The following is a 55,580-nucleotide window of genomic DNA, read 5'->3' as shown; positions in this document are numbered from 1 at the left end:
TTTGCTCAAGTGTTCAAGACGATAACGGCAGACAACGGACCGGAGTTTGAGACCTTCTCCAACGCTGAATCCTGGGGTACAAGGGTTTACTTTGCGCACCCATACAGTTCCTGGGAGCGGCCGCGTAACGAGCGTCACAACGGCATGCTGCGTGATTACATTCCAAAAGGCGAATCCATTGAGAAGTACACCGACGAAGAAATCTTATCCTTCGCCGACGAGCTCAACAGCCGTCCAAGACGGGTGCTGGGCTACCATACACCAGAGGATCTCTTTGATACATTCTTGGATAAGATATATGCTTGTTGAAAGTTATTATAGATTGGAAATTTTGTTCAATTTGCTATTGCAATTTACGAAGATATTTAATTATAAATTTACAAAGAAAATAAAAAAACTCCCATCATAATGATAGGAGTTTTTTCCAAGATAAAACTTTATATAAAATCATAAAGTTAATTGCGTTTTAATAGATAAAATATTTAAAATCAAAATCAGCCGAGAACGACCATTGATTCGCCAACTTTAACACTCTGTCCTGCTTCAACATTGATAGCCTGAACTGTACCTGCTGCAGGAGCAGTGATTTCGTTCTGCATTTTCATAGCTTCAAGAATAAGTACAACATCGCCAGCATTTACAGCCTGACCTACAGTTGCAATAACTTTTACGATTTTACCAGGCATAGGAGCTGCAATTGTGCTAGCGCCGGCAGGAGCTGCTGCTGGAGCAGGTGCTGCTTTAGGTGCAGGAGCTGCTGCTTTAGGAGCAGGTGCTGCTACAGGAGCTGGAGCTGCTGCAACTGGAGCTGCGCCGCCTTTTACTTCTTCGATTTCAACTTCATAAGAATTACCATTTACAGTAATGTTAAATTTTTTCACGAGATATTCCCCCATAAATATATTCTTTTTTTTAGCTTGTCATATATTTTACGAAAATTCGTCAGCCAAGCTTTTAGTCAAGATTAAACTGCGCTACGACGAGCTGCCATAGTCCATGCATCATTACGTTTAATACGTATTGCTGCAACTTTTTTGCCAATTATAGCTTCAACAGCTGCAGTTATTACTGCAACAATTTCTTCGCTGACTGCATTATTGTTATTAGACATCAGTTAGTCACCCCTTTATTATAATGGTACATTACCATGTTTCTTAGCTGGGCGATCTTCACGTTTGCTCGAGAGCATATTAAGTGCTGTAATAATACGCGGTCTGGTTTCACATGGTTCAATAACCATATCAACAATACCACGTTCTGCTGCTTTATAAGGTGTAGCAAATTCATCAACATATTGCTGTGTTTTTTCTTTTACGTCAGGATCTCTGCGGAAAATAATATTTGCCGCACCAGCAGGTCCCATAACAGCAATTTCAGCTGTAGGCCAAGCGATTACCTGGTCTGCACCTAATTCACGTGAACACATTGCCAAGTAAGATCCGCCATATGCTTTACGTGTAATTACTGTAATTTTAGGAACAGATGCTTCACTATAAGCATAAAGCATTTTTGCACCATGACGAATGATTCCGCCATATTCCTGGTCTGTTCCTGGTAAGAAGCCCGGAACGTCAACAAGGTTTACGATTGGAATATTGAAAGCATCGCAGAAACGAATAAATCTTGATGATTTATCAGATGCATTGATATCAAGACAGCCGGCCATATTATTAGGCTGGTTGGCAATTATACCTACGCTGCGGCCATCAAAATGGGCAAAGCAGGTAATGATATTTTGTGCATAATACGGTTGGGATTCATAAAATTCACCATTGTCAACGAGCGAACGAATTACATCTTTCATATCATATGGCATATTAGGATTATCAGGAACAACTGTATTTAAGGATTCGTCCATACGGGAAGGATCATCACCAGTATTTACTTCAGGTGCATCATCCATATTATTGCTTGGCAGGAAGCTAAGCAAATAACGAATCTGTTCAATACAATCCTGTTCGTTTTCAGCAGCAAAGTGAGCAACACCGGAGGTGCTGTTATGAGTCATTGCGCCGCCTAATTGTTCAGCAGAAACCTCTTCAGCTGTAACGGATTTTATAACAGCAGGACCTGTTATAAACATCTGGCTGGTATTTTTTACCATGTAGATAAAATCTGTTAATGCTGGAGAATAAACTGCGCCGCCGGCACATGGTCCCATGATTACGGAAATCTGTGGAATAACGCCTGATGCCATGGTATTTCTAAGGAAAATACCGCCGTAACCGCCTAATGCGTCTACAGCTTCCTGAATACGAGCCCCACCGGAATCATTGATACCGATTATTGGTGCGCCCATTTTCATTGCTAAATCTTGTACTTTCCAGATTTTTTTAGCATGCATTTCACCAAGGGAACCACCTTCAACAGTGAAATCCTGAGCAAATGCGTATACTAAACGACCATCAACGGTACCATAACCAGTTACAACACCTTCAGCTGGTAAATCTTTCTTTTCCTGACCAAAATTTGTACAACGATGTTTTACAAATTGATCTAATTCGACGAATGTGCCTTCATCGAATAATAAATCTATACGTTCACGAGCTGTTAATTTTCCTTTAGCGTGCTGTTTTTCAACACGTTTTGCACCGCCACCCTGCATGATATGTTCTCTTTTTTCATTCATGAGGTCGATTCTTTCTTGAACTGTGGCCAAAGTTATACCTCCTTAAATTACCTGATATTATTTTTTATCGGCAATATGTCTATTATACTATTGGCAGTAATATTTTGTATACTAAAATTATTTATTGCGTTGGCAAAGTTCGAGCAATACGCCGCTTGCTTTAGGATGCATGAAAGCGATAGAAGTTCCGCCAGCACCTTTACGAGGTTTTGCATCAATCATGCGAACGCCTTTAGCTGTAAGATCAGCAATAGCAGCTTCAATATCATCAACACGAAGAGCGATATGCTGAATACCCTGACGACCGCCATTTTTTTCTAAGAATTTAGCAATAGGACCATCTGGAGAGGTAGATTCTAAAAGTTCTACTTCTGCTTCACCTGTAGGGATAAAAGCAGTTTTTACTTTTTGTTCAGCAACTTCTTCTTCACCAGTACATTCTAAACCTAATACATCAGTATAGAACTGTTTAGCTTCTTCTAAATTTGGCACAGCAATACCAATATGGTCAACACATTCTACTTTAAACATTTATATAGCCTCCTGCAAATCTTTATATTTATTTTACTAACAGTTCGTCAAGCAAGCTGCGAACTATTGTATATGGGTCATTGGCACGCGATTTTATATCTTCGAGATAGTTATCAAGGCGACCCGTTTTTACTATACTATTAGTAATATATCTACCAATGGATGCATTTAACAGCTCCATCAATTCAGTTCTTGTTCTTTCATGACGTCTTTGTTCGAGTACGCCATTTTCTTTTATATAAGAATAATGCTTGTCTAATTGTGCGACAAGTTCATTAATACCTTCACCCTGACTAGCAATGACTTTTTGAATAGGCGGACGCCATTCTTTCATTTCACCATCAAGATCAAGCATCATATTAAGCTCCATCTGAAGCTTATCAGCACCATCATGATCAGCTTTATTAATGGCAAAAACATCGCCTATTTCTAATATCCCGGCTTTGATAGCCTGAATATCATCACCCATTCCTGGTATAAGTACTACCATTGTCGTATCTGCTGCTTTTACAATATCGACTTCCGATTGACCAACACCAACAGTTTCAACAAAAATAACATCTTTACCAAAAGCATCAAGTGCTTTCACGGCATCAGCTGTTTTATGGGACAAGCCACCAAGGCTGCCACGTGTGCCCATACTGCGAATGAATACGCCTTCATCAAGTGTAAGACTGTTCATTCTGATACGGTCACCTAAAATAGCACCACCGGAAAACGGACTTGTGGGGTCAACCGCAATAATACCAACGGTTTTTCCCATATTACGATAAGCTCTTGCAAGTTTATCTGTCATCGTTGATTTGCCGGCACCAGGAGGTCCGGTAATACCAAGGACAAAGGCGTGCCCAGTATGTGGATAAAGCTCTTTCATTATGTCAACGGCTTCATCATACTCATTTTCAATAGCAGTAATGGTACGTGATAACGCCAAACGAGAACCATTTAAAAGATCTTTTACTATATCCATGCTAACACCACCTTAATATGTCTTTATACGATTAATAATCAACCGTATAAACATCTTGCCCTCTCAACAGATAAGAGGGCAAGAATACGTTTTTTTATTTTACGTTTGCTTTGATAAATTCAACAATGTTACCAGTTGGGGTACCAGGTGTGAATACTTCAGCAATGCCAGCTTCTTTAAGAGCTGGGATATCGCCTTCAGGAATAACACCGCCGCCAACGATAAGAGTGTCGTTCATGCCATTAGCACGAACAAGTTCTACAACTTTAGGGAAAAGATGTGGATGAGCGCCTGATAAAATACTCATAGCAACTACATTAACATCTTCCTGAAGTGCAGCTTCAGCGATTTGTTCTGGTGTTTGGCGAAGGCCGGTATATATAACTTCAAAACCAGCATCACGAAGAGCGCGAGCTACAACTTTAGCTCCGCGGTCATGACCGTCAAGTCCAGGTTTTGCAACTAATACTCTGATACGTTTTTCCATCATTAGTCCCTCCGAGAATCTCTATATTATAAATTTGTATGTGCTTCGTATTCACCAAATACTTTACGCATTACGCCGCAAATTTCACCAAGTGTAGCATAGGTTCTAACTGCGCCGAGAATATGAGGCATAAGATTTTCATTTTCGTCTTTACAAGCATTTTCAAGAGCAGCAAGAGCAGCTTTAACTGCATCATTGTCACGACCAGCTTTCATTTCAGCCAGTTTTGCTTTCTGTTTTTCGCCAACAGAAGCATCTACACGTAAAAGTCCTTCAACAGGTTTTTCTTCAACCTGGAATTTATTTACGCCGACAATAACTTTTGCACCGGATTCAACATCCATCTGCCATTTGTAAGCACTGTCTTGAATTTCTTTTTGAATATAGCCTTTTTCGATAGCTGAAACAGCACCACCGATTTCATCAATTTTCTTGATGTAATCCCAAGCTTCTGCTTCAATTTTGTTGGTCATTGATTCAACATAGTAAGAACCTGCTAAAGGATCAATAACATCAGCTAAGCCACTTTCATAAGCAACGATTTGCTGGGTACGAAGAGCAACCATAACTGATTCTTCAGTAGGAAGTGCCAAAGCTTCATCACGGGAATTGGTATGAAGGGACTGGGTTCCACCCATTACTGCAGCTGCAGTCTGAAGCGCAACACGAACGATGTTGTTATTAGGCTGTTGAGCTGTAAGCATTGAGCCTGCTGTCTGGGTATGGAAACGAAGTTTCATGGATTTTTCTTTTTTAGAGTTGAAACGTTCTTTCATAACTTTTGCCCAAATACGGCGGGAAGCACGGAATTTAGCAACTTCTTCTAAGAGGTTGTTATGTGCATTCCAGAAGAAAGAAAGACGGCCAGCAAAAGCATCAACGTCAAGACCTGCTTTGATTGCAGCTTCAACGTAAGCAATACCATCGCTGATGGTAAATGCGATTTCCTGAGCAGCTGTTGAACCAGCTTCACGGATATGGTAACCAGAAATAGAAATTGTATTCCATTTTGGTACATTTTGTGAGCAATATTCAAAAATATTGGTGATAAGACGCATGGAAGGACGAGGTGGGAAAATATATGTTCCACGAGCAGCATATTCTTTTAAGATATCATTTTGAATGGTACCTTTAAGCTGATCAGCTGCAACACCCTGTTTTTCTGCTACTGCAATGTACATTGCGAGTAATACGGATGCTGGTGCATTGATAGTCATAGAAGTGGAAACTTTACCGAGGTCAATTTTGTCGAAAAGAACTTCCATATCAGCTAAGGAGTCAATAGCAACCCCAACTTTACCAACTTCACCTTCGGAAATAGCATCATCAGAGTCATAACCGATTTGAGTAGGTAAATCGAATGCGCAGGAAAGTCCTGATGCACCGGATTCGATTAAGTAACGATAACGTTTATTGGATTCTTCTGCTGTGGAGAAACCTGCATACATACGCATAGTCCAGAAACGACCACGGTACATTGTAGGCTGAACGCCACGGGTATAAGGATATACACCTGGGAAGCTTACTTCATCAGCATAGTCTGTATCTTTAATGTCAAGGGGAGTGTAAAGACGTTGTTCTGGAAGGTTAGGACGTTCCGGAAATTTTGCAACGGCTTTTTCGACGCTGGCATTATACGCATCTAATTCAGCTTGGATCTTTTCTTTTTCAGTGCTCATAGTTATTTATTCCTCCTGGATCTTTTATTTAATCAGATTACTCTGATTGGTAAACTAAATTTCAACAATTAGTTTTTCTATTTTTCAGCTATTATTTCATGGAACCTGTTTCAACAAACTTTTCGTGCCATGACAAAGCTTCACTTATAATATGTGGAGTCTGCGCATTTTTAGTTGCAGTTACAGCTCTTTCATAATAATCAAGCAGCATTGGTTTGTAATCAGGATGAGCGCATTTTTCAATAATTACTTTTGCACGTTGTCTTGGAGACAAACCACGCAAATCAGCTAAACCCTGTTCAGTTACAATGATATCAACATCATGTTCTGTATGGTCGATATGTGAACAGAAAGGAACTATTGAAGAAATCGCACCGCCTTTAGCAGTGGAACCTGTACAGAAAATGGTCAAATAAGCATTGCGGGCAAAGTCTCCAGAGCCGCCAATACCATTCATCATTTTTGTACCCATTATATGAGTAGAATTTACATTGCCATAAATATCACATTCAATAGCTGTATTCATAGCAATAACACCAATGCGGCGTGCCACTTCAGGACTGTTGGAAATTTCCTCTGGACGAAGCATCAGATGTTTTCTATATTCTTTGATATTTTTATAAAAACGATCCAAACCTTCCGGTGAAGGTGAGAATGCTGTTCCAGAAGCAAAGCTTAATTTACCAGCATCAATTAAATCAAACATACCGTCTTGAATTACTTCAGTGTAAACTGACAAATCTTTCAAATCTGATTCCACAAATCCGTGGATAACAGCATTAGCTACATTCCCAACACCAGATTGTAATGGCAACAGATTTGCCGGCATGCGTCCTTCTTTAATTTCATTGTTAAGTAATTCAATGATATGACTGGACATGGCCTTTGCACAATCATCAATTTCACCCAATGGACGTGTATGGTCTTTTATGTCACATGGTACAATGAATTTAATTTTATCAGGACTGCATGGTATGTATGGAGTACCAATACGGTCATTTGGTTTAACTATCGGAATAGGTAAACGATGTGGTGGATCAAGTGGTACATATATATCATGCATACCTTCAAGTTCCAATGGCTGGGTCGTATTAACTTCTACGATTACAACATCAGCCTGTTGTACATAAGAAGCACTATTTCCCAATGAAGTTGTCGGTATGATGTTGCCTTCTTCTGTTATTGCACAAGCTTCTACGATCGCTACATCAATACCGCCACCCATATATCCATAACGAGCAAACTGTGCAGATTCACTCAAATGCATGTCAATATATTCTACATCACCGCTATTAACACGATTTCTGAGTTCTTTGTTAGTCTGATATGGCATGCGTACATTAATGCCATTAACCTTTGCTAAAGCACCATCTTCTTCAATACCAGTCGATGCACCTGTCCATAAGTTAATTTTAAAAGGTTCCTTCTCCATGCGTTTAGCAAGCGCTGTTGGAACAGCCTTCACATAACCTGACGGAGTAAAACCGCTAGTTGCCACATTCATATTAGGCTTGATGTAAGCAGCGGCTTCTTCGGCACTAACGATCTTAGATTGCAATTCCTTATTGCGTACGCGATCGCGAATGTCAATCATTAAATCTTCTCCTCCCCATAAATCAACAAAATATATATTATGCCTTAATGAAATTTTTCACAAGGCCCCTCTTATGATGCTATTGTAAACAGTAACTATAATCAAACCCTATAGTAAGTATTCGAATCATTTATAGTTACTTGTACAACAAAACACCATATTTCCACATGTGTTAGCATACCACCAGATAATAAACCCGTCAAGCAATTTAATAAAAAAAGCCCGCGCATTCCTTATATACATTGCCTTAATGTATTTTTATCATCTTAAGATTATATCTTTAGAATTTTCTGCTTATATGGTAAGACAGTCCTGATAGTCCTATAGATAAATCTTCATTTACAATGTGCATCGTATCAGGAACCTTCATTCTGATTGGTGCAAAATTCCAAATTCCTCTTATTTTGGCTTTGACCAATCTATCGGCAACATCTTGGGCAAATTGTCCCGGCACCGTAATAATCCCAATATGTATATTTAGTTCTTTTACGCGTTTTTCTAAATCAGCAACATCTTCTACTTTTACATGATTTATTGTCTTACCGACTATTGCCGGATCATGATCAAATAATGCCACTAAATTAAACCCTAACGATATAAAGCTGTGATGATTAGCTAAAGCTGAGCCTAAGTGGCCTATACCAACAATAGCCATATTCCAATGATTATCAAGGCCCAATATACTGCTGATACTTTTTTTTAATTCATTTACATAATAGCCGACACCTTTTTTGCCAAATTGACCAAAGGAAGCCAAATCTTTGCGTATTTGTTCTGGTGTTATTTCTAAACGACGGCCCAATTCTTCAGAGGAAATCACATCAAGTCCCTCATCTTGAGCCATACGTAAAGTGCGTAAATATAAAGGTAATCTATCAATAGTTGCTTTAGAAATATCTTTCATTTATATATCCTTCCATATCCAAAATTACTTTTAAATTAAATAAAAAAAAATACATTTATTAGAAGTAATTATGCTTTTTATTTATTTCTAAACTGTTCATACGGAAAATCTGGTAATGACGTCAATCCAACATGACGCTTAGCAAGCTCTTGTTCCACTTGCTGCATTGAATTACCTTCCAACACAACAACTGCTACTGCCAATAAAAACCAAAAAATCATTGATAAATTAGTATTGAATAATACATAATCAGTCAAACCATTAATTGCTAAAGCAATAAATGCCAAACTACAGCCTAACAATGTCCCACGTAAAAATTTGGATGTCAATCGTTTATATTTGCGCATCCCCTGATATATCGGCATAAACATGCAAACAACAAAAGCTAAAAAACCAATAATCCCAATCTCTGCCGTAATATTTAAATACATATTATGAGCATGTACAATTTTTATAAAATGTCCCTGCATATAAAAATCATATGTGGGGTAAACAAAATAATACATACCCCAGCCAATGCCTAATAACGGATGATCTAAAATCATGGCAATAGTGCTTTCCCATAAACCAAGGCGCAGTTCCGCTGATGAATCCAAGGTGCCAAAGACCGATGTAAGCCTATCCAACAATGTCGTATCAGCATATAAACCCACTGCCAATAATACAATGAATGGCAATAATATTTTTCTATTATAGCAAATCCCATAACCAGCAATAACGATAGCAATGCTGAAAAATGCACCGCGAGCATATGTTAAGCCTAAGCATATCAATCCTAATATAAAAAATGCCCCTAAGAAAATTCTTATTTTTTTCTCTTGGATCGTAACAAGTATTGCAAAAACCATTGCTAAAAACATATCAAGATAACCAGCCAACAAGTTAGGATTTTGCAATGTAGAATATATACGCATCGTCATTTCCGGAAAGGCCCGTCTATCTGTCCAGCCCATAACTGCCGTATTAATTCCCACTATGTATTGAATAAATCCATAAGCTATCACCCCTGCTGCTGCCACTGCTGCCGTCAACAGGATTTCCTTAATCTGTTTTTTTTCCGTTATTGTCTGTATTGTCAGATAATATATAAGTATATATCTGCCTACCAAATGCGTCCAATTATATATGCTGAACATTTTTTCCGGAGCATTGATTACTGAGAGTATCCCCATAACAGCAAAAACAACTATCGGAAAATCCAGCATAGTTTTTCGCCACTGCCAGCCAGAAAAAAATATTTTTATAATAAAAAAGAACCATCCCAAAAATAATGTATATGTTGCTATTGCATCACTAAATGGCAAAAAAAACACCGTTAGCAGCAATGAATAAAACATCATCTTTTTGCAATCCTGCGCATATATTTTTTTTCTGAAAATATTCATATATCACCTAAATAATTCTTAACTTTTATTAAGGCAAAATGAATTTTCTAAGTATCATTTTGCCTTAATATTTATTTTTTAGTTTTAATTAATTCACAAATTTCATGGCGCAGTTCACCAATAAGATATAGAGACCCTGTCATACACAGCACAGCGTCACGTTGTGTTAACCCCATAGCCTTTGTCAGCGCCTGCTGCCGGTCTTTTTCTATCTGTACATATTTCACATTCAGCTTAGAGACCCAGTCACTAGGATCTGAGCTGCGCGCTGAATCTGGCACTGTAGCTACAACCACATCGTCTGGGCGCAACAATGTCTTAATCATGACATCAATGTCCTTATCGCCCAATATTCCCAGCAAAAACACTCTTTGCTCGCCAGGAAAATATCGATCAAGATTTTGCCGCAGCATTGACATACCTGCCGGATTATGTGCTCCATCAATAATCATCTGTTTATCGGAAACACAAAAATATTCAAAACGTCCCGGCCATTTTACACCAGAAAGTGCTTTTTTTACTGCTTCTGAGGTAATTCGCTCTTCATCATTCGACAATAAATAGGCTGTCATAATTGCCAAGGCCGAATTTCTAATTTGGTGTATTCCTAATAGATTAAGCTTAAATTCTGTAGCCACACCGATTATCTGCGAGGCAAAGGAGATTACCTGCTTGTTTTCTTCATCACGTAAAAACCCCGCCGCAAAATCAATATCTTCAATAAATAAATCTGTGTTTTTCTTGGTTGCTTCCTCATGCAGAATTTCCAATGTCATCCCTTTAGCATCAGTAACAACCGGCACATTGTCTTTTATTATTCCTGCCTTGTGATGGGCAATCCCCTCCAGGGTTCCGCCACAAAATTGGGCATGTTCAAAAGCTACATTGGTTATAACTGACACTTCCGGTTCTACAACATTAGTAGAATCAAGCAGTCCGCCCAAACCAACTTCAATTACAGCATACTCTACCTCATTTAAAGCAAAACATAAAAACGCTGCTGCTGTTAACACTTCAAACTGCGTAGGTGATTCCATTCCTTCTTCAATCATTTGCTCAACAAAAGGCTTTACCACACTTATACAATTAGCAAATACCTCTTCCGAAACTGCTACGCCATTAATCTGTATGCGTTCTGTATAAGAATACAGATGCGGTGATGTATAAAGTCCTGTTTTTATGCCTGATTGCCGAAGAATTTCGCTTACCATAGCGCAGGTTGACCCTTTGCCATTAGTGCCTGTAATATGAACTGTTTTATATTTTAAATGCGGTTCATCTAAGAGTTCGACCAAGCGCTTAATGCGCTCCAATCCCATTTTCGTACCAAATTTATTAAGTTCATTAAGGTACTCTAAAGCTTCTTGATAATTCATCCCACTATCACAAATCAGCTAAATATGCCAAACGTTCTTCTACTGCTGCCTTTTTGTTAGCATAACCGACCTGCTTCTCCTTCTCTTTTTCTACAACATCAGCCGGAGCCTTAGCCAAAAATCCTTCATTGGAAAGTTTTTTAACAAGACGATCTATTTCTTTTTCCAATTTAGTTAATTCTTTAGTAAGACGTGCTGTTTCTTTTTCTACATCAATAAGACCTGCTAATGGCAGATATATTTCAATCCCCTTAACGACCGCCGCCATAGCGTTTTCCGGTTTATTGCTGTCATCTGTCCAAACATTTACAGTTTCAGCCGATGCCAAAGTCTGCAAATATCCCTCATTATCTTTTACCATAGACTGTAAAGATCTATCTGTGAAATGCAAAATCACTTCACTTTTTTTACTTGGTGCTGCATTGACTTCAGCCCGCATATTACGAATTGCTTTTATTGTTTCCATTATGGCAATCATATTACTTTCAGCTGTATCATCGATCTTAGCATTTTCATCTTCTGGCCATACACTGGTCATAATACTATTGCCTTCATGTGGTATATGCTGCCAGATTTCTTCGGTAATAAACGGCATAAACGGATGCAATAAACGCAAAGTATGTTCTAAGACATAGCCTAAAACATATTGGGCAACTTTTCTTTGCTGTTGGTTGGCATCATCATAAAGACGTGCTTTACTGAGTTCAATATACCAATCGCAGAATTCATTCCAAATAAATTCATATAACGAGCGAGCCGCTTCACCAAGCTCGAAGTTTTCCAGCTGTCTTGTTACTGACTTGGCAGTATGAGCATAACGGCTAAATATCCATTTGTCCGCCAAAGTATATTCACTATTATCTGGTATAAAATCTTTATCAAAGCCTTCTAGGTTCATAAGCATAAAACGTGATGCATTCCATAATTTATTGGCAAAATTTCTGGCACTTTCCACTCTTTCCCAATAAAAACGCATATCATTCCCCGGTGTATTACCAGTGATAAGCATGAACCGCAAAGTATCGGCACCGTATTTTTCAATTACTTCTACCGGATCAATACCATTACCCAAAGATTTACTCATCTTGCGGCCTTGGGAATCACGTACCAAGCCATGGATAAATACATGTTTAAACGGAATATCCTTACCAAATTTCAGTCCCATCATTACCATGCGGGCTACCCAGAAAAATATAATATCATAGCCGGTAACAAGTACGCTTGTTGGATAGAACTGTTTTAATTCTTCAGTTTCTTCCGGCCAGCCCATTGTTTCAAATGGCCACAGTCCAGAACTAAACCAGGTATCAAGAACATCTTCATCACGTCTTAATTTATGGCTGCCACATTTCGGGCAAATAGCTACATCATCCTCACGAGAAACTACCGTTTCACCACATTCCTCACAATACCATGCCGGTATCTGATGACCCCACCATAATTGACGGGAAATGCACCAGTCGCGAATATTTTCCAGCCAATTGCAATAAATTTTAGTAAATCTTTCTGGTACAAATTCTATTTTACCACTTTTTACAGCTTCAATCGCTGGTTTTGCCAAAGATTCCATTTTTACGAACCATTGCTTGGAAATCATCGGTTCAACAGTGGTATCACAGCGTGAACAATGACCAACAGCATGTTCATGTTCTTCAATGCTCAGTAAAAATCCCTGTTCTTTTAAATCTGCTATCAATTGTTTACGACAGTCATAACGATCCATACCGGCATATTTCCCGGTGTTTTCTGACATAGTACCATCGCTGTTTATAACGAGAATCTGTTCTAATTTATGACGCTGTCCCATTTCAAAGTCATTAGGGTCATGTGCCGGAGTAACTTTAACAGCACCTGTACCAAATTCCGGATCAACGTAATCATCAGCAAATAATGGAATTTTACGGTTTACTAATGGCAATATTAATGTTTTGCCAATTAAATTTTTATATCGTCCGTCTTCAGGATGCACTGCCACGCCAGTATCACCAAACATTGTTTCCGGTCTAGTGGTAGCTATTTCTACAAATTTATCAGTACCTTCAACCTGATAACGAATATGGTATAAATGTCCTATTTCATTTTCATGTTCTACTTCAATATCGCTAAGTGCCGTATTACAATGCGGGCACCAGTTAGTTATTCTTGTTCCTTGATAAATAAGTCCCTCTTCATATAATTTAACAAAGACTTCACGTACTGCCTTGGAACAGCCTTCATCCATGGTAAAACGTTCTCTGTCCCAATCACATGACGATCCTAAAGAACGCAGTTGATACATAATACGGCTGCCATATTTTTCTTTCCACTGCCAAGCGCGTTCTACAAATTTTTCACGACCAATTTCATGACGTGATGTACCTTCTTCTCTAAGCGCTGCATCGACTTTAGCCTGTGTTGCAATCCCTGCATGGTCACAGCCCGGCATCCACAAAGTGTTATATCCCTGCATACGGCGAAAACGAATCAATATATCCTGAAGTGTATTATCCATAGCATGCCCCATATGTAATTGTCCTGTTACATTTGGCGGCGGTATTACTATACTATAAGGTTTCTTATCCTTTTCTACTTCAGCATGAAAAAGCTTATTATCTTCCCAAAATTTATACCATTTTTTTTCAAAGCTCTGTGGGTCATAGACCTTTGGAATATTTGTTTCCTGCATTATTTACCTCCTAAATATAAAAAACTCCTCCGTCCTAATAAGGACGAAAGAGTAAACTTCCGTGGTACCACCTAAATTTCTCTGCCCAAAGGCAAAGCTTATCAGCTTAACGCCGCATCCGCGTTTGTAACTACTATTCATTCATCACAAAAGCTCCCAAGCTACAATATAAATTTCCAGGCAAAAGTCTCTCAGCTAATAACTTTTTCTCTGTAAGCTCTCCATTTATACACTCTTGTTCATTGCCGATAATATATTTCAATGCCATTATATTATCATAAACCACATGAAAAAACAACTTCCAGCCCTATATTCATTTTATTACTGTATAATATATTATTTTTCTTTTTGCAAAAAGTGTTATAATATTAACGAAAATTTAACAATGCTTTCTTCATTAATACGAGGTAAAACGATGAATATAATAAAAAAATTTGCAGCAATATTGCAGCAGCCTGCATGGCACAATGTATTAAAAAATAATATGGGTTTTATAATCGGCTTGTTTTTATTTAATTATTTTTCTATTGCCCGTTCCCTTTGGCAAATACAAGAATATAAGCTCATGCTGTTAGATGGCTTATTTCTGCTGGCAGTAACACTAATAATAAGTATTATATTAACCGCTATTCCCTCAGGAATAATTCGCAAAATCTTAAGCAATAGTATTTTTTATATTTGTGCGCTATTATGTCTGGCCGAATTTTTTTCATTTTACAATTACAATGCCCCAGTCGGTGCCGGCATAATAACTGCGCTGCTTGAAACGAATAGTGAAGAGGCCAGCGAATTTTTTCAAATGTATATCGGCTGGCATTGGCTTATTTATACATTTATTTTTGCTCTGTTCACTTTTATTTTACAAAAAAATTTTCTGGCAAAAACTCATCTAAAAATATACCAGCCGCGTCTCGGCTATATAATGGGCTGTATTATTGTCCTGGGAATTTTATCTGGTGTCTGCTTAGTAAATAATTATAAACCTTTTATCAAAAGCAATGATCTTGATATTCCCATTGTCAGGGTATATGCCTCAGCCCAAACGGCTGTTGCTAACATGAAAAGCTATGGTGAACTCAACAACAAAATGGCTGCCAGCAAAGACATCACTGCTAATAACAGCACTATCCCCAATATTGTCTTTATATTGGGCGAAGCCACCAACCGCAACCATATGCATTTATATGGCTACCCTTTGCCCAATACACCCAATCTTGATAATTTAAACAAAAATCAACAGCTGGCTGTTTTTAAGGATTGTATTAGTCCACATTCTACTACCGTCGCTGTACTGCGTGATTTATTCACCTTTTGTGATGCTGAGTCACAAAAGCCCTGGTATCAATACAATAATCTTATTGATATCATGCAGCAAGCCGGCTATAAAACCTACTGGCTATCCAATCAGGAAAGCTCCGGTATATGGGGCAATGTTGCCCTGCTTTATGCTAACCGCAGCACGGTACATCAATTCACCAGCGTACGTGATTCCCACGAAGCTTCCAATACTCTTGATGGTGCTTTATTCCCCATTGTTGATAAGGCTATTGCCAATCATGCCGTCAAGAATTTTTATGTAATACATCTAATGGGCGGACACAGCCTTTATTATAAAAGATTTCCTTATATTTTCTCCAAATTCAGTAAAAACGATATCCCGCGTAATGTCTCCGATGAAAAAAAAGTTGTTTTAGCGCAATATACTAATGCTTTATATTATAATGATTATATAGTAAGCGGTATAATTGATAAATTTAAGCAGCAAAATGCTATTATAATTTATCTGCCTGACCATGGTGAGACAGTCTACGATGACAACAGTAACTTTGCCGGTCATGTCGAAGAAAATCCCAATCACTACATGCTGGAAGTTCCCATGATTATGTGGGCTTCAGATAAATTCAAACAGGCTTATCCTGCTAAATGGCTTGCTATTAAAAATGCTGTACAACGCCCCTATATGACCGATGATATGATTCACACGGTCCTTGATATCGCTGACATTAAAACCACAGAATATAAACCGGCTAAAAGTATTATAAACCCGTTATTTAATGCAACTCGTCCCCGTATGGTGCAGGGCAAGAACTACGATACGCAGATACGTTTTGCTCCGGCTCAATAATTTAAATATATAAAGGAATTCTATTTGTACTATTTAAATTTTAGATACCTGAAAGGCTCCCCTTGAGGGGAGCTGGCAGCAAAGCTGCCTGAGGGGTTAACCCTTCCAACTCGACTTCGTCAAGTCACCTTCCCTATGCTGTTAGCTCTTAATGCTTTAGCATTTTTAGAGATACAGTACACACCGTGCAGGGACGGCTTTAAGACCATACTATTTTATTAACTAACACAATACAAAAAGGAATATACTATGCAAGAAGAAATACGTTTGCTTTTAAAAAGCCATATTGACTGCTGGGATAAATTATCATCTGGACAGCAACAGACGCTTATTGATAGTTCTCGGATTGTTCACTATTCTTCCAATGATTTTATCCATGCCAGTGGTTCTGAATGCATGGGAATATTATTTGTAAAATCCGGCTCATTGCGCATCTATATTAATTCAGTTGATGGACGGGAAGTCACCTTGTATCGGTTGAATAAAAATGATTTATGCCTACTGGCGGCCACCTGCGTCTTACAGAGCATTACCTTTGATATTTATATTGATTCAATTACCGACTCAGATATACTAATCATCGCACCAGCTGCTTTTGCCCAAGTAATGAAAGAAAACATCTATCTTGAAGCATTTGCCTATAAAGAAGCTACCGAACGTTTTGCCGATGCCATGTGGACATTGCAGCAAATATTATTTATGAGTTTTGATAAAAGGCTGGCCTTATTTTTACTAAGTGAAAGCAAAAACACCACCTCTGATACACTCCATATGACCCACGAACAAATAGCCAAGCTAATGGGCAGTGCCCGTGAAGTCGTTTCCCGCATGCTCAAATATTTCTCTACTGAAGGATTAGTACATTTATCACGCGGCCAAATAAAAATCATTGACAAGTCCGGCTTAAATAAATTAATATAACTCGCATTGTGCTAGTTGAATTTTAGGTGCCTGATGGGTTGACTTGACTTCGTCAAGCCACCTTCCCTGAAGGGACGGCTTTTTAAACATAAAATACGAGGCTGTTGTACCTTTTCCGATACAACAACCTCGTATTTTATGTTTAAATAAATAAATTTACATTGGAATCTTCCGCTTCGCCCAAATAAGCAGCTACACCACCGAATTCCACACCATCAATTAATTCTTCTTTTTTAATCCCCATTACATCCATTGACATTGTGCAGGCGATCATTTTTACGCCATTAGCTTGAGCCTGGGCGATGAGTTCATCTAATGAAGCAACATTTTTATCCTTCATTATTTTTTTCATCATCTTTGTCCCCATGCCACCCATGTTCATCTTGGAGATAGTAAGTTTATCAACACCCTGCGGCATCATCGAGCCAAACATTTTTTCGATAAACGATTTTTTTACTGCCGGTGGATTATTCCTGCGCAGTATATTAAGACCCCAAAAAGTAAAGAACATCGTGACTGGCCGTCCCATAGCAGCTGCACCGTTAGCAATTATAAATGATGCAAACGCCTTATCAAGATCGTTACTAAATACGACCATAGTCTTGCCTTTAGGTGCTGCATTAACTGCTGCTGGCTGAGCCTTCACCACTGTATCTGACTGTCCCTTACGAATATAGGCCAGATATTTTTTTCCATCGCGTTCGCTTTTAACCAGTGTATTACCTGTTTTTTCACACCATGATGAAATATCGCGAATAAAACCCATATCAGTAGCAGCCACTTTGACTATTTCGCCAGCATTCATTTTATTAACAGTCTGATTTACCCGCATTATTGGACCTGGGCACTGCAATCCTGTACAATCAAGTGATTTTATATCTATTTGCGGTATTTCGTCTTTTTTTTCTTCTTCTGCTGTTTTACTTACACTCTTCACCGCAGCTGCAATATTGGGCTTAACAAAATGCTGTGATTTGTAAAAACCCGTACCTCCTTCAAGCACATAGACATCGCTAAATCCTTCCTGCATCAAGGTTCTGGCCGCATTATATGAGCGAACGCCGATAGCACAATAAACTACTATTTTCTTATTTTTATCAAGCTCGTTAAGCTGCTGCCGCAACTGCCCCCAAGGAATATGGACAGCTCCTTCGATATGATAAACCATGTATTCGATGTCTTCGGTTATATCTAAAACAACGGTATTTTCATCCGTTTTCAACTCATCAAATTCACTTGTGCTGACAAATTTAACCAAGCCATTTAAAATATTTCCAGCAACAAAACCCAGCATATTAACCGGATCTTTCGCCGATGAAAACGGCGGTGCATAGGCAAGTTCCAGCTGCTGCAAACCGTATATATCACCATTAAGCTGCATTACTGAGGCAATAGTATCAATTCTTTTATCGACACCTGCCTGTCCGACAATCTGCGCCCCAAGTATTTTTCCTGCCGCAGTAAATAACATTTTTAAAATCATATTTTCGGCATCAGGATAATATCCGGCATGTGATTTTTGACTGATAAGCGCCACATAATAATCCTGATTTTTTTGTTTCCCCATACGCTGCAGTGTTTTTTCATTCATACCGACACTGGCAGCATTCATATCAAATACCTGAGCAATAGCTGTACCATATGTTCCTTCATAACGCTTAGCATCACCGACGATATTATCGGCACATATTCGTGCCTGCTTATTAGCTGGTCCTGCTAATGGAATCATGGTGCGTCCCTTTAAAATAGGTTCATTTACCTCAATGACATCACCAACAGCATATATATCTTTTTTATCGGTCTGCATATATTCATCAACAATTATACCGCCGCGTTGGTTGAGTGCCAATCCAGCCTCTTTAGCCAAAGCACTGTTGGGACGAACGCCAATTGATAAAACAATCAGCTCAGCTGCTACTTCCCTGCCACTATTTAGCTTTATCACTGTTTTATCAGCCTGTTCTTCAAAAGACTTTACACCATCGGATAATATCAGCTCAACATCATTTTGTACGATATTTTCATGCAAAAGCTGCGCCAGTTCTTTATCAACAGGTGCCATTACCTGATCAAGTGCTTCAATCAATGTAACCTTAATACCTGCTTCATGCAGATTTTCTGCCATTTCCAACCCGATAAAGCCTCCGCCGATAACTACCGCTTCCTGCGGTTTTTTATCGGTCACAATCTGCTTAATGATGTCGGTGTCAGGAATGGTCCACAAAGTCTTAATATGCTTACTTTCTATACCGGGAATCGGTGGTCTGAGTGGTGACGAACCAGTAGCTATAACCAACTTATCATAACTTTCCTGGTATTCTTCACCTGTCTGCAGATTTTTTACCATTACCACTTTCTTTTCAGGTTCAATGCGCATAACTTCATTTTCTACACGAATGTCAATATTAAATTTATCGCGCATTTTTTCTGGCGTCTGCACCAATAGTTTTTCCCGATCTTGTATTACATCACCTATATAATAAGGAAGTCCGCAATTGGCATAGGATATATATTGCCCTTTTTCCAAAACCACTATCTGCATGGACTCATCGCGTCGTCTTAATCTGGCTGCAGTAGTAGCACCGCCGGCAACCCCACCAATAATAACCGTCTTCATAAAAATTCCTCCTCTGATATTTTCTAACTGAAACTTATTATATATAATATTTTATTATTTATCTGTGAGTAAGTTACAAAAAGTCCACCTATAGCAAAAGCCAGACTTATCCACTGCTATAGTTTTCTAAGTCTGACTTTTAATTATATCTGTTATTAAGACTGTATTAATTTAAATGATCTGCTGTCAATAGTGCGCATCGTCGCCAGTATTCCTTCAAGATAATCATATTTTTGCTGCATAAGGCTGGCCAGCTCACCCTGCAGATAAAAAATCTGCTTTTGGCCGTTTATATCCATAAAATGAACATTGCACTGCTCATAGCGTCTTACCTTTACCGACAATCCCGGCATTGACTGGGACTTGGTCCAAACCTCCTGCAGCATCGGCATAGGAAAAACCAATTGCGGATTTATGAATATAATTGGTTCATCTATATGCATATAGATGATGCGCTTTTTTATACCAATCTGCGGTGCAGTGAGTGCCATTATATTTTGTGTTCGACAAGCAGCTAAAGTGTCCTGCAAATCAGCTGCAATATTGGTAATATCTTCAGTGCTTCCCACTGGCAGACTCTTTTGGTATAAGTCATCATTCCCCAATATTAGTACTGGTTTTATCATTTTTTATCACCCAGCAAAATTATCTTTTTCTTCAACTGAATCATCTTCATTTGAAGCTAAGACTTCTATTTGCGGCGCAGCATTTTTTTCGATACACTCTGCGGTAATTGTTACCTGGCGTTTTTCCTTTGATTTAGGAAGTTCATACATAATATCAAGCATGGCTTCTTCTAAAATTCCTTTTAGACTGCGCGCACCAGTTTTGCGGGCGATAGCCTTTTTAGACACAGCCCGCAGCGCTTCTTCAGTAAATTTCAACGTAACATTATCTACGGACATCAATTTTTCATACTGTTTAACCGGCGCATTTTTTGGTTCAGTCAAAATACGCAGTAAAGCATCTTCATCAAGAGTTCCTAAAGTACAAATAATTGGCAGGCGACCGATTATTTCAGGAATTATCCCAAATTTCATTAAGTCTTCCGGTGTTACCTGCTTTATTAATTCATCATATTTACTGTCTTCATTCTTGTCTTTTACCTGAGCACCAAATCCGATGGATGAATCATTGCTTTTCAAGCGTCTTTCAACAATTTTTTCAATGCCAACAAAGGCCCCGCCAACTATAAATAAAATATTCGTGGTATCAATTTTAGTAGTTGGTGCTTCTGGATGTTTTCTTTGGCCTCTGGCTGTAAATTCCACGACATTCCCCTCAAGCATTTTTAAAAGTGCCTGCTGTACACCTTCATGGCCGGGATCTGCTGTAATAGAATTATTTTCGCCTGATTTTCTGGCTATTTTATCAAATTCATCCAAGTAAATAATGCCATGTTCCGTTCTTTCAATGTCCTTATTAGCTGCATAATACAAATTACGAACAGCAACTTCAACATCAGCACCAACGAACCCTGCTTCAGTCAAGCTGGAAGCATCAGTAACCGCAAATGGTATATCAAGCAATTTAGCTAAATGTGACAGCATTGCTGTCTTACCACAACCAGACGGTCCCATCATAATTACATTGGATTTTTCGATATCTACATTATCTTTTTTATCCATGCATTTCATGCGTTTGTAATGATTATAAACAGCAACCGCCAATATTTTCTTGGCATGGTCCTGGTTGACAATATATTCATCAAGGTATTCTTTAATAATATGCGGACGATTTTTATCGAGCACACTGTCCAAATCATTAATAAATCTTTGTCTGTCTATTTTAGCATTTTCTTCTTCATTATCAGTAATCAACTGATAAATGTCTTTTATGCAATTTTTACAAATTGCAAAGCCTGTCTGCGGGTCATAAATTGGTAAGTCATATTGACTTGTTATTTTTATATCACGCTTACAAAAACTGCATACATGATGCAAATCGTTTTGAGCCATTTTAAATTCCTTCTTTCCCTAGTAACAGCCAAATAATATTGTTATAAAACACTATTATTTTTTCAGCCTATTAAGTAACAGCTACGGCAATTACTATTAACTGCTTGTCGATAAAATATTATATTTACCTTATATTATAGTATAACAGACGAAAACATATAGTGTAAATAATAATTGACAAAAGATTATAATGTTATAGTTTATTTATTTACTGTAAATTATTTTATAGTAATTTTTCAGCATACAGCAGCATATTTGGCAGATATAAACTGGCATTTACAATGCTTTATGCTATAATGGATATAAATTTAACATAGGAGAATTTTACAATGATAAAATGGATAATTTCTGATATGGATGGTACATTACTCGATGATTGTGGTAATCTGCCCCATGATTTTGATGAGATAATAATGGAACTTAAAAAACGCAATATTATTTTTTCACCAGCCAGCGGCCGCCAGCATGATGCTCTTGTACATCAATTCTCCAAATACAAAGATGACTGGTTATTCATTGCTGAAAACGGCACCATGGTGTCTAAGGGTGATAAGCTATTATCATCCTCCAGTCTGCCTGCCGAACTCACTGATTCCTTAATAGCTGCGGCTACTTCGCTTCCCGGTGTTTATACGGTAGTATGTACGTGTCAGGGCAGCTATATCGTAGACAAATATCAACCCTTTATCGACGAAATGGCAAAATATTACACACGTCACCAGTTAATTGATGATTTCAGCCAAATAACTGATCCTATAATAAAAATATCTGTCTGCGATTGTGATAATAATAAGGCCATTCATACGGCCTATAATCAACTAGAAAAATATAAAGCTGATGTCCAGGTTGTTATGGCATCAGCTGTCTGGGTCGATATAATGCCGCAAAATATCAATAAAGGCATTGCCATTCAAAAAATTCAGTCGATGCTCGATATAAAACCAGAAGAATGCATGGCTTTCGGTGATTTTTATAATGACTGTGAAATGCTCAAAGCCGTCGGTGAAAGTTATGCTATGGATAACGCAGTCGATGAAGTAAAATCAATTGCCAAGTACATAGCTCCTTCCAATAATCAGCACGGCGTAACAAAAACCATAAAAACCTATCTGCAAAACACCTATAAGGGAGATGCCTAATAATGAAATTAGATTATCATATGCATTTTGAATATGGTTCCTATGATTTAAACTGGGTACAGGGCTTCTTTGATAGTGCTAAAAAGCGTGGCATCAGTGAAATAGGTATCTCTGAACACACCCATGGTTTTACCGATTTTAAGGACTTATATTATGAAGATGTTATCTGCGATGATTCTTATATCGGTCAATTCCAAAAAAAATGGCTGCAGACCAATAAATTTAAATGTTCCTTGCAAACTTATATTGATTTTATAAATGAATTGAAAGATAAAAATTATCCAGTAAAACTTGGCATAGAAGTATGTAATTTTCAAAACCAAGATAAGGTTCGTAATATATTAAATAAATATAAGTTCGATTATATAATCGGCTCCATACATTTTCTACATGGCTGGGCCTATGATTCATCCCAAATAAAAGATGAATGGAATAAACACAACTTGCAGGATATTTATGAATGGTACACACAGGAAGTTGAAAAACTCTGTGACGCCAGCCTATACGATGTGCTTGGTCATCCCTTTAATATTCGTCTATTTAAGTTCCTGCCAGACTTTGATGTGAAACCATATTTAATTCGCGTGGCAGAAGCCTTAAAAAAAGCCGATATGGTTGTTGATATTAATACAGGCACCTATTATCGCTATCCGATAAAAGAAATTTCACCCTATCCAGACTTTATGAAAATAGCCGCTGAATATAAACTGCCTATTATCACCTCATCCGATGCCCATAAGCCGGAAGATTGCGGTGCCTATGTTGATGAAGCTGTTGAATATGCTAAATCGTTCGGTTATTCCAGCCGCATCCGCTTTACTGAACGTAAACGTGAAGAAATTGGCCTCGCTTAAAATAATATAGCCTTTATTGGCTTAACAAATGCACCTACTGCAATATTTCTAATATTTGCAGGTAATTTTAAAAATATAGGGAATTTCTATCTATATAATATGGTTAAAAGGAGCGATACTTACATGGAATCTTTTAAAAGTTTTCTCATTCCGATCGACGGATCGGCCTCTTCAGAGCGAGCCGCCCTAAAAGCTGCTGCGTTGGCTCATACTACTAATGCCACTTTATTTCTTTTATATGCTGCTGAGTTGCGCAATGGACCAATGCCTCAGCATCATATCAAAGAGGAAGATTTACCCGATGACGTAAAAAACACTTTAAAAGAAAATGGTGAAATTGTACTACAACGCATTTTCAATAAACTTCCTTCTGATATACAGGAAAGAACCACCTGCCATGTGGAAGTAGGTCCTCCGCGCAAAGTTATTTTAGAATTCGCCCAAAAACTATCACCCGATTTGATTATAATGGGAACACGCGGTCTTAATCCGGCAGAAGCCATTGTTCTAGGCAGTGTTAGTCAGGCCATGATCGAAAGCAAAATTTGTTCTGTAATGATGGTGCATTAAAAAACAGGTACAGCTACACTTATCTATGTCTTGCTGAGGCACCTGTATTTATCTACAGCAGGTGCTTTTCTTATACTTATTCATAAAATTGATATGAAACAACAAAATAGTGATAAATTTGTTTATTTTTTTAATATTATTTACGCTTGACTTTAACATATTATAATATTATAATATGTTAATAAAAAAAGGAGTCTTAATAATATGTTAATAAAAAAAGGAGTCTTAATAATATGTTACAAACAATAGCAGATACAATGGTTTATAGTTTGTTAAAATTATCTTCCAATAGTATGTTAGGCACTGCACTTAATTTTTTTGTTTATGAAAGCATAAAGATTTTCCTTATGCTGATTATTATAATATTTTTTGTATCTATTTTACGTTCTTATTTTCCAGCTGAAAAAACAAAAAAAATATTAAATAGCAAGCATCACTTCTGGGGCAATATTATAGCTGCACTCTTAGGAATAGTAACACCATTTTGTTCTTGTTCTGCAGTACCAGTTTTTATTGGATTTATAGAATCAGGTGTGCCCTTAGGTATTACATTTTCTTTTTTAATAGCTTCTCCTATGGTTAACGAAGTTGCAGTTATAATGTTATGGGGACTATTAGGTTGGAAAATTATGTTAATTTATATAATTTCCGGACTTACTATTGCTATAATAGCTGGAATAATCATGGGAAAACTAAAATTAGAACGATTCGTACAAGATTATGTTTACGAAATGAAACTTGGAGAAAATAAAATTCCAGATCAATCAATAAAAGACAGGATTAATTATGCGTTAAACTATACAAAACAAATAATGAAAAAAATATCAATTTATATTATTATTGCGATTGCTCTTGGAGGATTTATTCATGGATATGCCCCTGCAGATTTACTAGTAAAATATGCTGGAAAAGATAGTATCATCGCAGTACCATTAGCCGTTTTAATTGGAGTCCCATTATATTCTAATGCCGCTGGAATAATACCGATTATTACTGTTCTAATTCAAAAAGGATTAAGCTTGGGAACTGCCTTAGCTTTTATGATGGCAGTAACAGCATTAAGTTTTCCAGAAATGATTATATTAAAAAATGTACTAAAAACACCTCTTTTAATTATATTTGTAGCTATTTTATTTGTCAGCATATTATTTACTGGATATTTATTTAATATATTAATATAAGGATAACTTATGTTAGATAATATTATTATTAAATTATCCGCAGATTTATTAAAATGTATTGGGAATCCTATTCGTATAAAAATCATATATCTACTGGAAAATAATGAATTATGTGTATGTAATATAATGAATATTTAAATATTGAATAGTCTAATTTATCCCAGTGTTTACAAACAAAAAAGATCTTAATTAATTCACGTACAGACAGAAAACATATTATTTATTCTATTACTAATAGAAATAGAACAGAATTATTTAAGATTTCTAAAAAACCCTTAAAACAAAATATAAATGATATATTACGAAAGGAAAATTAAAATGAATATTGAAATTTTAGGAATGGGTTGTGAAAAATGTAAAAAATTATACACAGCAACCGAGCAGGCTGTTAACGAAAAGAGTATAAATGCCCATATTAAAGAAGTTAAAGATATAAAACAAATTATGCAATATGGAATAATGAGTACACCAGCTTTAGTTATAGATGGTAAAGTTAAAATTTCAGGTAAAGTACTATCTAAGGATGAAATAAAACAGTTATTATAACCTAAAGGGAGGTATTCGCACTATGATTAATGCAAAAGAATTTCTACAACTTGGCCTTGAGTTTCATGGACATAAGTGTCCTGCAATGCCATTAGGTCTTAGAGCTGGAGCAGCTGCAATGAATCAATTAAATGTAATCCGTTCAAAAGATAAAGAGTTATTTTTGATTGCAGAAACAGGAAATGATCATGCTGCTGGTTGCTTTGTTGATGGATTAATGACCATTACAGGATGTACTTATGGCAAAAGTAATATTAAAAAATCGTATTATGGAAAAATGGCATTTACACTAGTTGATACTGAGAACGAAAAGGCTGTTCGTATTCAGTTAAAACCAGATTTTTTTGAAAAAATGCTGCAATCACCGTTTGTTCAACAACGCAAACAAGGTATTTTACCTCAAAATATCCCATCTAATATTATTGACCCACTATTATCTGGTGTTATGAATAGAAGTGAAGATGATTTTTTATTAATAAGTCCTATTTTTAATTACCCATTTAAGAAGAAAAAAGGTAATTTTGATACTGAAATATGTGAAATGTGTGGAGAACGTGTTTTTTCCCATAAACTTCAAAACATTAACGGTAAGAAAATATGCATACCTTGTGCTGAAAAAAGTAAATAAGCTAAATATTATAGTATGCTTAGAAATTAGACTATATTCAGCTTAAGGAGAAAAAATGATTGAAATAACAGCTGGAATAATTACATTTATCGTTACAACTATTTTGACCTCAGCTGGATTAGGTGCTGCATTTATATTAATTCCACTTTATATGTTATTAGGAATTAATATTCATGTTGCTATGAGTACTGCTTTATTATTAAATGTAATTGCAATGATATTGGCATCAATTACATTTAATAATAAAAAACTTATTTTATGGAAAATAGCCTTTCCAACTTTAATTGCAGCAGCAATTTGTTCTCCTATAGGAGTATATACCAGTCAATTTATACCACGTGATAAATTAATATTATTATTTATCATATTTCTTATTTTTGCTGCAACTATGATGTTATTCTATAAAAAAAAATCTAATTATGATGAACATCACTTGATAAAAGAAAAGCTTATATTTCTTAAAGGTCTACTAATTGGTAGTGGTGTTGGTTTTTTATCCGGGCTTTTAGGAATCGGCGGAGGAAATATTATTATTCCTATATTTATATGGATGAGCATTTCGCCCAAAAAAGCCTCAGGAACAACATCATTTATTGTCATTTTTTCGTCACTTTCAGGATTTTTAAGTCATGCATCTATAGGAAATTTAAATTACACCTTATTAATTTTCACAACAATAGGTTCAGTTGCAGGCGCTCTTTTAGGCGCTTGGTTAATGAGTAAAAAACTTAAAAATAAACATATAAAAATTATTATTGCTATACTACTATATATAGTCGCAATAAAAATGCTAACAAACATACTATAAATAATCTAAAGTATAAAATATTAATTTAACACACTATACAAAAATCAACGCGATATTATCAATACCTTTTCTATAATAAATATTTAAAGAAAAATCCACCTTGAATATATATAATCTATATTCAAGGTGGATTTTTTCAAAGCATAAATAATCACAATTATCTATACCTGTTTTTTACATTGTTATTAATTCATACTGACGGGTTCCAAGACCTATTTTTTCACAATGGTCAAGACATGATTCCCATTCTGTATCAGGGTGGTTATTATGGAAATGATCATGTTTATGCTCATCGCCTGGATTAGCCTGTAAATTTTCACCCAATGCTGAATTACTAATAACTGGTGCTTTATTTACTAAATCAGCGCAAGCCTGGTCAATAGCCACGGGATCAAACGATGCCAGCATACCAATATTAGGCACAATTGCCGCATCATTTTCACTATGGCAGTCACAATTTGGTGAAACATCAACAATAAGACTTATATGAAAATGAGGACGACCATGTAAAACAGCCTGAGCATATTCTGCCATTTTAAGATTTACCATCTTGCCGGCATTCCAATTAGTAGGAATGATGGCATTAGTAGGGCAGACACCAATGCAGCGACCACAGCCTACACATTTTTCTTCATCAATATGACATTTCCTGTCTGCAATAATCGGTGCGCCATGCGCGCAAGTCTTAGCGCACATACCACAGCCAATGCATTTATCTTCTTTAACACTTGGCTTGCCTTCACAATGCATTTCCATCTTTCCGGCACGCGAACCGCCGCCCATACCGATATTTTTTATTGCACCGCCAAAACCGGTCATTTCATGACCTTTAAAATGCGTAAGAGTGATAATAATATCTGCATCCATTAACGCACGGCCAATTTTGGCATTTTTTACATATTCGCCGTTTACTACAGGAACTTCTACTTCATCAGTACCTTTTAAGCCATCAGCAATGATATTTTGGCAGCCTGTTGTCATCGGCCCAAAACCATTTAGGTTAGCTGTGTCCAGATGTTCCAATGCCTCTTTGCGGCTGCCGACATAAAGAGTATTACAATCAGTTAAAAATGGTTTGCCACCAGCTTCTTTTACAGCATCTGCTACTACCTTAGCATAATTGGGACGTAAAAATGATAAATTTCCATATTCACCGAAATGAATTTTCAAAGCAGCAAATTTATCATTAAAATCAATATTTTCAATACCTGCTTTTTTTATAAGCTTATCTAATTTTTGCAGTAAATTGGCCTTACCGGGGTGAACCCGCATATCGGTAAAATAAACCTTTGATTTTGTCATAAAAACACTCCTTCTCCTATATATATTGACTTTTAATAATGTCTTTCCCCTGACATTATCATTGGAGTATAATCCAATAAGGTCAATATTCTCCTAATAATAAGTATCACTTACATATTATAACAGCATTACTTATTATAATACAAGATATACCAAAAAAAACCTGCCATTGCGGCAGGTTTTTCAAGTTAATTTTATCGCTATCAGGCTGAAACCTGTTTTTTAGCAAAAGCTACTGATTTTTTATCATCATACTTTCTAAACAATGTTGATAATGCTGTTCCTGCTATTGACTGCCATACACAGGCTACAGCCGTAACGACCGCAGCCTGCGGAATTGCCGCAAAATGAGCCATGGCCAAGCCTGTACCAAGTCCAGCATTTTGCATGCCGACTTCAATAGAAAGTGTACGTTTTTTAGCCACAGAAAATTTAAAGAAACGGCCAACAATATAACCAAGTACAAAGCCAATAGCATTATGTGCTGCAACTACTACAAAAATCACCAAGCTTGAAGTAAAGAATCTTGCCCCCTGCACCGATACAACACCACCAATTATAAGCGCAAAACCAATTACAGCAATTCCCGGCATGATTTGCTGCATTTGTTTAAAATTATCACTATTACTGAATTTATAATTCAAGTAAAATCCTAAAAGTACTGGGATTAATACAGCTTCCATTATTGTAATAAACATCCCCAGCGTAGGAATCGCCACACGTTCACCCGCCAGCATCAAAACCAGAAATGGTGTCATAAGCGGTGCCAACAAAGTTGATACAGTAGACATGCCTACTGAATATGGCACATCACCACGGCACAAAAAAGTCATTATATTTGAAGACATTCCGCCTGGACAACAGCCTACTAAAATAATTCCCAAAGCAATATCATTAGGCAAATTAAAAATGACTGCAATAAAATACGCTACTAATGGCATAATTGTAAACTGGGCAATAGCACCAATACAAATATCAAAAGGACGCTTTGCCAGCAATTTAAAATCATCAGTAGTAATCGTAACTCCCATGGAAAACATTATAACGGCTAAAACAGCAATCTGGACATTACCTTTTACCCACGCAAATAATTGGGGAACAAAAAATGTGATAATAGCTACTAAAACAATTAGTGATGTCGTATTTTTTGACAAGAAGCCACTTGCTTTTTTCATAAAATTCATTTTCTTATACCTCTTTTGTTAAAATACATCTGCTTATTATTTGCGCGCATAAATAATTGCAGAATCATTATTACTATTTGCCTTCATATATTTAGCTAAATTATAAATAAATATAAAAAAACCGCCCCTTAAATAAGGGACGGATATATATTCTCCGAGTTACCACCCAAATTCCATACAGTTTTACAACTATATGGCACTCATCAACGTACTAACATACGCGTTTCCGATAACGAGGAACAACCGCCGACACCTAATAGATTTCAGTGTCTTTCTTCCGGGAGGATTTTCACTTATCGTTGAATACCGGTCTTTCAGCTATAAACCAGCTCTCTGCTAATTCAAGTGAGATATAGTTACTCTTTCCCATCATTAGATTTTTTCATTGTAGTTACATAGTTACATGTTTTCTTTAGTTACATACTATAATGCTTTATTGTTTATTTGTCAATAGTTTTTTTAAAGAACCTTTCATCATGCTTGGCCTTCTCGTCCATGATACAGGCACCAAGGTTCTTCTGCCATGTAATCACCATCATGATAATACGCTGCTCTGGCCCTACAGCCACCGCAGGAATTTTTATATTTGCAGCTGCCACAGCCGCCTTTAAATTCCAATGTGCGCAATGTATTTAAAACTTCATTATTTTTCCAGATTTCATCGAATGGCGTTTCGCGTACATCACCAAGTTCCATATTCAAATAAGCACAGGGCTGCACCTTACCACGCGGACTTATAATACAATAAGATGTCCCTGCCAGACAGCCACGACGAAAACGTGTTTTTACCCCCATTTGGTCTGCAATTCGAATAAACTGTGGGGCACAGGTTGGTTTCAATTCAATGTCCACTTCCTGCTGTTTTTTCATAATACGGGTTAAAACATCTTCGTAGGCCCGTGCCCGTAACGATTCAGCCTCAATGGTTTTAGCCCTGCCTGTCGGTACTAAGAAAAAGAAATGATGCGCTACGGCTCCCTCAGCTACGGCAAAATCAGTTATAGTTTCTAGTTCGTGCTGATTCCACTCCATAACCGTTGTATGTATTTGAAAGGGCAGTCCCACTTTGCGGCAATTTCTCATACCGCGTACAGCACCTTCCCACGCTCCATCAAATTTACGAAATTTATTATGCTTTTCTATATCCATGGAATCAAGTGATATCCCCATGCCCATAGCCCCAGCATCTTTTAATTTCTGGGCCATTTCTTCTGTTATAAGTGTTCCATTAGTTCCAAATACGGAGCGCAGCCCGACACTTGTCGCGTGCTGTACCAACTCAACTATATCAGGGCGTGTTAACGGCTCCCCACCCGAAAAAATCATAATTTTAAAACCAGCTTTAGCGATCTGGTCTAATAATGTTTTTGCCTCAGCTGTATTTAATTCTTCATCAGCCTTGCAGCCTGCGTCACGATAACAATGGTCACAAAACATATTGCAGGCATTGGTTGTATTCCAGGAAATTATCATTGTTTGCTCCTTTATTTATCTCCAGACAAATAAATTTCTAAATTCCAGATAAATCCAATATCTGAAACTTAGAAATTATCATCCACTATAATTATTATTTTATACCGATTTCTTCATCAGTCAGGTAACAGGATGGGTCTTCCGCCCAGAAACTGTCATTTCTTGCCTCAGCCCGTGTACGGAAATTACCATTGCAGACATCAAGAAATTTACACTTACTACAACGGCCAGTAAGTAATGATTTTCTATCTTTAAGTCCAGCCATAATCGGATTAGATGTATCACTCCAAATATCACCGAATTTTCTGTCGCGTACATTGCCAAAGGTATAATACTGCGTAAACTGGTCAGGATGTACATAGCCCATTGGGTCGACTTCACCAAAAGCAATACCTGAACGATTGCCGCCATTATAAAACGTATATTTTTTTATCTGCTCAGCCAAAGCTTCATTACCTTCAGCTTTTGCCTTTAAATACATATATACGCCATCACAATGGTTGTCTACTGTAAGAATTTCTTTTTTCAAGCCACGTGCTTCAAAGTCAAGCGTTCTCTTTATTATTATATCCATAGCTTCACGGGACTGTTGCGGAAAAACATCTTCATCCATCATCTGCGTTCCACGACCAGAATATACAAGATGATAAAAACATACGCGGTTGATATTTTCTGCTTCGATAAAATCAAAGATGTTTTCCAATTCCTGTAAATTATGCTGATTTATTGTGAAACGGAGTCCTACCCGCTGTCCTACGGCTACACAATTTTCAATTCCCTTCATAGCTGCTTCAAAAGCGCCATCTTTGCCACGGAATTTATCATTTACTTCCCGTAAACCATCTAGGGAAATACCTACATACCCCACACCAATATCTTTGATACGCTGAGCGTATTCCCGTGTAATAAGCGTGCCATTGGTTGAAAGTGTTGGACGAATTCCCTTTTTAGCGGCATAATCTGCCAGCTCAAAAAAATCAGGACGAATTAAAGGTTCGCCGCCAGAAAATAACAATACCGGAACTTTAAAATCAGCTAAATCATCAATAAACTGCTTAGCTTCCTCAGTACTTAATTCATTCGTATATTTTTTAGCGTCAGAATCCATATAACAGTGGCGGCATTTCAAATTGCATGTACGTGTACAATTCCATACCACTACCGGGCCGGCACCTTCATGTACACCGTTTTTAGCATGACGTGCGCCTTTTGTATAACGCAAACTATCGCCATAATATTCAGTAGCAAATAAAAGCTTAGTAACACTTATCATAAAATTTTTAATCTCCCATAATAATATCATTAAATATGAATATAATTCATATTTAATGATACCAGCAAGAAGTATAAAAATCAATAATTAATCCTGTATTAATAAAAAAAGCTGTACACATATAGTAATTACATGCATACAGCTTTCTGTTTTTATTCTTCCCAGTCGGTCAGGGTAAGATGCGGCACAGCATTTAAATCCATATCAGCAAATTTCCCTTTTAGCGATTGATAATAACCACGGCAGGCTATCATTGCTGCATTATCGGTACAAAGGATCTTGCTGGGATAATAAAATTTGATATCATTCTGCGCACACTGCTCCATAAGTTTTGCTTCGAGCATACTGTTGGCAGCCACACCGCCAGCCAGTACAATTGTATTCATGTTGGCCTTTTGGGCTGCTGTAATTGCTTTGTATACCAATATGTCTATTACAGTCTTTTGAAAGGAAGCCGCAACATCTGCACCATTTATTTCTATGGATTTTTGCTTTGCATTGTGGATATAATTTATTACTGCTGACTTTAACCCACTAAAACTAAATTCATAATTATTTTTTTCCATCAAAGCTTTAGGAAAATCTATAGCATCAGGATTACCGTCTTTAGCCAATCTATCTATCTGCGGTCCGCCCGGATATGGTAGTCCCAATAAACGCGCCACTTTATCAAAAGCCTCTCCTGCCGCATCATCACGTGTCTCACCCATTAATGAAAATTTATTATAATCTTTCATATTAACCAGCGCCGTATGCCCCCCCGATACAACCAAGGCTAAAAACGGCGGTTCCAATTGCGGATGTGATAAAAAATTAGCAAAAATATGACCTTCCAAGTGATTTACAGGAATAAGCGGCACATCTAGTGAATAGGCTAATGCCTTCGCTGCCGAAACACCGACCAGCAGTGCCCCAACCAGCCCCGGTCCATAGGCTACGGCTATCTGGTCGATATCAGAAAGTTTTTTATCGGCCTTTTGCAGTGCCTCATCGAGTACCGGCATTATATTTACTATATGCTTGCGCGATGCAATTTCTGGCACAACACCACCAAACTTTTGATGTATTGGTATCTGTGTTGATATTACATTTGCTAAAATTTCCCGACCTTCTTTTATAATAGCAATAGATGTTTCATCACAGCTTGATTCTATCCCTAAAGTTAACATTTCTTCCTCCAAAACTTCTCTATAGTTACTTACTGTATTTTTTCATAATACTATTAGTATATCATATATTAATCATTAACAAATATCCCTGCAAATTAAAAAAACTGAGACAATTAAATTGCCCCAGTTTTTATAAAGTCTTTTATTTTTTACTTATACCTTTAGTCCATTCAGCTACTTTATCAGGATGAGCTTTCACCCATTTTTGTGCAGCTTCTTCCGGCTTCATCCCTTTTGATATATCAAGCATAACCGCGTTAATATCTTCCACTGTCCAATTAAAGTTATCAAGAACAGTATAAACATCCGGCATATCTTTTTTCAAATCTTTGCGTACAATAGTATGAATCTGTTCTTCTTTGCCAAATACACCTTTAGGATCTTCAAGATATTTTAATTTATAGGTTGCAAACATCCAATGTGGTGTCCAGCCTGTGATAATAATATCTTTTTTATCTTTTATGGCACGACCCAATGCTGTAACCATAGCACCGGAAGACGATGTTTCTAATTCCCAGCCGTTAAGATTAGGATATTCCTTAATAGCATTTTCCGCTTTCATACATACGCCAGCACCAGCTTCAATACCAGTTATTTTTTTGCCGGCCTGATCTTTTAAATCAGCAATGGAATCGGCTTTCATATATTGCGGTACAACCAAACCTACTTTAGCACCTTTTAAATTAGGGCCAAGATTTTCTACATCTTTGCCATATTTTTTATATTGCGCACTATGAGTTGTTGGCAGCCATGCTGCTACCATGCCGTCAGATTTACCAGTCGCTACTGCCTGCCACATAACAGCATTATCAAGCGGTGTTACTTCTACTTTGTAGCCAAGGTCTCTAAGTACTGTAGCTACAACGTTTGTCGATGCTACCTCAGTATCCCATTCCACATAGCTGAGTTTCACTTCTTTTTTATCAGAAGTTTTACTGCTGCCACTATCATTACCGCCGCAGCCTGCCAGTAACAGTGCTGCCATACTGACACTTAGTCCTGCTGTTATAATACGTTTCCATTTTGCTGTAAACAAATACAACGCCTCCTTAGTTTATATAGAACTATCTTTAATTGCATTTCCATCATCCTATGCAAATAAATGCACTTAGTTTTTTATATTCTTATTTAGTCGTTGTGCTAGTCGATCAATAATAATAGCCAATATAACAATGCCTAAACCTGCCACGAAACCATTACCTACCTGTGCCCGCTGCAATGCTGAAAGGACATCACGTCCTAATCCCGGTGCCCCAATCATCGATGCTATTACAACCATTGATAACGACAACATTACGGTCTGATTTATTCCCGCCATTATAGTTGGTCTGGCTATTGGCAAATCTAATTTTACAAGCTTTTGCCATTCGGTACTGCCATAAGAATCAGCAGCTTCTGTAAGTTCCTTTGGTACCTGACGTATTCCCAGATTTGTAAAGCGAACCGTTGGCGGCAACGCAAATATAATAGAAGCAAATATCCCCGGCACAACACCAATACCAAAGAAGGCTACAGCCGGTATCAGATATACAAAAGCCGGCATCGTCTGCATAAAATCAAGTATGGGTTTTATTATTGCCTGGGCTGTATCATTTTTTGACATAATAATACCAATAGGTACACCCAAAACAATTGATAACAGGCTTGATATTATAATCAAGGATAATGTATCAATAAAAGCTGGCCAGAGTCCCTGATTATAAATAAACCACAATCCAATAAACGTAAAAACAGCTAAACCAAAACTTTTTCTTTTTCTATTGATCCAGTAGGCAAACAGTACAAAAACTACAACAAACACTGCCGGCGGAACAGCCTGCAAAAATCCGGTCAGAGCATCATTCATACCATTGCCGACGGTCTGTATTCCATCAAACAACGGACTCCATGCCGTGGTTAAAAAGCTTGTTAAACTTTCTACTTTACCTGCCAAGTCAATATGAGGCAGTATTGCTAAAATAGAACTCATCAAACCACCTCGCTTATCTCTTCTTGCGCCACAGAAGACAATAATTCTATAACATTTCTGCGCATTATTACACCACGAATAGCATTATTGTCCATAACTACTACCGGCAGATTTCCTTTTGATAATAAATAACGGTATATCTTTGGTATCGGTGTATCAAGTGCTACTATATGCATATCTGTTTTTACTATATCTTTATAATTAGCATTTGCACCTTTTTTCTTAATAGCTAATGCCGTGTCTCTGTCCGTGATATAACCTAAAAACTCATGATGTGAATTCGTAAGAATCAAAAAAGGAAAATCACTCGTTACCATCCTATTCATTGCCAAATGCAGCCCTGCTTTATCAACATTGATAATAGCACGCGGCTTGGACATTATATGCTCAACATTAAGTATTTTTGTCCTATCAACGCCCTCAACAAAACGACGTACATATTCATTAGCCGGATTAGTCAGTATTTCTTCACCAGTACCAATTTGAACCACCTTACCATCCTTCATAATGGCGATGCGATCACCTATTTTTAACGCTTCATTCAAATCATGCGTAATGAAAATAATGGTTTTTTTCATCTGCTCCTGTAAGTCCATTAATTCATCCTGCATATCACCACGAATCAACGGGTCAAGTGCTGAAAATGATTCATCCATTAATAAAATTTCTGGGTCATTAGCAAGTGCCCGCGCTAAACCTACACGCTGCTGCATGCCACCGGACAATTGGTGAGGATACTGATTTTTATATGCCAGCAAGCCTGATCGATCCAAGGCATTTTCAGCAATTTTAGTGCGCTCATCAGGTGCAACACCACGCACTTCCAAACCATATTCAGTATTTTGCAATACAGTTCTATGCGGAAAAAGGGCAAATCCCTGAAATACCATACTCATTTTTGTACGACGGACTTCACGTAAATCATTTTTAGATAGTTTAGAAACATCCATATTATCTAAATATATACTACCAGCTGTAGGCTCAATCAATCTATTAAGTAAACGCACCAGTGTGGATTTACCACTACCGGAAAGTCCCATTATAACAAATATCTCTCCTTCATTAATCGAAAAATTGACATTGTTTACAGCTACTGTGGCTTTTGTTTTGCGTACTATCTCATCTTTTTCTTTATTTTGGTTAGAAAGCTCCAATGCCTGTTTGACCTTTTTCCCAAAAACTTTCGTTAAATTTTCTACTTTTATCTTAACGCTCATATATTCCCCCTGATGATTCTTTATTTCAAAACTAACAACTCTAATTATATCACAAAGGTTGTTATTTGGCAAATTTCAATCTTCTGTAATAGTAATAGAATGCTATTTTAAAGCACAAAGTTAACAATTATATTTTTATTTTTTATCAGCCTATGCATGCCGCATTTTCAGTATTATCATTGGTTTTCCCTACAATTTTTCCGAGGTTCTTGTTTACACTTTTATATATTTTTTTAATAACTCATAGTTAGTTATTTTTTCATAATTCTAATTATTCTTTAAAAAACTGCTATTTTCCTGTAAAAAAATGAGACTGACGCACATATTTACTAACGTGCGACAGCCTCTCAATATAATAGCTATTTATTAACTGCAATAATCCAATTTTTTATTATTCCCAGCAAAAAATGCATTCAGCTTCTCTAATTTATCAACCGCCCCAATAACAACAAGACGATCATCCTTCCACAAAACTATATTAGGATCAGGTGCTATGAACATTTCCTTATCACGGCGTACAGCAATAACTAAGGTTCCTGTCATTTCCCGAAAAGCTAAATCCCGTAAAGTTTTTCCTTCTAGACCTGATTCAGCAGTAACGATAATTTCTAAGGGATTATATGGCTGAATATTTTTTAATCTATCGGAATAAGATGCAATCTCTGTCGTAACCTTACGAAAACGCGTATCTATGTCTTCTTTTTCCTTCAATAACAATTCTAATTCCTGCCGTAATGAATATACCGAATGCAGCTGCTTTTGATGCGTAAGAAATTTTGCAGCACACTCACGTGATATTACAAGAATCTCCCGCCCCTGTGATACCTGTACAACACCGGCATCTTTCAGCATAACTACCGCCTTGCGGATAGTTTCAGGGGACACAGAATATTGGCTGGCCAGCAGGGTGCGGCCGGATAATTTAGCCCCTACTAAAAACTCATATTCTGTTATACGCGTAGCCAAATCAACAGCTATCGTTTGATATACTGGTAAATGCATCTTGTGACAACCCTCTCCATATAAAATATACCTGCATTTAACTGTATTATTAATATGCACAATATATTATAGCTCAGGAATAAAAAAAATCCAGCTTTATTTTTTAATCAACTATACTTTGCCCTATTTTTTTTAGCAATGCTTCTTTATCTGTAAATATATTTTTATATTTTATCTGCGGTCTGTCAATGACAATTAATGCTAGTCCTGCCTCAATAGCTGCGGTAATTTTAGTATCGGTTCCACCAAGTTTACCACTGTTTTTCATTACCACAACCTGTGCCTTTGTCTGTGCATACATAGCTTTATTTAAAGCATGGGAAAATGGTCCCTGCATAGCAATTATATCTTTCAGGCTAATTTTTTCATTGATACAAGCCTGCACTGATTCGAGTGCTGGTAATACTCTTACTGTAAGCTGCTGATTTTCTTTGCGGCAGTCGGTAAATTCCCGCAGATGGCGGCTTCCTGTCGTTAAAAACACATTATCGCCTAATTCAAAAGCTTTAACTGCCGCTGCCTCAAACGATTCCACCTTATATAATTTATCATACTGCGGCAAAGCTGTTATGGGACGTTCATAACGGATATAAACAATTCCCAGCTCTTCACAAACCTGCATCGCTGTTTTTGATATATTTACAGCATAAGGATGACTGGCATCTATAAAAATATTTACTTTACTATTTTGCAAACATTCCCTAAGCAGTTTTTCATCAAGCATTTTTTCGATTACAGTAAGATTTTTCTGCTCCTGCAATAAAATCTTACCATATTCACTAACAACCGAGGCTGTTACTTCATAGCCTTTTTCTAACAGCAGGAGCGCAATTTCACGGGCATCCTGCGTACCAGCCGCCAAAAAAATCATAATTTATAGCCTCGCGGTGTTATCATCGTATTATCCTGCACATAGGTATTACTATTGCCAATAATGACCAGTGAAAACATATCAATATCTTCCTTAGTAAAGTTTTCCAAGTCAGAAATAGTAACACTTTCATTATCACGTGTTGCCCCACGAACAATACCTACCGGCGTCTGTCCTGATTTATATTCAAGCAGAATTTTTCTTATTTCTTCTATATGTTCAACACGTTTGCGACTTTTAGGATTATAAAGGGCAATAACAAAATCGCCCTGAGCAGCAAAGGCTGCTCTTTTTTTAATAAGTTCCCATGGTGTCAATAAATCACTAAGGCTTATAACGGCAAAATCATGCATAAGTGGTGCGCCCAGCACTGCTGCTGCTGCATTAACTGCACTTATGCCTGGTATTATATCCATCTGTGGACGATCTGCCTGCGGCATTTGCAATAATAATTCCAGCACAAGGCCAGCCATACCGTATACCCCGGCATCACCGCTTGATACAACTGCCACATCATGACCTTTTACTGCCTCATTCAATGCCATTTTGCAGCGGTCGATTTCCTGCATCATTCCTGTGCCAATAATATTTTTACCATTTAGTAATGATTCCACCAACTTTATATATGTATTATAGCCAGCTACTGTATCAGCTGCTACTATTGCTTTATGTGCTCTTGGTGTCATGTCATCAAGATTTCCCGGTCCAATCCCTATAACTGTTATTTTTCCCATGCTAAAGCTACCGTCACTTTCTCAAATTTCGTTTTATTTAATATTAATTTGCTATGTCCATTTGCCAAAGCTGCCGCTTCGCAAACATTACCCACACCAATCTGTTTTTTTACAAAAACCGATTCACTAAGTCCATAATCTAAAACTGCTTTCTTTAAGATATCTGCTTCATAAAATTGTAATTGTATATTATATTTTTGCGCAGTCTGCAGTATTCCTTGTTCATCAGCCTTCAAATAAGCACTGGCAATAAGTTTTATATCTTCTATCTCATAATTAATCTGTTTGCAGGCCTGCTGCAGACATTTTTCAATCTGCTGAGCTGCTACACCACGCCGACAGCCAACACCGGCAATCAGTTTATTTTTTTTCAGTAATAAGACATCTTCACTGTTAATATCCTGCTGCGTTATAAATACGCAGGGTTTTTCCACCGCTTCTGCTTCGCCAACATCAACAAACTGTGCTTTTATACCATATTGCTGTAAATATTCCCGATAAAAATCCTTCCTTGGCCATTTTTCATCTATATAATAAGGTATTTTTCCCTTTTCCAGCAATTTGCTATTAACAAGCTTTATTGCTGCCAACGGCTCAACACGAAGATTTAATTTACGGGCTATAATATCTGGCGCAATGAGTCCATTAACATCTGTTGCTGTAGTTATAACCGGCACAGCCTGTAAAATTCCAGCTATCCTGCCAGTAAATTCATTAGCCCCGCCCAAATGCCCGGACAACAAGCTTATAGCAAAGTTAGCCTGCTCATCGACCACTACAACTGCCGGGTCTTTATCCTTACTGTTTATATATGGTGCTACCATGCGTACAGCAATACCTGTTGCGCAGCAAAATACCAACGCATCATAGGCGAAAAATATTTCTTTCATTAATTCCCGCATTTTAGTAAACGTCCGGATATTTTCATCACTAGACAGTGATGCCTTAGCAAAAACAGTAATTTCACCAATTGCGGCATTCTTGAGTTGTTGAGCTATTTTTACACCGTTAACAGTAACAGCAATAACTGCATATTTCATAATATGCCTCACTTACCCTCTGAATCGGTTCCTTTACGATACATATGCGTAAATTCCGGCGCATAAAGGCGTGATAAAGCATAATCAGTATCAAGGCATTCACCAACAACAATCATCGCTGTGCGTGTTATATCTTCCTTACCAACTTTTCCCACAATATCGTTTAGCCGGCCACGTACTATTTTTTGTTCCGGCCAGGACGCTTTTTGCACAATAGCAATTGGCGTATCTTCTTTATAGCCGCCAGCAATAAGCTCTTTTACTACATCATTGAGCATATGGACACTCAGAAAAATACACATTGTCGCATTATGTGCGGCCAGTGACTTCAAGTTTTCTTTTTCCGGCACTGGTGTGCGACCAGCATTTCTCGTTATTATAACTGTTTGAGAAATTTCCGGCAGAGTATATTCTTGCTTTAAAGCTGCTGCCGAAGCTAAAAATGAACTTACTCCTGGAACAACTTCATAATCTATTGAAAGCTTTTTAAATTCGTCCATCTGTTCCTGAATAGCACCATAAATAGCCGGATCTCCTGTATGTAAGCGAACTACCTGCAAATCATCAGCTACAGCATTTTTTACAACTTCTACAACATCCTGCAAGGTCATTGAAGCACTATTATATATTTTGCACTGGGCTTTGGCATAATCGAGCAGCGCCGGATTTACCAATGACCCCGCATAAATTATCACATCCGCTTCCTGTAAAAGACGCTGCCCCTTAACTGTTATAAGTTCAGGGTCACCTGGACCGGCCCCGACAATATGAACTTTATTCATTATATAATAACTCCTTCCAAATTTCGCAAACATTTATGTTATTTTTATCATCGCTTTATTATAGCAAAATTAGTATCGTCGGGCAATTTAACCGACCTTTTTATTTTGTTAACTTCTATACATATTATCATTTATTTATATTGGACTTTGTCTTATTTTTTAGTTACAATATATTATAAAAATATACTGGAGGTTAATATATGGCTATTTCCGTCGAGCTTATACCACGTGATAAAGAAATTTTAGCAAATGAGCTGCAGCAAATAAAAGATAATACTTTCCCTATTGATCTAATAAACATTCCGGAGCTGTTACGCTTTGAAACCCATAGCTGGGAAGGAGCTAAGCTTGCTCAGGAGCATGGGTTTAAAGCTATGCCCCATATCCGTGCTCTTGATATCAACCTTAATGACAAACTGCCAATGCAGGAATATCTGCATTCCCATAAAATAAACGATGTTCTTGTAATAACCGGTGACCCGCCGCAAAGCATGGCTCACAAAGTTTATCCCACCATCAGCACCGATATAATCCGCAAATTTCATGATGAAATGCCGGAAATAAATGTTTATGCGGGTATTGACCAATACCGCTCAAGCATGCGTCAGGAATTATATCATATCCGCCGCAAAATTCAGGCTGGAGCCTGTGGTTTTTTCACTCAGCCTTTTTTTGATTTGCGTTATATGGAAATGTATGCCGAAATGCTCGAAGGCAGCAATATTTATTGGGGTATCTCACCTGTTTTATCCGAACGCTCGGTAAGCTATTGGGAAACAAAGAATAATGTTGTTTTCCCCAAAGATTTTGAGCCAACTTTAGAATGGAATATCGAATTTGCACGTAAAGTCAGGGATTTTGTCACCAAACATAATAGCAATATGTACATCATGCCTATCCGCGCTGATTTAGTCGAATATATGCAGGGAATTTTTGCTTAGTTTTCTACTAACAATTGGCTCTTATTTAAATTATTATTTTTTTGTGTTATAGTAATAGCATATTTACTATTCAGTTCATATTATAGACTAGATTTTTAAAAGAGGGAAAAAAATGAATAAAATTTTGAAAAAAGAACTGCTTTCTCCCAGTGTATGGCTATTTGAGATTGAAGCTCCTCGTATAGCAAAAAAAGCTGAACCTGGTCAATTTTTAATAATCCGTACTAATGAAGAAGGCGAACGTCTGCCGTTAACAATTGCTGATTTTAATCGCGAAAAAGGCTCTGTAACCATTGTTTTCCAAGAAGTTGGTGCAGGCACCTCACTTTTAGCCCAATTAAATGAAGGCGAATGTATCCTTGATGTCGTTGCTCCTTTAGGCAAGAAAACCCACATCGAAAAAAACATGGGGACTGTCGTCTGCATCGGCGGTGGTATTGGTGTTGCCCCAATTCATCCAATAGCCCGCGGTATGCATGAAGCTGGCAACAAAGTTATCTCCATAATGGGTGCTAAAAATAAAGACATATTAATTTTAGAAGATGAAATGCGTGCCGTAAGCGATGAAGTCCTTATTACTACCGATGATGGCTCCTATGGCATAAAAGGTTTTGTCACCACCGCTCTGCAGCAAATTATTGACCGCGGTGAAAAAATTAATGAAGTAGTTGCTATCGGTCCTGTAGTGATGATGCGCAGTGTTGTCGAAGCTACCCGTCCCTATAATATAAAAACAGTTGTCAGTCTCAACCCAATTATGGTTGATGGCACTGGTATGTGCGGCGGCTGTCGTGTAAAAATTGGTGATGAAATAAAATTTGCCTGCGTTGATGGCCCGGAATTTGACGGGCATTTAGTTGACTTTGCTGGTCTTTTATCACGCCAACGTATGTATAAGGATAAAGAAAAAGTGGAATCAGATCACGTTTGCAATTTAACCAAAATCAAGGAGGTCCTATAAATGGCCTTACAAATGACCAAGCATGCTATGCCTGAACAAGACGCTCAGGTTCGCGCACATAATTTTGATGAAGTAGCACTTGGCTACGACGAAGAAACAGCAATTGCCGAAGCCAATCGCTGCCTAAGCTGTCCTAATCCACGCTGCGTACAAGGCTGTCCTGTACAAATAGATATTCCCGGCTTTATTTCCAAGATGAAAACCGGCGATTTCGACGGTGCCATTGGTGTGATAAATGAATCCAATGCACTTCCTGCTATCTGTGGTCGTGTATGCCCGCAGGAAAATCAATGTGAAATGCACTGCGTGCTTGGCATTAAAGGCGAACCTGTCGCTATTGGCCGCCTAGAAAGATTTGCTGCCGACCGTGCTTTAGCTGCTAAAAATGAAGTCAAACCTATTACATATGCTGCTGATGCCAAAAAAGTTGCCATCATCGGCTCAGGTCCGGCTGGTTTATCGGCTGCTGGCGAACTTGCTAAAATGGGCTATAAAGTAACTATTTTTGAAGCTTTACATAAAGCTGGTGGTGTATTATCATACGGCATTCCAGAATTCCGTCTGCCAAAAGAAAAAGTAGTTAAAGTAGAAATTGATAATCTAAAAAAACTCGGTGTAGAAATCGAATTCAACTCAGTTATCGGTAAATTATATACTGTTGATGAATTGATGGAAGAAGAAGGCTTTAGCGCTGTATTCATCGCTACCGGCGCTGGATTGCCAAGCTTTATGCATATCGCCGGTGAAAATTTAAACGGTGTTTATTCAGCCAACGAATTTCTTACTCGCTGCAATTTAATGAAAGCTTATAAATTCCCTGAATATCATACTCCGCTTAAAGTCGGTAAAAATGTTGCCGTAATCGGTGGTGGTAATGTTGCCATGGATGCTGCCCGCACTTCTTTGCGCCTTGGTGCTGAACATGTCTACATTGTTTATCGCAGAAGTGAAAAAGAACTGCCGGCTCGTTTGGAAGAAGTGCATCATGCTAAGGCTGAGGGCATTGATTTTAAACTTCTCAATAATCCCGTAGAAATTCTCGGTGATGACAATGGTAATGTTGAAAAATTGCGCTGCATCAAAATGGAACTTGGTGAACCGGATGACTCCGGACGACGTCGTCCTGTAGCTGTTGCCGGCTCTGAATTTAATTTAGATGTTGATACTGTGATCGTAGCTATTGGACAAGGACCAAATCCATTGGTACAGTCTACTACACCTGATATGCAGACCAATAAACGCGGCAATATTGTTGCTGATGAAGAAACCGGTGCTACCAGTAAACCTGGTGTATTTGCCGGCGGTGATATCGTAACTGGTGCTGCTACTGTAATATTGGCGATGGGGGCTGGTAAGAAGGCCGCTGCAGCTATTGATGAATATTTAAAAAACAAATAAGCATTCCTAAAACAATATAATTTAAGCCGCATTATTATTGCTGATAAGTGCAATAATAGTGCGGCTTAAATGCCTTAGAAAGGATATTTCCCCATGATGAATTTTGTCGCTATCGATTTTGAAACGGCTACCAGTGAGCGCAACAGCGCCTGTAGTGTAGCACTAGTTGATATTCAGGCTGGCCATATGGCCAGCTCCTACAGTACACTGATAAAACCACCCCAAACAGTCTTTACGCCGCAAAATGTCGCTATTAACGGTATCACTATAGATATGGTAAAAAATGCACCTACTTTTGCCGATATATTTCCCCAGCTGCGCCAAATAATGGAGAACAGAACTGTCATTGCCCATAATGCTTCTTTTGATATGTCAGTAATGCGCTATTGCATGCAGGAATATAATCTGCCAAAAATAAAATTTGATACCTGCTGTACAGTAAAGATTTCACAAAAAGTCTGGCCGGATTTATATAATCATAAATTAAATACCATAGGCGATTTTTTCAATATAAAATTCTCCCATCATGATGCTCTGGATGATGCCAAGGTATGTGCTAAAATCCCATTAGTTGCCGGACGTACAATAAATGCCGCTGATTTTGATACGCTTATCAGCAAAATTGGTTTAACTAAACAGCCCTTTAAATATTAAAAAATACCTTATCATGTTTTTTCATGATAAGGTATTTTTTTACAGGAAAACATTTTATAAATATCGAAGTTATCAGTTAATTCACATTGGATTTTCATCAGTAAGCAATTCAAATCTATTCTTATTAAAATTAATTATACCATCAGTCTGCATTTTCGATAATTCCACGCACATCGCACTGCGGTTAACAGACAAGAAATCTGCTAATTCCTGTCGGCTGAAAGGAATAGAAAATTCCGTACTACCCGACAAAAGTACTTGTTCAGAAAAATATGACAACAATTTTTCTCGTGTAGTGCGCTTTGACACATGGTTTATTTTTGATGTCAGCATATAAGCTTTTTTTGCCATTACCGACAGCAGATTATGTATGAGCTGGGAATGATAAATACAGTTATTGCCGCACATTGTAGCAATACGCTGTACATTCATAAATAATATCATTGATTCTTCATTGGCAACAGCACTTATGCTCGTTGACAATAACGGTTCACAAGCAAATACTTCCCCAAATATCTCACCGCGGCCGACATAACTTAAAATGCTGCGATTTCCCCAATAATCATTGCGTTCCAGCCGCAGGCTTCCCGATAATACAAGCCCCATATCAGTTATATTATCATTGGCATGAAAAATATATTTGTCCTTATCACATTTTGCAATAGTTCCACCTAAGCAGGTTAACATCGAATTTATTTCTTTTTCTGAAGCTCCTATAAATAATGGTGAACTTTTTATTACAGGCATATGCTCTTGCAATAATTCGACACTATTATTCTCACCAAACGAAAAAATTTTCTTCATCTTTTTCACCTTTTGTTATATTTACAACCGATATTTTTATTATATTATAATAAAATATATAAATAATGACAAGAAAATGTTTTTTAAAAAGAAAGGATTATTTTTATGCTGCGAAAAATAATAAAAATTGATAAAGAAAAATGCAATGGCTGCGGCATCTGCGTTGATGCCTGCCACGAAGGTGCTATCGCCCTAATAAACAATAAGGCTGAACTGATCCACGAACATTATTGTGACGGACTCGGTGACTGTCTGCCCGCCTGCCCGCAAAACGCCATTTCCTTTGAAGAACGGGAAGCACCGGCATATGATGAAGCAGCGGTCAAAAAAGCCCAGGCACACAAAAAAACTGCTTTTACCTGCCCCGGCTCTGCTGTTAAAACCTTTACCCCGCGAGCTAATACACCACAAAATACTATGAGCAGTATTAGCCAGCTGCAGCAGTGGCCTGTCCAAATAAAACTCGTACCTGTTTCAGCTCCATATTTTGATAATGCCAACCTGCTCATTGCCGCGGATTGCACAGCTTTTTCTTATGCCGCTTTTCATGATGAATTCATTAAAAATCATATCACCCTCATCGGCTGTCCCAAACTTGACGAAGGTGATTATACGGAAAAACTTACGGCCATATTAAAAAGCAATAACATAAAAAGCTTATCCATCGTACGCATGGAAGTTCCCTGTTGCGGCGGCCTTGAAAATGCTGCTAAAAACGCACTGCAGCAAAGCGGTAAATTTATTCCATGGCAGATAACTGTAATTTCTACCGATGGTAAAATAATATCAGATTGAATATATTAGTATAATACGCACACAAAAAATATTAAGTTGATAAAAGGAATTCTTTATCTATGAAAAAATGGCTTACAATTTATTCCAGTAATACTGGTAATACCAAACAAATCGCTTGTGCCCTTAATAATGCTCTTGATGATAATGAAGGTGATATTTACTCTATTAACAACATCTCTGCTGATTTTTCCTTCGCCGATTATGATGTAATTATGGTTGGCTATTGGCTATCGCGTGGTGGTCCTGATCCCAAAAGCAAAAAAATATTGGGACAACTTTCCAATAAAGAAGTAATATTATTCCAGACACACGGTGCTGAAAAATACAGTGAACATGCTGTAACAGCCTTTGCCAGAGCCGCTAATTATCTAGGTGAAGGTTGCACTATTCTTGGAACATTTGCTTCACAGGGCAAAATAAATCCCGCACTTTTAGCAAGACGAGAACAAGGTTCTCCTGATGACCCGCATACAGCTAATGACCGCAATAAAAAAAGATGGGCCAATGCAGCCTTGCATCCCGATGCTGATGATTTACAGGCTGCTGCCGATTTTATAACAGCAATGAAACGAAAATTTATGCTACGACAAAAATATCTTAAATAATTTTACAATATGTATTGACTATTTAAGATAAACACTGTATAATTGTCTTCGATGCGGAAGTGGCGGAATTGGCAGACGCGCTAGACTTAGGATCTAGTTCCTCCGGAGTGCAGGTTCAAGTCCTGTCTTCCGCACCAAATTAGATTATTAAAGCATACTCTTACGAGTATGCTTTTTTGTTATTATAAAATTTATTGTTATCATTTGACTATTAAATAATTATTTGTTATTATTGAGTTGATAATAAATATCAATTTCATTTTTTTGATATGTACCCTCCACACAAATGGCCCCGTTATTTAGCATATGCCAAATAACGGGGCCATTATATTTTAGAATTTAAATTTATGCAATTCTTCCTGTGTTTCCTGTGCTAGTTGAGCCAATGCTTCACTGGCAGAAGCAATTTCCTCAGTCGTAGCCGATTGATGCTGCATAGCAGCTGATACCGTCTGTATCTCTCCCGCTACCTTGTTACTGTCCGTATCAATATTATCGACCTCGCGTGAAATGCTGGCAGCATTTTGCGTTACCTTATTAACGGCCTGTGCCATTTTGTCCATTTGCTGCGTTACATTATTTATCAAGCCATCAATTTTACTGAACATACTGCGCAGTTCTTCTACTGATTTTGCTCCTTCAGCAACCTCACTGCGTCCACGCTGCATAGCTGTAACTGCATTAGCCGTATCCGACTGAATTTTGCTTATAAGCTCAGTAATCTGTGCCGCTGCTGTCTGCGACTGTTCCGCTAGTTTTCTTACCTCTTCAGCTACACCACAGCAAACCCCTTGCCATTTTCGCCAGCGCGAGCTGCCTCTATGGCTGCATTAAGTGCTAATAAATTGGTCTGTCCGGCAATGCTTGAAATAGTTTCAATAATCTGTCCTATTGCCTGTGAACTGTCACCTAATGTTTCCACCATATCAGTTGATGATGAAACTGTATTTTCCACTGTCTTTATTTTTGTAACAGATTTATCAATGACACCATTGCCCTCTGTAACATAATTTACAACAGAATGAGCATAACCTACTACGGTATCTGATTCTTTATGGATATTTTGGATAGATATGTTAACTTCATTCACCGAGCTTCTGCCACGTGTCACTGATACTTTATGTTCTTCTACCAGCGATGATGCCTTTTCTGCTGATTTAGCTACATCTGTCGCTGCCTGTGCTGATTGCATGGAGCTGGCTGTTAATTCTTCTGAGGATGCCGCCACATGTTCAATAGAATCATTCATTCGATGCAAAAATTTAATCAAACTCTCCTGCATCTGCCACAGCATTCTTTCCATATCACCAAATTCATCACCGCGTACTGACGTTTGTCCATCAATACGATAATAGCCATCACTGAGCTTTTTACAAGTATGTATCATATCGTTAAGTGGTGTAATAATTTGTTTTACAAACCACAAACAAAAAACAAGCAACACTATGAAAACAAGCACTGTCTTTATAATCATATTATGTAAGGCTGACTTGGAATCTTGCTTATTATTCTCATTAATGGCTTTAGCTGAGCTATCTTCGATCTTTTGCAGCTCATTGAGGTTATCGCGAATTGCAATCATCGTTGAGGCACCTTTTGTTTCATATAAGGCTGCCGCTTCCTCTTTTTTACCCTGCAACGATAAATTTATAATATCCATCATTGTCGCTTTATAATCATTCCAGTGACTTTGCGCTGCTGCCAATTTTTCTTTTCCTGCCGGCGATGCTATCTTAGTATAGGCCTCCCATTCCCCCTCATAGTTTTTACTGAATTTCAAAAAATCATCTTTGCGTTGAGCCAGTTTTTCCGGCTTTGTCTCGATTACCGTTTGCAAAGTCCGGCTCTGCACTACTCTGGTATCAACTATAGCCTTGCTTAAATGTTGTACCGCTTGCAAATTATTGGAGTAGATCGCCTCCATTGCCAGCTGGCTTTTATATAGATATGTATAACCTGTATACCCTACCGTTATCATACCTATTGTAGCAATTATAATCATGATTGCCGCTTTATACCTGACTCTTAAATTGTTAATAACCTCCATATTATCCAACCTTTCCTAAATTAATACACTTTAAATATTTCCCTAAATTTTTATTTTTACCTCCTAAAAGTTCTACTAATATTTTAAATTTATAAAAATATTTTATTTTTGTAAATATTCATCTTACAAAAAAGCCCGTATTACTATTAATAATGAAATTTAATAGTAATACGGACATAATATTATTTACTATAATATTTATTCACATTTAGACCAGCCGCAATAGGTACAAGTCACACAATTTCCCTCCGGGCGCAATGTATAATGTCCACACTCTGGACATTTTTTATTTATAGATGCATCTTCACTTTTATCCACATATGTTTCTTCATCTTTTTTGGTCTGTGTTTCATTATATACTTCCATCAAGGCTGAAGCTATAGCGTTACCGCATGACAAAGAAATATCTTTTCTGCCATCACGGATAAGTGCCTGACAAGCCGAACACTTACTTACTGCCAGCTGTTTTATTATCTGCTTGACGCTGACACCTGAGCGCAGTGCCAATGATGTTAAACGTGTAATCGTAGCAATATTGCTGGCACAGCCACCGGATGCATTAGTAAACACTTCAAATACCTGACCCGATGCTGTCTTATTGATTGTAATATACATCTTATCCACACAGGAAGTATGGCGAACCAGTGTAGTACCATCAAGACGGGCAATATCGTCTCTTTTTTTCGGTTGTATGGAATCATATTCTATTGATGATTTTTTTTCATCTGTTACGCCAAGAATATTGCCGCGTTTACAGCCATCGCGAAATACAGTAATACCTTTACAATTAGCTTTCCATGCCGCTAAATAAATCCGCTTGATATCATCCACTGTGGCATCACTGCGCAAATTAACAGTTGAAGATATCGAATTGTCAACATATTTCTGCATTACAGCCTGCAATTTAACACGATTTAAATATGGTACCTCATGGCTTTCAATAATCCATGGAAATCTCTTTTTAATTTCTTCATCGGCAGTATCATAACTAAGCTCATTATAATCCAGTAAATCCTTTATGGAATGTGCATATACTTTAAACGCTTTATTATCACCTTCCATTTTATGGGTAGTACGCATATAACTCATTTTATATAACGGCTCACAACCGCCTGAAAATACACCCATAAGCAGCGATATTGTACCCGTTGGGGCAATGGCTAGCAATGTGCCATTTCTTAAGCCATTTTCCTTGATAAGTGCATAAACATCCGGCGCTTCTTTTTGCAATAATTTTACAAGCGGTGACTTTAATGTTTTTTTCCAATCATAACGACCAAACGTGCCCTTTTCTTTAGCCATTTGTGCTGATGTACGAGCCGCCTCGATAAACATCAGACGCATAGCCTGACCAATAAAAGCATTGGCATCATCACTGCCATATTTAAGCTTCATGGCGATAAGTGCATCTGCAACGCCAAATAACCCCAAGCCGACACTACGCCAATCGTCAATACATTTACGGTTGGCATCGAGTGGCTGTGTTTCATAACCATAATCAAGTACCTCATCAAGTGCCCGTACTGCTGTAGATACAGCCTTTGCAAAAGTTTCTTCATTAAGCTTTGGAGCATCAGCAAATTTATCATCAATAAAATTATAAAGATTAACGCTCATAAGGTTACAGGAATTATAAGCATTACCACCAAATTCCCCACAAGGATTAGTTATCTCAATATTATAATCATCATAACCACTCAATAATGTGTAGTCGTTAAGTCTATCGACAAACAATGCTCCTGGGTCGCCCCAATCCCACTGTGTTTTACAATATTCATCAAAAAAGTCTGCGGCATTTATTTTTTTTCTGACTTGTTCACCGGTAGCTGCAACATCAAATTTTAGTTCGTATTCTTCATTATTTGTTACTGCTTTCATAAAATCATCTTTAAATAATATAGAAATATTCATTGATGCAAGTTTTTCATTATGCTGCTTCATATGCAAAAATTCGTAAATATCTGGATGATCACAGTTAAGTCCCACCATCATCGCTCCGCGACGGCCATTTTGGCTTATTACTTCACCTGTAGAGTCAAAAATTTTTAAAAAAGATACTGCGCCAGTCGATGTACGAGCCGCATTATTAACACTACTTTCTTTGGGACGCAAATTGCTAATATTAACCCCAATACCACCGCCATAAGAAAAAATACGGGCAATTTCAGCATTGATTTTAAAAATAGATTCAATATTATCTTCAGGTGAAGGCAATATATAACAGTTACTTAAACTTGCCTTAAATTTCCCCTTAGCACCTGTTGCATATAAAGTACGTCCAGCAGGGCATACAGAGCCATCTTCCAGATACTCATGCATTGATATTTTCACTTCAGGCGAAAATATCGAAGCCACACGATTAATAAAATCCTGCGGATCATTTTCTCCCACATGATAATATTTTGCCTGCAAAATATTTTTACCTATTTCATTCTCATACCATTTTTCCAAAAAACTCGCTCCTTATAGTCAAGTAATTCTTATTTAATAATTATTTTTAATTAGCTTTGTTATTATAATAAAATTTATTTATTATTGCCACCCGTATTTTAGTGCAATTTCATGACTATTATTCAATATATAGTGTATTTTTATATGTATTTCTACAATATATTGAGTTTTCCTGCTTATAAATAATTTGACTTTCACTCATTAATGTTATTAAGTTAATTTTTATTACACAAGAAAAATCAATGATAACACGTACCATTGATTCGTTTTTACTATATAAACCATATTTGCACAGGACTACTATTATACAACAAGATCATGTAAATCAGCAATTGTAAAAGTATATGTTTTTTTACAAAAACGACATCCCATCTCCAATGGTTCCCCATCATCTATAAGACTTTGTAATTGCTCTTTACCTAAACTTATAAGGGCTTTTCCCATTTGCTCGCGTGAACAATTGCACTTATACTTAACCATCTGCTTATCAACTATCTTCAGCGACAATTTTTCCAGTATAGCCCCCAGTGCAGAAATATTCTGCCAATCCAGCTCAGCAAATTGTTTTTTTAAATTCTCTATCGTTTCTGCTTTGGCATTAGGCAGTAATTGAACAATAAGTCCCATATATTCATCATTATTATCGCTAAAAATGACATAGCTTTCTACCTGCTCACTTTGTGCATAATAATCCTGCACAGCTTGTCCCAAATTATTATCTTTTACTTGAACTGTACTTATATATGGTTCACGCATGCCTATATCCCGTACTAGTTTTAAAAAGCCCTCTTTTAGCTCTGACTGCATATTTTTTTCATTCATTGTTCCAACTATGGCACTGCACTTTAAATAGCCGTCAGCTGTTGCTACTGCGTTTAAATTCACTTTGTTTTCCCGACCGCTAAGCTGTAGACTTATTAAAGCATCATCATTCTTTTCCATCAGCTGCATAATAGCCGCTGTGATTAACAACTTATTCATATCAGAAGATACCACTGGCGATAATGCATGTATTTTCTGCGCCCGTTGACACGTATCTGTCATAATTGCCGCAAAAGCCCTTATTTCACTCTTGTTATCAATGGCTCGTAAAATATAATCAGACATAAAATCCACCCTCATCATTATTATAGTTTCATTATACTACACAAAATTATATCAATATTATTTATAAATTTATTTTTATTGTAACCATTGACATTACAACAAAAAAGAATTATCATTTTATTGTAACAATAATAATTACAACGCTATATAAATTAATTTATTTATAAAAAGGAGATCATCAAAATGAAAATTGCAGTTATTGGTGCCAATGGCAAAGCAGGACAACTCATCGCAAAAGAAGCTGTGGAAAGAGGTTTAGATACTACTGCTATTGTAAGAAATAAAAATAAATCAGCCACTCAATCAGTAATTCAAAAAGATTTATTTGATTTAACTATAGATGATATCAAAAATTTTAATGTTATAATTGATGCCTTTGGCGGCTGGACAGAAGAAGCTCTACCTCAGCATAGCACTTCACTAAAAAAACTCTGTGATTTATTAAGTAATTCCCAAGTGCGTCTTCTTATTGTTGGTGGGGCTGGTAGTCTTTATACTGATAAACAACATACTACCGCTATTTCAGACGCTCCTGATTTTCCCGATTCCTTTAAACCAGTAGCTTTTGCTATGGCTAAATCCTTAAAAGAACTTCGTCAAAGAAATGATGTAAACTGGACATATATTAGTCCTGCCGCTGATTTTCAGGCCACAGGTACAAAAACTGGTAAATATATTCTTGCTGGTGAAGAATTTACTTTGAATTCAAAAGGCGAAAGTTTTATTAGTTATTCAGATTATGCTATAGCCATGATTGATGAAGCTCTAAAAGGCAAGCATATTCAACAAAGAATAAGTGTTTTGTCGGAATAATACTTTATTTAAAATACCATATTACCACTGGACATAATCGCATTCTTATGCTATTTTAAGTTATTAAGTATTAAAATAGGGAGAATTATCAATTATGCAAATTTCAAGTAGATTTACTATAGCAATTCATGTTTTAACTTGTATTTATATCTTTCAAAAAAAACATAAAATAACAAGTGATTTTCTTGCTGGCAGTGTGAATGTAAATCCTGTTGTAATTCGCAAGCTTTTAAAACAACTTAAAAATGCTGACCTTATTCAAGTCACTCGCGGCAGTGGCGGAACATCTATAACAAAATCAATTGAGAATATAACTTTATTTGATATATATTTAGCTGTAGAATGTGTTGAAAATGGCCAGTTATTCCATTTTCATGAAAATCCTAATCCAGCGTGCCCTATTGGCAATAACATTCATTCTGTGTTAGATAACAAACTATTGCAAATACAGCATTCTATGGAAAATGAAATGAAAAAAATTACTATAGCAGATATTATAAATGATATGAAAAAAAGATTTTCTATTTAACTCTTATTTGATAATCAATAAAAGTACCGCCTATTGCAATTTATGAACTGACCATCAATAATTAGACCTAAAAATCTAATTATTGATGGTCAGTTTTTTTATCCCAATTTTAAATTCTTACATTACATGCTGCTAGATTCCAAACTTCGAAGCTTGCGGGGGCGGCTGTAGATTATCGTCGCATTTACATTACATGCTGCTAGATTCCAAACTTAGCTTCCTGCATAAATTTAGACATGTCTTGTGCAATTTACATTACATGCTGCTAGATTCCAAACTATGTGCATCATACTGTAATCAAGAAGGCATAAAACACGATTTACATTACATGCTGCTAGATTCCAAACTAATACTAACTGTAAATTATGAAGTTTCAACTGATTTATTTACATTACATGCTGCTAGATTCCAAACTAACAGTACACTTGCTAGTAAATATCGAAATTATTTATTTACATTACATGCTGCTAGATTCCAAACCTTACTTTGACAAGTCAAGAATACATCATGTTAAAGATTTACATTACATGCTGCTAGATTCCAAACGCTTTTGTCTTTATATCCCTCTTTATTATTTTCCACATTTACATTACATGCTGCTAGATTCCAAACAAATTACACTTCTATAAGTGTTGTTATTGCCTGTTTATTTACATTACATGCTGCTAGATTCCAAACTACAAGCGTGCATTACCATACACGCATGCATTACCGATTTACATTACATGCTGCTAGATTCCAAACACATCGGTAAAGTTATCTTTGTAAACCGTCCTTATAATTTACATTACATGCTGCTATATATAACGTGTTAAACAATTCAACATAAGCCCTATTTTCTTTTATTGCAATGTAGTACAGTCTATTTAACCATATTGATAAAAGGAAAGTG

At 37.1% G+C, this 55,580-nt stretch carries 52 protein-coding genes, 1 tRNA gene, 1 CRISPR repeat array and 2 other annotated features; of the genes, 20 read left to right on the top strand and 33 right to left on the bottom strand.

Annotation, left to right across the window (positions count from 1 at the left end; all coding sequences use genetic code 11):
• Window positions 1–309, top strand: a 309-nt coding sequence (locus HNR32_RS08765) for an IS30 family transposase (protein WP_183861750.1), incomplete at its 5' end; no start/stop codon positions are given.
• Window positions 310–494: 185 nt separating this feature from the next.
• Here HNR32_RS08765 and HNR32_RS08760 read toward each other — a convergent pair.
• The 12 genes from HNR32_RS08760 to HNR32_RS08705 all read right to left on the bottom strand — a co-directional run bounded on the left by HNR32_RS08760 (window position 495) and on the right by HNR32_RS08705 (window position 14,220).
• A complete protein-coding gene (locus HNR32_RS08760; RefSeq protein ID WP_183861748.1) occupies window positions 495–881 on the bottom strand; it encodes a biotin/lipoyl-containing protein in 387 nt (128 codons plus the stop codon).
• Between the two features lie 83 nt (window positions 882–964).
• Window positions 965–1,111, bottom strand: a complete 147-nt coding sequence (locus HNR32_RS08755) for a hypothetical protein (RefSeq protein WP_183861746.1) — start codon at window positions 1,109–1,111, stop codon at window positions 965–967.
• A gap of 18 nt (window positions 1,112–1,129) precedes the next feature.
• On the bottom strand, window positions 1,130–2,659 hold the full coding sequence (gene mmdA, locus HNR32_RS08750) for a methylmalonyl-CoA decarboxylase subunit alpha (RefSeq protein ID WP_183861744.1): 1,530 nt from the start codon (window positions 2,657–2,659) through the stop codon (window positions 1,130–1,132).
• An 87-nt stretch (window positions 2,660–2,746) separates the two neighbouring features.
• A complete protein-coding gene (mce, locus tag HNR32_RS08745; RefSeq protein ID WP_183861742.1) occupies window positions 2,747–3,160 on the bottom strand; it encodes a methylmalonyl-CoA epimerase in 414 nt (137 codons plus the stop codon).
• Between the two features lie 28 nt (window positions 3,161–3,188).
• Window positions 3,189–4,130, bottom strand: a complete 942-nt coding sequence (gene meaB, locus HNR32_RS08740; protein ID WP_183861740.1) for a methylmalonyl Co-A mutase-associated GTPase MeaB — start codon at window positions 4,128–4,130, stop codon at window positions 3,189–3,191.
• 94 nt (window positions 4,131–4,224) lie between these two features.
• A complete protein-coding gene (locus HNR32_RS08735; RefSeq protein ID WP_183861758.1) occupies window positions 4,225–4,617 on the bottom strand; it encodes a cobalamin B12-binding domain-containing protein in 393 nt (130 codons plus the stop codon).
• 26 nt (window positions 4,618–4,643) lie between these two features.
• A complete protein-coding gene (locus tag HNR32_RS08730) occupies window positions 4,644–6,296 on the bottom strand; it encodes an acyl-CoA mutase large subunit family protein (protein WP_183861738.1) in 1,653 nt (550 codons plus the stop codon).
• 91 nt (window positions 6,297–6,387) lie between these two features.
• On the bottom strand, window positions 6,388–7,890 hold the full coding sequence (gene scpC / locus HNR32_RS08725) for a succinyl-CoA:acetate CoA-transferase ScpC (protein WP_183861736.1): 1,503 nt from the start codon (window positions 7,888–7,890) through the stop codon (window positions 6,388–6,390).
• A 280-nt stretch (window positions 7,891–8,170) separates the two neighbouring features.
• Window positions 8,171–8,794 carry a redox-sensing transcriptional repressor Rex gene (locus tag HNR32_RS08720; protein WP_183861734.1) on the bottom strand — a complete coding sequence of 208 codons (624 nt, stop codon included), beginning with the start codon at window positions 8,792–8,794 and terminating at the stop codon, window positions 8,171–8,173.
• Between the two features lie 77 nt (window positions 8,795–8,871).
• Window positions 8,872–10,179: an O-antigen ligase family protein gene (locus tag HNR32_RS08715; protein WP_183861732.1), complete on the bottom strand. Its 1,308-nt coding sequence runs from the start codon at window positions 10,177–10,179 to the stop codon at window positions 8,872–8,874.
• A gap of 71 nt (window positions 10,180–10,250) precedes the next feature.
• Entirely contained in the window at window positions 10,251–11,555 is a 1,305-nt protein-coding gene (locus tag HNR32_RS08710; RefSeq protein ID WP_183861730.1) for a bifunctional folylpolyglutamate synthase/dihydrofolate synthase, read from the bottom strand.
• A 7-nt stretch (window positions 11,556–11,562) separates the two neighbouring features.
• The gene (locus HNR32_RS08705; protein WP_183861728.1) at window positions 11,563–14,220 is read right to left on the bottom strand and encodes a valine--tRNA ligase; all 2,658 of its coding nucleotides are present in this window, start codon (window positions 14,218–14,220) and stop codon (window positions 11,563–11,565) included.
• A 36-nt stretch (window positions 14,221–14,256) separates the two neighbouring features.
• Window positions 14,257–14,472 (bottom strand) — a binding site (T-box leader).
• A 163-nt stretch (window positions 14,473–14,635) separates the two neighbouring features.
• On the opposite strand from HNR32_RS08705, the gene HNR32_RS08700 reads away from it, so the two are divergent.
• Together HNR32_RS08700 and HNR32_RS08695 are read left to right on the top strand one after the other, a co-directional pair.
• A complete protein-coding gene (locus HNR32_RS08700; RefSeq protein WP_183861726.1) occupies window positions 14,636–16,345 on the top strand; it encodes a phosphoethanolamine transferase family protein in 1,710 nt (569 codons plus the stop codon).
• Between the two features lie 249 nt (window positions 16,346–16,594).
• Window positions 16,595–17,266: a Crp/Fnr family transcriptional regulator gene (locus HNR32_RS08695; protein WP_183861725.1), complete on the top strand. Its 672-nt coding sequence runs from the start codon at window positions 16,595–16,597 to the stop codon at window positions 17,264–17,266.
• A gap of 142 nt (window positions 17,267–17,408) precedes the next feature.
• Here HNR32_RS08695 and HNR32_RS08690 read toward each other — a convergent pair whose 3' ends face one another.
• From HNR32_RS08690 to clpX, 3 genes are all read right to left on the bottom strand, one after another.
• Window positions 17,409–19,883 carry an FAD-dependent oxidoreductase gene (locus HNR32_RS08690; RefSeq protein ID WP_196611245.1) on the bottom strand — a complete coding sequence of 825 codons (2,475 nt, stop codon included), beginning with the start codon at window positions 19,881–19,883 and terminating at the stop codon, window positions 17,409–17,411.
• A gap of 155 nt (window positions 19,884–20,038) precedes the next feature.
• Window positions 20,039–20,509, bottom strand: a complete 471-nt coding sequence (locus HNR32_RS08685; RefSeq protein WP_183861723.1) for a peptide deformylase — start codon at window positions 20,507–20,509, stop codon at window positions 20,039–20,041.
• A gap of 6 nt (window positions 20,510–20,515) precedes the next feature.
• A complete protein-coding gene (gene clpX / locus HNR32_RS08680; protein ID WP_183861720.1) occupies window positions 20,516–21,841 on the bottom strand; it encodes an ATP-dependent Clp protease ATP-binding subunit ClpX in 1,326 nt (441 codons plus the stop codon).
• Between the two features lie 329 nt (window positions 21,842–22,170).
• On the opposite strand from clpX, the gene HNR32_RS08675 reads away from it, so the two are divergent.
• The 8 genes from HNR32_RS08675 to HNR32_RS08640 all read left to right on the top strand — a co-directional run bounded on the left by HNR32_RS08675 (window position 22,171) and on the right by HNR32_RS08640 (window position 27,567).
• Window positions 22,171–22,980: an HAD family hydrolase gene (locus tag HNR32_RS08675; protein ID WP_183861718.1), complete on the top strand. Its 810-nt coding sequence runs from the start codon at window positions 22,171–22,173 to the stop codon at window positions 22,978–22,980.
• A 2-nt stretch (window positions 22,981–22,982) separates the two neighbouring features.
• A complete protein-coding gene (locus HNR32_RS08670; protein ID WP_183861716.1) occupies window positions 22,983–23,834 on the top strand; it encodes a PHP domain-containing protein in 852 nt (283 codons plus the stop codon).
• A gap of 123 nt (window positions 23,835–23,957) precedes the next feature.
• On the top strand, window positions 23,958–24,404 hold the full coding sequence (locus HNR32_RS08665; RefSeq protein WP_183861715.1) for a universal stress protein: 447 nt from the start codon (window positions 23,958–23,960) through the stop codon (window positions 24,402–24,404).
• Between the two features lie 233 nt (window positions 24,405–24,637).
• Window positions 24,638–25,585 (top strand): permease, encoded by a 948-nt coding sequence (locus HNR32_RS08660; RefSeq protein WP_183861713.1) that lies wholly within the window; start codon window positions 24,638–24,640, stop codon window positions 25,583–25,585.
• Window positions 25,586–25,594: 9 nt separating this feature from the next.
• The gene (locus tag HNR32_RS14470; RefSeq protein ID WP_183861711.1) at window positions 25,595–25,723 is read left to right on the top strand and encodes an ArsR family transcriptional regulator; all 129 of its coding nucleotides are present in this window, start codon (window positions 25,595–25,597) and stop codon (window positions 25,721–25,723) included.
• Between the two features lie 180 nt (window positions 25,724–25,903).
• Window positions 25,904–26,131 (top strand): thioredoxin family protein, encoded by a 228-nt coding sequence (locus HNR32_RS08650; protein WP_183861709.1) that lies wholly within the window; start codon window positions 25,904–25,906, stop codon window positions 26,129–26,131.
• 22 nt (window positions 26,132–26,153) lie between these two features.
• Window positions 26,154–26,759, top strand: coding sequence for an FmdE family protein (locus tag HNR32_RS08645; RefSeq protein ID WP_183861707.1), 606 nt, complete (start codon window positions 26,154–26,156; stop codon window positions 26,757–26,759).
• Window positions 26,760–26,814: 55 nt separating this feature from the next.
• A complete protein-coding gene (locus tag HNR32_RS08640; RefSeq protein WP_183861705.1) occupies window positions 26,815–27,567 on the top strand; it encodes a sulfite exporter TauE/SafE family protein in 753 nt (250 codons plus the stop codon).
• Between the two features lie 174 nt (window positions 27,568–27,741).
• Here HNR32_RS08640 and HNR32_RS08635 read toward each other — a convergent pair whose 3' ends face one another.
• The 13 genes from HNR32_RS08635 to cobM form a co-directional block, all read right to left on the bottom strand.
• The gene (locus HNR32_RS08635; RefSeq protein WP_183861703.1) at window positions 27,742–28,869 is read right to left on the bottom strand and encodes a DUF362 domain-containing protein; all 1,128 of its coding nucleotides are present in this window, start codon (window positions 28,867–28,869) and stop codon (window positions 27,742–27,744) included.
• A 203-nt stretch (window positions 28,870–29,072) separates the two neighbouring features.
• Window positions 29,073–30,053 (bottom strand): bile acid:sodium symporter family protein, encoded by a 981-nt coding sequence (locus tag HNR32_RS08630; protein ID WP_183861701.1) that lies wholly within the window; start codon window positions 30,051–30,053, stop codon window positions 29,073–29,075.
• A gap of 132 nt (window positions 30,054–30,185) precedes the next feature.
• Window positions 30,186–30,435 (bottom strand) — a binding site (T-box leader).
• A 92-nt stretch (window positions 30,436–30,527) separates the two neighbouring features.
• Window positions 30,528–31,526 (bottom strand): putative heme d1 biosynthesis radical SAM protein NirJ2, encoded by a 999-nt coding sequence (gene nirJ2, locus HNR32_RS08625; RefSeq protein WP_183861699.1) that lies wholly within the window; start codon window positions 31,524–31,526, stop codon window positions 30,528–30,530.
• A 94-nt stretch (window positions 31,527–31,620) separates the two neighbouring features.
• Window positions 31,621–32,799, bottom strand: coding sequence for a putative heme d1 biosynthesis radical SAM protein NirJ1 (gene nirJ1 / locus HNR32_RS08620; protein ID WP_183861756.1), 1,179 nt, complete (start codon window positions 32,797–32,799; stop codon window positions 31,621–31,623).
• Window positions 32,800–32,951: 152 nt separating this feature from the next.
• A complete protein-coding gene (gene tsaD, locus HNR32_RS08615; RefSeq protein ID WP_183861697.1) occupies window positions 32,952–33,968 on the bottom strand; it encodes a tRNA (adenosine(37)-N6)-threonylcarbamoyltransferase complex transferase subunit TsaD in 1,017 nt (338 codons plus the stop codon).
• Between the two features lie 142 nt (window positions 33,969–34,110).
• Window positions 34,111–35,004, bottom strand: a complete 894-nt coding sequence (locus tag HNR32_RS08610) for a glycine betaine ABC transporter substrate-binding protein (protein ID WP_231038218.1) — start codon at window positions 35,002–35,004, stop codon at window positions 34,111–34,113.
• A gap of 72 nt (window positions 35,005–35,076) precedes the next feature.
• Window positions 35,077–35,937 (bottom strand): ABC transporter permease, encoded by an 861-nt coding sequence (locus HNR32_RS08605; protein ID WP_183861695.1) that lies wholly within the window; start codon window positions 35,935–35,937, stop codon window positions 35,077–35,079.
• Entirely contained in the window at window positions 35,937–37,154 is a 1,218-nt protein-coding gene (locus HNR32_RS08600; RefSeq protein WP_183861693.1) for a quaternary amine ABC transporter ATP-binding protein, read from the bottom strand. The genes HNR32_RS08605 and HNR32_RS08600 overlap by 1 nt, the downstream gene beginning before the upstream one ends.
• Before the next feature lie 366 nt (window positions 37,155–37,520).
• A complete protein-coding gene (locus HNR32_RS08595; protein WP_183861691.1) occupies window positions 37,521–38,156 on the bottom strand; it encodes a GntR family transcriptional regulator in 636 nt (211 codons plus the stop codon).
• Window positions 38,157–38,259: 103 nt separating this feature from the next.
• Window positions 38,260–39,027 (bottom strand): precorrin-6A reductase, encoded by a 768-nt coding sequence (gene cobK / locus HNR32_RS08590; RefSeq protein WP_183861689.1) that lies wholly within the window; start codon window positions 39,025–39,027, stop codon window positions 38,260–38,262.
• The gene (cobJ, locus tag HNR32_RS08585) at window positions 39,024–39,761 is read right to left on the bottom strand and encodes a precorrin-3B C(17)-methyltransferase (protein WP_183861687.1); all 738 of its coding nucleotides are present in this window, start codon (window positions 39,759–39,761) and stop codon (window positions 39,024–39,026) included. The genes cobK and cobJ overlap by 4 nt, the downstream gene beginning before the upstream one ends.
• Entirely contained in the window at window positions 39,749–40,801 is a 1,053-nt protein-coding gene (locus HNR32_RS08580) for a cobalt-precorrin 5A hydrolase (RefSeq protein WP_183861685.1), read from the bottom strand. The genes cobJ and HNR32_RS08580 overlap by 13 nt, the downstream gene beginning before the upstream one ends.
• Window positions 40,802–40,809: 8 nt before the next feature.
• Window positions 40,810–41,583 carry a precorrin-4 C(11)-methyltransferase gene (gene cobM, locus HNR32_RS08575; protein ID WP_183861684.1) on the bottom strand — a complete coding sequence of 258 codons (774 nt, stop codon included), beginning with the start codon at window positions 41,581–41,583 and terminating at the stop codon, window positions 40,810–40,812.
• 200 nt (window positions 41,584–41,783) lie between these two features.
• Between cobM and HNR32_RS08570 the strand changes: the two genes are divergently transcribed.
• From HNR32_RS08570 to HNR32_RS08555, 4 genes are all read left to right on the top strand, one after another.
• Window positions 41,784–42,524, top strand: a complete 741-nt coding sequence (locus HNR32_RS08570) for a methylenetetrahydrofolate reductase (protein WP_183861682.1) — start codon at window positions 41,784–41,786, stop codon at window positions 42,522–42,524.
• A 112-nt stretch (window positions 42,525–42,636) separates the two neighbouring features.
• Window positions 42,637–43,485, top strand: coding sequence for a sulfide/dihydroorotate dehydrogenase-like FAD/NAD-binding protein (locus tag HNR32_RS08565; RefSeq protein ID WP_183861679.1), 849 nt, complete (start codon window positions 42,637–42,639; stop codon window positions 43,483–43,485).
• Complete coding sequence (gene gltA, locus HNR32_RS08560; RefSeq protein ID WP_183861677.1) at window positions 43,486–44,883, top strand: NADPH-dependent glutamate synthase; 1,398 nt, start codon at window positions 43,486–43,488, stop codon at window positions 44,881–44,883.
• A 93-nt stretch (window positions 44,884–44,976) separates the two neighbouring features.
• Window positions 44,977–45,537: a 3'-5' exonuclease gene (locus tag HNR32_RS08555; RefSeq protein ID WP_183861675.1), complete on the top strand. Its 561-nt coding sequence runs from the start codon at window positions 44,977–44,979 to the stop codon at window positions 45,535–45,537.
• An 81-nt stretch (window positions 45,538–45,618) separates the two neighbouring features.
• Here the strand turns inward: HNR32_RS08555 and HNR32_RS08550 are convergent, their stop codons facing one another.
• The gene (locus HNR32_RS08550; protein ID WP_196611246.1) at window positions 45,619–46,341 is read right to left on the bottom strand and encodes a Crp/Fnr family transcriptional regulator; all 723 of its coding nucleotides are present in this window, start codon (window positions 46,339–46,341) and stop codon (window positions 45,619–45,621) included.
• A 105-nt stretch (window positions 46,342–46,446) separates the two neighbouring features.
• Here HNR32_RS08550 and HNR32_RS08545 point away from each other — a divergent pair, with 105 nt between their 5' ends.
• The 3 genes from HNR32_RS08545 to HNR32_RS08535 all read left to right on the top strand — a co-directional run bounded on the left by HNR32_RS08545 (window position 46,447) and on the right by HNR32_RS08535 (window position 47,878).
• On the top strand, window positions 46,447–47,136 hold the full coding sequence (locus HNR32_RS08545) for an ATP-binding protein (protein WP_183861674.1): 690 nt from the start codon (window positions 46,447–46,449) through the stop codon (window positions 47,134–47,136).
• A gap of 59 nt (window positions 47,137–47,195) precedes the next feature.
• Entirely contained in the window at window positions 47,196–47,741 is a 546-nt protein-coding gene (locus HNR32_RS08540) for a flavodoxin family protein (protein WP_183861672.1), read from the top strand.
• 53 nt (window positions 47,742–47,794) lie between these two features.
• Window positions 47,795–47,878, top strand: a tRNA-Leu gene (locus HNR32_RS08535).
• Window positions 47,879–48,073: 195 nt separating this feature from the next.
• On the opposite strand, the gene HNR32_RS08530 is transcribed toward HNR32_RS08535, so the two are convergent.
• The 4 genes from HNR32_RS08530 to HNR32_RS08515 form a co-directional block, all read right to left on the bottom strand.
• On the bottom strand, window positions 48,074–48,463 hold the full coding sequence (locus tag HNR32_RS08530) for a methyl-accepting chemotaxis protein (protein ID WP_311636678.1): 390 nt from the start codon (window positions 48,461–48,463) through the stop codon (window positions 48,074–48,076).
• A 50-nt stretch (window positions 48,464–48,513) separates the two neighbouring features.
• Window positions 48,514–49,788, bottom strand: a complete 1,275-nt coding sequence (locus tag HNR32_RS08525) for a methyl-accepting chemotaxis protein (protein ID WP_183861670.1) — start codon at window positions 49,786–49,788, stop codon at window positions 48,514–48,516.
• A 198-nt stretch (window positions 49,789–49,986) separates the two neighbouring features.
• On the bottom strand, window positions 49,987–52,239 hold the full coding sequence (locus tag HNR32_RS08520) for an adenosylcobalamin-dependent ribonucleoside-diphosphate reductase (protein WP_183861668.1): 2,253 nt from the start codon (window positions 52,237–52,239) through the stop codon (window positions 49,987–49,989).
• 303 nt (window positions 52,240–52,542) lie between these two features.
• Window positions 52,543–53,346 (bottom strand): Hsp33 family molecular chaperone HslO, encoded by an 804-nt coding sequence (locus HNR32_RS08515; protein ID WP_183861666.1) that lies wholly within the window; start codon window positions 53,344–53,346, stop codon window positions 52,543–52,545.
• A 183-nt stretch (window positions 53,347–53,529) separates the two neighbouring features.
• Here HNR32_RS08515 and HNR32_RS08510 point away from each other — a divergent pair, with 183 nt between their 5' ends.
• Both HNR32_RS08510 and HNR32_RS08505 read left to right on the top strand, forming a co-directional pair.
• Window positions 53,530–54,159 (top strand): SDR family oxidoreductase, encoded by a 630-nt coding sequence (locus HNR32_RS08510; RefSeq protein ID WP_183861664.1) that lies wholly within the window; start codon window positions 53,530–53,532, stop codon window positions 54,157–54,159.
• 94 nt (window positions 54,160–54,253) lie between these two features.
• Complete coding sequence (locus HNR32_RS08505) at window positions 54,254–54,688, top strand: Rrf2 family transcriptional regulator (protein ID WP_183861662.1); 435 nt, start codon at window positions 54,254–54,256, stop codon at window positions 54,686–54,688.
• A 115-nt stretch (window positions 54,689–54,803) separates the two neighbouring features.
• Window positions 54,804–55,432: a CRISPR direct-repeat array (repeat unit 30 nt; unit sequence ATTTACATTACATGCTGCTAGATTCCAAAC).
• Between the last annotated feature and the right edge of the window lie 148 nt (window positions 55,433–55,580).

Origin of the sequence: Pectinatus brassicae, assembly GCF_014201835.1 — a bacterium.
GTDB lineage: Bacteria > Bacillota > Negativicutes > Selenomonadales > Selenomonadaceae > Pectinatus > Pectinatus brassicae.
Note: the sequence above shows the minus strand (reverse complement) of the source record. Positions and strands in the feature narration are given on the sequence as shown.

Coding starts and splice junctions, on each gene's coding strand:
- HNR32_RS08755 (WP_183861746.1), bottom strand. CDS start 1,111: ATGTCTAATAACAATAATGCAGTCAGCGAAGAAATTGTTGCAGTAATA.
- mce (WP_183861742.1), bottom strand. CDS start 3,160: ATGTTTAAAGTAGAATGTGTTGACCATATTGGTATTGCTGTGCCAAAT.
- meaB (WP_183861740.1), bottom strand. CDS start 4,130: ATGGATATAGTAAAAGATCTTTTAAATGGTTCTCGTTTGGCGTTATCA.
- HNR32_RS08735 (WP_183861758.1), bottom strand. CDS start 4,617: ATGGAAAAACGTATCAGAGTATTAGTTGCAAAACCTGGACTTGACGGT.
- HNR32_RS08730 (WP_183861738.1), bottom strand. CDS start 6,296: ATGAGCACTGAAAAAGAAAAGATCCAAGCTGAATTAGATGCGTATAAT.
- scpC (WP_183861736.1), bottom strand. CDS start 7,890: ATGATTGACATTCGCGATCGCGTACGCAATAAGGAATTGCAATCTAAG.
- HNR32_RS08720 (WP_183861734.1), bottom strand. CDS start 8,794: ATGAAAGATATTTCTAAAGCAACTATTGATAGATTACCTTTATATTTA.
- HNR32_RS08715 (WP_183861732.1), bottom strand. CDS start 10,179: ATGAATATTTTCAGAAAAAAAATATATGCGCAGGATTGCAAAAAGATG.
- HNR32_RS08710 (WP_183861730.1), bottom strand. CDS start 11,555: ATGAATTATCAAGAAGCTTTAGAGTACCTTAATGAACTTAATAAATTT.
- HNR32_RS08705 (WP_183861728.1), bottom strand. CDS start 14,220: ATGCAGGAAACAAATATTCCAAAGGTCTATGACCCACAGAGCTTTGAA.
- HNR32_RS08700 (WP_183861726.1), top strand. CDS start 14,636: ATGAATATAATAAAAAAATTTGCAGCAATATTGCAGCAGCCTGCATGG.
- HNR32_RS08695 (WP_183861725.1), top strand. CDS start 16,595: ATGCAAGAAGAAATACGTTTGCTTTTAAAAAGCCATATTGACTGCTGG.
- HNR32_RS08690 (WP_196611245.1), bottom strand. CDS start 19,883: ATGAAGACGGTTATTATTGGTGGGGTTGCCGGCGGTGCTACTACTGCA.
- HNR32_RS08685 (WP_183861723.1), bottom strand. CDS start 20,509: ATGATAAAACCAGTACTAATATTGGGGAATGATGACTTATACCAAAAG.
- clpX (WP_183861720.1), bottom strand. CDS start 21,841: ATGGCTCAAAACGATTTGCATCATGTATGCAGTTTTTGTAAGCGTGAT.
- HNR32_RS08675 (WP_183861718.1), top strand. CDS start 22,171: ATGATAAAATGGATAATTTCTGATATGGATGGTACATTACTCGATGAT.
- HNR32_RS08670 (WP_183861716.1), top strand. CDS start 22,983: ATGAAATTAGATTATCATATGCATTTTGAATATGGTTCCTATGATTTA.
- HNR32_RS08665 (WP_183861715.1), top strand. CDS start 23,958: ATGGAATCTTTTAAAAGTTTTCTCATTCCGATCGACGGATCGGCCTCT.
- HNR32_RS08660 (WP_183861713.1), top strand. CDS start 24,638: ATGTTACAAACAATAGCAGATACAATGGTTTATAGTTTGTTAAAATTA.
- HNR32_RS14470 (WP_183861711.1), top strand. CDS start 25,595: ATGTTAGATAATATTATTATTAAATTATCCGCAGATTTATTAAAATGT.
- HNR32_RS08650 (WP_183861709.1), top strand. CDS start 25,904: ATGAATATTGAAATTTTAGGAATGGGTTGTGAAAAATGTAAAAAATTA.
- HNR32_RS08645 (WP_183861707.1), top strand. CDS start 26,154: ATGATTAATGCAAAAGAATTTCTACAACTTGGCCTTGAGTTTCATGGA.
- HNR32_RS08640 (WP_183861705.1), top strand. CDS start 26,815: ATGATTGAAATAACAGCTGGAATAATTACATTTATCGTTACAACTATT.
- HNR32_RS08635 (WP_183861703.1), bottom strand. CDS start 28,869: ATGACAAAATCAAAGGTTTATTTTACCGATATGCGGGTTCACCCCGGT.
- HNR32_RS08630 (WP_183861701.1), bottom strand. CDS start 30,053: ATGAATTTTATGAAAAAAGCAAGTGGCTTCTTGTCAAAAAATACGACA.
- nirJ2 (WP_183861699.1), bottom strand. CDS start 31,526: ATGATAATTTCCTGGAATACAACCAATGCCTGCAATATGTTTTGTGAC.
- nirJ1 (WP_183861756.1), bottom strand. CDS start 32,799: ATGATAAGTGTTACTAAGCTTTTATTTGCTACTGAATATTATGGCGAT.
- tsaD (WP_183861697.1), bottom strand. CDS start 33,968: ATGTTAACTTTAGGGATAGAATCAAGCTGTGATGAAACATCTATTGCT.
- HNR32_RS08605 (WP_183861695.1), bottom strand. CDS start 35,937: ATGAGTTCTATTTTAGCAATACTGCCTCATATTGACTTGGCAGGTAAA.
- HNR32_RS08600 (WP_183861693.1), bottom strand. CDS start 37,154: ATGAGCGTTAAGATAAAAGTAGAAAATTTAACGAAAGTTTTTGGGAAA.
- HNR32_RS08595 (WP_183861691.1), bottom strand. CDS start 38,156: ATGCATTTACCAGTATATCAAACGATAGCTGTTGATTTGGCTACGCGT.
- cobK (WP_183861689.1), bottom strand. CDS start 39,027: ATGATTTTTTTGGCGGCTGGTACGCAGGATGCCCGTGAAATTGCGCTC.
- cobJ (WP_183861687.1), bottom strand. CDS start 39,761: ATGGGAAAAATAACAGTTATAGGGATTGGACCGGGAAATCTTGATGAC.
- HNR32_RS08580 (WP_183861685.1), bottom strand. CDS start 40,801: ATGAAATATGCAGTTATTGCTGTTACTGTTAACGGTGTAAAAATAGCT.
- cobM (WP_183861684.1), bottom strand. CDS start 41,583: ATGAATAAAGTTCATATTGTCGGGGCCGGTCCAGGTGACCCTGAACTT.
- HNR32_RS08570 (WP_183861682.1), top strand. CDS start 41,784: ATGGCTATTTCCGTCGAGCTTATACCACGTGATAAAGAAATTTTAGCA.
- HNR32_RS08565 (WP_183861679.1), top strand. CDS start 42,637: ATGAATAAAATTTTGAAAAAAGAACTGCTTTCTCCCAGTGTATGGCTA.
- gltA (WP_183861677.1), top strand. CDS start 43,486: ATGGCCTTACAAATGACCAAGCATGCTATGCCTGAACAAGACGCTCAG.
- HNR32_RS08555 (WP_183861675.1), top strand. CDS start 44,977: ATGATGAATTTTGTCGCTATCGATTTTGAAACGGCTACCAGTGAGCGC.
- HNR32_RS08550 (WP_196611246.1), bottom strand. CDS start 46,341: ATGAAGAAAATTTTTTCGTTTGGTGAGAATAATAGTGTCGAATTATTG.
- HNR32_RS08545 (WP_183861674.1), top strand. CDS start 46,447: ATGCTGCGAAAAATAATAAAAATTGATAAAGAAAAATGCAATGGCTGC.
- HNR32_RS08540 (WP_183861672.1), top strand. CDS start 47,196: ATGAAAAAATGGCTTACAATTTATTCCAGTAATACTGGTAATACCAAA.
- HNR32_RS08525 (WP_183861670.1), bottom strand. CDS start 49,788: ATGGAGGTTATTAACAATTTAAGAGTCAGGTATAAAGCGGCAATCATG.
- HNR32_RS08515 (WP_183861666.1), bottom strand. CDS start 53,346: ATGTCTGATTATATTTTACGAGCCATTGATAACAAGAGTGAAATAAGG.
- HNR32_RS08510 (WP_183861664.1), top strand. CDS start 53,530: ATGAAAATTGCAGTTATTGGTGCCAATGGCAAAGCAGGACAACTCATC.
- HNR32_RS08505 (WP_183861662.1), top strand. CDS start 54,254: ATGCAAATTTCAAGTAGATTTACTATAGCAATTCATGTTTTAACTTGT.